The following is a 56790-nucleotide window of genomic DNA, read 5'->3' on the forward strand; positions in this document are numbered from 1 at the left end:
CTCCCTGCGCACGCCCGTGATCCTCGACGGGGTCAGCGCGGGCGCCGCAGCGCTGGTCGCCAGGGCCCTCGCGCCCGAGTCGCTGGCCGCGTGCGTCGCGGGGCACCGCAGCGCCGAGCCCGGCCATGTCGCGGCCCTCACCAAGCTGGGCCTGCGCCCGCTGGTGGACCTCGACCTGCGGCTCGGAGAGGGCACGGGCGCGCTGCTCGCCCTCCCGATGGTCCAGAGCGCGGCCCGCGCCATGCACGAGGTCGCGACGTTTGACTCGGCGGGCGTGACCGAGAAGAACTGACCCGCACCCGCCGGTGGCCCCGCCCGTTCCGCGTGTTTCCGCACACCGGAACGGACGGGGCCCACCTGTGCCGCACCCCGCAGCCTGCCAGTGATCCGGGAAACAGCGCCGGACGCGTCGCACGCCTAGGCTGTCCAGCACACCCGCACGCCGACACCGCACGCCCGCACACCAGCACGTTCGTCTACGCCGCTTCACCGCCGCAGCGGCCCGCGCCACGCAAGGAGCCGCACGCGTCATGCCCGAGACCGAGCACCCCGCCTACCCCGTAGGACTCCGACTGGCCGGACGCCGCGTCGTTGTGGTCGGCGGCGGCACGGTCGCCCAGCGCAGGCTGCCCGCGCTCCTCGCGGCGGGCGCCGACGTCACCCTCGTCGCCCCCGCCGCCACCCCCTCCGTCGAGGCCATGGCCGAGGCGGGCGAGCTGGCCTGGGAGCGGCGCGCCTACGCCGAGGGCGACCTGGCCGACGCCTGGTACGCGCTCGTCGCCACCGACGACCCCGCCACCAACGCCGCCGTCTCCGCCGAGGCCGAGGCCCGCCGCGTGTGGTGCGTGCGCAGCGACGACGCGGAGGCCGCCACCGCCTGGACCCCCGCGACGGGGCGCAGCGAGGGCGTCACCGTCGCCGTGCTCACCGGGCGCGACCCGCGCCGCTCCGCCGCCGTGCGCGACGCCGTCGTCGAAGGCCTGCGCGACGGCACCCTCGCGGCGCCGCACCGCCGTGCCCGCACCGCCGGAGTCGCCCTCGTCGGAGGAGGCCCCGGCGACCCGGACCTGATCACCGTGCGGGGCCGCCGCCTCCTCGCCGACGCCGACGTCGTCGTCGCCGACCGCCTCGGCCCCCGCGACCTGCTCGACGAACTCCCGCCGCACGTCGAGGTCATCGACGCCGCGAAGATCCCGTACGGCCGCGCGATGGCCCAGGAGGCCATCAACAACGCGCTGATCGAGCACGCCAAGGCCGGCAAGTCCGTCGTACGCCTCAAGGGCGGCGACCCCTTCGTCTTCGGACGCGGCATGGAGGAGGCCCAGCAGCTCGCCGACGAGGGCATCCCCGTCACCGTCGTCCCCGGCATCTCCAGCGCCATCAGCGTCCCGGGGGCCGTCGGCATCCCCGTCACACACCGGGGCGTCGCGCACGAGTTCACCGTGGTCAGCGGCCACGTCGCCCCCGACGACCCGCGCTCCCTCGTCGACTGGGAAGCGCTCGCCAAGCTGCGCGGCACCCTCGTCCTGCTGATGGCCGTCGAGCGCGTCGGCGCCATCGCCGACACCCTGATGCGGCACGGGCGCGCGGCCGACACCCCTGTCGCCATCGTCCAGGAGGGCACCATGGCCACCGAGCGCCGCGTCGACGCGACCCTCGCGACGGTACGCGAGCGCGCGGAGGCGGAGGCCGTACGCCCGCCCGCCGTCATCGTCATCGGCGACGTGGTGGCCGTGGGCGAGTAGCCCGGCAGCGGGAACGCATTGGCACTTCAAGCGGGACAAGGCAATATCACCCTGTGGCTGAACTCATCACCGTCACCGACCCCGACGACCCCAGGCTGAGCGACTACACCGGCCTGACGGACGTCGAGCTGCGCCGGAAGCGCGAGCCCGAGGAGGGCCTCTTCATCGCCGAGGGCGAGAAGGTCATCCGACGCGCCAAGCACGCCGGTTACGACATGCGCTCCATGCTCCTCTCCGCCAAGTGGGTCGACGTCATGCGCGACGTCATCGACGAGGTGCCCGCACCCGTCTACGCGGTGAGCCCCGAACTCGCCGAACGCGTCACCGGCTACCACGTGCACCGGGGCGCCCTCGCCTCCATGCAGCGCAAGCCGCTGCCCGAGCCAGGCGAACTCCTGGCGGAGAACCGCCGCGTGGTCGTCATGGAGTCCGTCAACGATCACACCAACATCGGCGCGATCTTCCGCAGCGCCGCCGCGCTCGGCATGGACGCGGTACTGCTCTCCCCGGACTGCGCCGACCCCCTCTACCGGCGCTCCGTGAAGGTCTCCATGGGCGCGGTCTTCTCCGTCCCCTACGCCCGCCTCGACGCCTGGCCGCAGAGCCTGGAGACGGTACGGGAAGCGGGCTTCACCCTGCTCGCGCTCACCCCCGACGCCAAGGCCGTCCCCATCGACGAGGCGGCCCCGCGGCGCATGGACCGCGCGGCCCTGATGCTCGGCGCCGAGGGCGACGGCCTCTCGACGAAGGCACTGAGGGCTGCCGACGAGTGGGTCCGCATCCCCATGTCCCACGGCGTGGACTCCCTGAACGTGGGCGCGGCGGCGGCGGTGGCGTTCTACGCCATCGCCCTATGAAACGCAGGGTTCCCCCTGCACGCTGGTGTGCCCCTTCACGGGGTGCGGGGTGAAGGTCACACGGGGTGCGTGTTTCTCGTGGGGGTGCGCCTGGTGTGGGTGCCCCTTTGGGGGTTCGTTCGCGTGTGGCGGGCCGGTGGCACGGGTTGTGCCCACCCTCCCCCAGCTACCGCTGGGAGGTGCCCCCTCGCCGAGCGGGACGCTTGCCCACAACAAGGGCGGCCGGGGCCGCTCCGGCGCGGTACGGGGGTGGGCGCATGGGTGCCGATGAGGCACCGGGCCACAGCATGGGAACAGGCGGAGGGGCACCGACCTGCTGTTGGCCACCGGGTGGGAGGTGGTGCGGTGGGGTGTCCCCGCAGGTCGAGAAAGTCACCGGCGGAGAGCCGATAACGAGACCTTCACGCCGAGGAGACACCCCGGCGCGGCGCCGACCCCCAACCACCCAGGCACCCCACAACCACCGGCCCGAGCCATGAATCACGCGGCGCCAGCCGCGTCGTACCGGTCCATACGCCGCGCCGAAGCCACCGGCCCGCACCCGAACACGGCGCCCCGCCACACGACGGCACCCCCGGACAGGGGCACAAAAATCAGCGCGGGACCCTACGGCACCCACCACACAGGGCAACCGTCCCGCGCAACACCCCCGACGAACGAAGCATCCCCGTTTCCTTCCGCCCCCCCGCGAAGGGGCCGTCAGTCGTCGTCAGCGTGGAGGGGAGACGGAGACGTGGGCGCCGCAGGGGGAGCGGGGTGGGGGGTGCCGAGGCCGCGGGAGGGGCCCTGGCAGCCCTGCGCCGCAGCGATACCGAGCGCGACCAGCAGCGTCACCGTCACGAACACCACCAGCCGCTGCCGCAGCAGCCGCCGGTTCGCCCCTGGACGTCTGCCAGCCGCGTTACGCGTACCAGGACGCGCCCCCGTCGCCCCCGCACGCGAAGCCGGCCGCTTCCCCGACGGCCTCGACGGACGGTCACCGCCACCACGGGCCCGCGCCCCCGTACGGGGCGTCGACGCACGCGGCGCGCTCGGCGAGCCCCCCGCTGAGTCCCGCTCAACCCGCTCACCCCGCTCCGTGTGCTGCCGCGCGTACTCTTCCGCGCTCCGCCCCCTGGGCCGCTCACCCTGCGGCCGTCGACGCGGCGCCCCCGTACCGCTGGGCGCCACGGCCCCCTGCCCCGCAGCCCCGGACGCCCCGGGCGCCCCGGCGAGCGGCGCGGCATCGGGCAGCCCCCTCGCCTCCCGCGCGGCGATCTCCTTGAGCCGCAGCGAGAGCTGGAGCGTGCTCGGACGCTCCTCGGGGGACTTGACGAGGCACGCCTGGATGAGCGGCGCCAGCGCGGCGTGCACCCCCTGCAAGTGGGGTTCCTCGTGCACCACGCGGTACAGCATCACTTCGGAACTGCCCTGTCCGAAGGGCGAGTCGGCGGTGGCCGCGTACGCCAGCGTCGCGCCCAGCGCGAACACGTCCGTCGCGGGCGTCACCAGCGCCCCGCGCACCTGCTCGGGCGCGAGGAAGCCGGGCGAGCCGACCGCCGTGCCCACGTGCGTCAGCGTGCTCGCGCCTGTGGCCCACGCGATTCCGAAGTCGATGATGCGCGGGCCCTTGGGCGACAGCAGGATGTTCGACGGCTTGAGGTCACGGTGGACCACCCCCGCCTCGTGCACGGCCACCAGGCCCTCGGCCAACGCCGCGCCGATGGAGGCGACCTGAGAGGGCGGCAGCGGGCCGCCTTCGTTGACCTTGTCGTGCAGCGAGGGGCCTGGCACGTACTGCGTCGCGAACCACGGCCGGTCCGTCTCCAGATCGGCGGCCACCAGCCGCGCCGTGCAGCCGCCGCGGATGCGCCGGGCCGCTGACACCTCGCGGGCGAAGCGCGAGCGGAACTCGGGGTCCTCGGCCAGATCGGGCCGGATCACCTTGAGCGCGACGCGCTGCCCGCGCCGGTCGGAACCGAGATAGACCACGCCCATTCCGCCGGCGCCCAGGCGCCGGTGGAGCCTGAACGAGCCGACGACACGCGGGTCCTCGCGTCGGAGCCGCATCATCGCCATGTCGTTCCCCTACCTCCGGTGGGAGGCCCCTTCCTCCGGGGGAGGCCCCTTCCGCTGCTGGTCCGTCTGACGAGGCACAGCTTACGGACTGCTGCCGCGTAGCGACGATAGGCCGCGCACGCGGCGCAGGACGGATTGTCAGTACCCGGTGGGATCCTGGAGTCATGGGCACAGGGCGCGCCGTGGCGGGGCGTGCCAGGTCTCCGCAGTGCCAATGCGCCGTCACGGAAGGGGGATTGACGGAGTGAAAGGTGACTGGGTGGAGATAGTGGTGGACGCCGGTGACTCGACTCGTACGTACGAAATGGTGGCCGCCAGAGCGGGCCGGAGGATCGAGACACAGGTGCGCAGGGGGGTGGTGGAAGTGAGCGAAGTCACCCGAAGTGGTTCGGTCGTGCGCACCGCGCGCTTCATGGCGAACCGTGTGCTGGCCCTGGTGGAGCATCCCGTTCCGCGCCAGGACGACGCGGTCGAGGCGGTGCGCTGACCAGGCATCCGGCCCCGGGGGCCGGTCCCCTGTAGGGGAAGACCCTGGGATGTACGAGCGGGCCTCCACCCTGGGGAGTATTCGTGGGGTCCCGGAGTCATCCTGCGGGAGGCCATCGAGTCGGTACGCGGGCATGACGCCGGGCTCGCGCCCCGCGCCTAATGTTGTGGACAAGCGGCGGGTGCAGCACTCGTCCCCCGAGGTCAGACGCCCGCCGCCCCAGACATGACAGGAGCAGACCATGGCGCACACAGCAGGGCGCACGGCACCTCGGGAGCAGGGACGACTGGCGGCTGTCGCGGCCTTCGGCACCCGTCCGGGCGGCCGTCGCCATCCGCTGGTGGCGGCGGCCATGGTCCTCCCTCTCGCCATCATCCTCGCCGTCGCCTTCGGCGCGGTGGAAATGGTGGCCACACAGGCGTCGTCCGTGGCTGGAATGCTGGGGCACTGAGCGGTGCCCCGGGCTCGGGAGAGCGGCCCGAGTCGGGGACATCCGGCCATCAGCCCCGTGGGGACGGGGGTGCGGCGGACGGCATTGAGGTCCGGGCAGCTGGGGAGCTGCCCGGACCTCGCCCTTTTCCGCCCCGCGCCAGCACATCCCCCGGCCCCCGCGCCTCGCGCCTCGCGCCTCGCGCCGTGACCCTCGCCCGTCGGGCGTTGTCAGTGCGGCTGCGTACGATCGCGGCAGGTAAACGCGGAGGCGGGGCCGACACCAGCACGGCGGTGCGGCCCACTCCGCCCGTACGAAGGGGGACCGTGCATCCGACGCTCGCCGGACAGTTGGCCGTCCTGGCCCGTGCCGCGGCGCCCTCGCCACCACGGCGCCCCGCGCCGCACCCGCACCCGCACCGAGGGCGAGCGCGGGGGAGCACCGCGGCGGAGCCCGCCGTGCTGGCCGACCGCCCGGACGGCACCGTCGTACGGCTCGGCGATGTCGTCGCCAAGGCCCACGCCTCGGACTCGGACCCCGCGGCTCTGACCGTCCGGCTCCAGGCCGCGGCGCACCCGCGCCTCGCGAGCGTGCTGCTCGCCCCCTTGCCCGCCACCCCCGCCACCCCGTACCGGTCCGCCACGCCCCTCTCGTCCCCGCTGCCGGACGGCCGCGCCGCCAGCCTGTGGCCCTACGGTTCCCCGGTGGACCCCGAGGACCCGTCGGCCGCGCCCTGGGAGGAGGCGGGCGCTCTTCTCGCGCGGCTGCACGCCGTGCCGCCCCTCGCCCTCTCTGCCGGTCTCACCGGACCGCTCCCGCCCATGCGCGGCCCCGTGAAGGCCGCCCGCGCCCTGGCCCGGATGCGGGCGACGGTGCCGCCGGACCACCCGGCAGCGCGCGCGGTCGCGGGCGCCTGGGCCGGGCTTCCCGCCTGGTGCCGCGCGCAGGAGCCCGAGGGCGCGCCCCGGATCCCGGACCCGCGCCACGCGGCCCCCTCGGACGGCTCCGCCGCGCCCGATGCCCCCCTGGCCCTGTGTCACGGCGACTTCCACCTCGGCCAGTTGGTGCGCCACCCCGCGCCCGACGGCCCCTGGAAGCTGATAGACGTCGACGACGTGGGCCTCGGCGACCCCGCCTGGGACCTCGCGCGCCCCGCCGCCTGGTACGCGGCGGGCGTGCTGCCGCCCGCCGAGTGGGACCGCTTCCTGGGCGCCTATCAGTCGGCGAACGGCACCGCGGGCCGCGACCCCTGGCCCCGTCTCGACGCCCCGGCCCGCGCGTTGACGGCGCAGATAGCCGCCCTCGCCCTCACCAAGGCGTACGCGGCCCGCCGCCCCCTCGACGGGGATGAGGAGGCGTGCGTGGACGCCTGCGCCCGTATCGCCGCCGTCGCCGAACTGCCTTGAACCGGCGGGCCGTAGGGTGGTGGGCCAGCGACACGACCGAAGGCACCCGCGGCGAACGAACCGCGAGCCGTAGGGCCGATCGGCGAGGAGAGGTACAGATCATGCAGTGTCCGAAGTGCGGCGCGTTCATGCAGACGTACAACCGCAACGGAGTTCAGATAGAGCAGTGCGGCGGCTGCCGGGGGATCTTCCTGGACTACGGCGAGCTGGAGGCCCTGGCCCGGCTGGAGTCCCAGTGGTCGCAGCAGGCAGCCCCGCCGCCCCCGCCCGGTGGTGCGCCGATGCACGGCGGACCGGCGCCGCAGGCGTACCCGGCGGGCCCGGCCTGGGGCGCCGCGCACCACGGCCAGCACGGGCAGCACGGCCACCACGGACCCCACGGTTACCGTCACAAGAAGAGCTTCGGCCACATGCTGTTCTCCTCCTGAGCCCTCGCGGGACAGCATCGGGGGCGCGCAAAGCCGAGGGCCCGGCCGCTGTGCGGCCGGGCCCTCGGTGGGTGTGGACGATACTGGGATTGAACCAGTGACCTCTTCCGTGTCAGGGAAGCGCTCTCCCGCTGAGCTAATCGTCCTCGGGTCCTGCTCTTCGTGCTCTCTCGTGCGGAAGGCCCCCGGTCAGGGGGCCTTCGCGTGCGCGATACTGGGATTGAACCAGTGACCTCTTCCGTGTCAGGGAAGCGCTCTCCCGCTGAGCTAATCGCGCGGGGATCCTTGCGGATCAAGGTCCTTGCGGACCAGTGGACGATACTGGGATTGAACCAGTGACCTCTTCCGTGTCAGGGAAGCGCTCTCCCGCTGAGCTAATCGTCCTTGGAGGTGGAGACGGGATTTGAACCCGTGTAGACGGCTTTGCAGGCCGTTGCCTCGCCTCTCGGCCACTCCACCGAGGGGGGATCCGGAGACCCCCACTCAGAGCGGACGACGAGATTCGAACTCGCGACCCTCACCTTGGCAAGGTGATGCTCTACCAGCTGAGCTACGTCCGCACGTGTCTCCGGCCCGCTCTCGCGTCCCGGCGACGTGTTGAACTCTAGCGGATTCTGGGGCCAGCTCAAATTCCGTTTCCGCAGCGTGGCCGGTCAGCAACCCCTCATCCACCTCCGCGTGGACGTCCGCGGCCCCCATAGACTCGTTCACGTGCACGACCCTTCTCCGCTCGCCCGCTTCGGCGGACTCGTCGCCACGGACCTGCGCGACGTCACCAGCGACCCCGCGGCCCTGGAGTCCTCCGGCTGGTGGGCGGTGGTGGCGGACTTCGAGGGCGGGCTGGTCTGCGCCCGCTTCGGCGACGTACGGGGCACCGTGCGCGACGGGTCGCACGGCGGCCGGGCCGCCGCCCGGCCGCGCACGGGATGGCACGGGCCCGCGCCCGAGGACTGGAGCGGTTCACTGGACCGCGCCGCCTACACGGCGGGAGTACGGCGCATACGCGAGCACATCGCGGCCGGTGAGGTCTATCAGGCGAACCTCTGCCGCGTCCTCACCGCGCCGCTGCCCGACCCGCGCCCCCACGCCTCCGACATCGACCACCTCGCCGCCCTCCTCGCGCAGGGCAACCCAGCGCCCTACGCGGGCACCGTCCGGCTTCCCGCACACGGCGTCGAGGTCGCCACCGCGTCCCCCGAGCTGTATCTGCGCCGCGAGGGGAGCACCGTCACCTCGGGGCCCATCAAGGGCACCGGGCGCACGGCGGACGATCTGCTGGAGAAGGACCACGCGGAGAACGTCATGATCGTCGACCTGGTCCGCAACGACCTGGGCCGCGTCTGCGCCACCGGCTCCGTCACCGTCCCCGCACTCTGCGCGGTCGAGGCACACCCGGGGCTCGTCCACCTCGTCTCCACCGTCAGGGGCGAGCTGGCCCCCGGTGCCGGCTGGCCCGAGCTGCTGCGGGACACCTTCCCGCCCGGCTCGGTCACCGGAGCGCCCAAGCCCAGCGCCTTGCGCGTCATCGGGGAACTGGAGACGGCGCCGCGCGGCCCGTACTGCGGCGGTGTCGGCTGGGTCGACGCGGACAGCGGCACGGGCGAGCTGGCCGTCGGCATCCGCACCTTCTGGATCGAGCGCGACGTGCCAGGCGGGTCCGTGCTGCGCTTCGGTACCGGGGCCGGGATCACCTGGGGCTCGGACCCGGAGCGGGAGTGGGCGGAGACCGAACTGAAGGCGTCCAGGCTGCTCGCGGTAGCGTCGGGAGCGTACGCGGCGGACACCGGCGCCGCGCGGCAGTACACGAGCGGTACGAGTGAGAGCGCGAGCGGAAGGAGAGCCCCTTGAAGATCTGGCTCGACGGCGGACTCCGGGACGCGGAGAGCGCGCGCGTCTCCGTGCTCGATCACGGGCTGACGGTCGGCGACGGCGTCTTCGAGACCGTCAAGACCACCCACGGGCGCGCCTTCGCGCTCTCGCGCCACCTCGACCGGCTCGCCGCCTCGGCGCGCGGGCTCGGCCTGCCCGAGCCCGACCGCGACGAGGTGCGCCGTGCCTGCGAGGCGGTCACCGAGGCGAACCCGGTGCCGTTCGGGAGGCTGCGCGTCACCTACACCGGCGGGGTCTCCCCGCTCGGCTCCGACCGGGGCGAGGCCGGGCCCACCCTCGTCGTCGCCCTCGGCGAGGCCACGCGGCGCCCCGACGCCACCTCGGTGATCACCGTGCCCTGGACCCGCAACGAGCGTGGCGCGCTGACAGGGCTCAAGACGACCTCGTACGCCGAGAACGTCGTGGCCCTCGCCCGCGCGCACCAGCAGGCCGCCAGCGAGGCGCTGTTCGCGAACACCCGCGGACGGCTCTGCGAGGGCACCGGGACCAATGTCTTCGTCGTCCTCGACGGCGAGCTGCACACCCCGCCGCTGGCCTCGGGCTGCCTCGCGGGGATCACCCGCGCCCTGACCGTCGAGTGGACGGGCGCCAAGGAGACCGACCTGCCCATGGAAGCGCTGGAGAGCGCCGAGGAGATCTTCCTGACCTCGACCCTGCGCGACGTCCAGGCCGTGCGGCGCGTCGACGGGCGCGAACTGCCCGGTGCCCCCGGCCCGGTGACGGCGAAGGCGATGCGGGTCTTCGACGAGCGCGCCGCCGCCGACATCGACCCCTGAGAGCCTCCGAAGGCCCCGGAGACCACGCTCCGAAAAGGCGTTCCGGGGCCGTAATCGCGTGACGCGGCGGCCCTCAGCCGGTAGAAATCGTGCGGTGACCACCACCCTGCGCCCCACTGGGCCCGAGGAGCGCGCCGAGGACGGTTCCCGCTCCCGCTCGTACGACGTCTGCGTCAACAGCCGGCCCGTCGGCGTCATCCGGCTGGCGGCCGACGTCCGGCACGGGGCCGGGACCGCCGTCGGCCGGGTCGAGCAGCTCGTCATAGACGAGCGCGAGCAGCGGCGCGGCCGGGGCACCGTCGCCGCGCTGGCGGCGGAGGAAGTGCTGCGCGGCTGGGGCTGCCGCAGGGTCGAGGCGGGCGTGCCCGCCAGGGCGCGCGCGGCGCTGAACCTCGCCGCCGCGCTCGGCTACCGGGAGCGCAGCCGGAACATGCTCAAGGAGCTGGGCGACGAGCCCCGGCTGTCGCGGGGCAGCGTGGCGCGCCCGATGACGGAGGAGGAGTTCGGGGACTGGTTCGCGCGCGAGCGCCGGGAACAGCTCCTGCTCCTGCGTGAGCAGGGCGTACCGGACGACGAGGCCGCGGCGCGGTCGGAGGAGGTCTACCGCCGCTATCTCCCGCGCGGCGCCGCCAGCACGGGGGCGGCCCTGCGCGTGCTCGTCCACGAGGGTGCGAAGGTGGGCACGCTCTGGGTCGCCTCGGGCCTCGCGCCCCGGGCGGACGTGGACTCCTGGGTGTTCACGGTCGAGGTGGCCGAGGAGCGGCGCGGGCAGGGGCACGGGCGCACGCTGATGCGCGTCGCCGAGCACGAGGCGCTCGCCGCGGGCGGACGGGTGCTGGGACTCAACGTCTACGCCGACAACACTCCGGCCCTGCGGCTCTACGAGTCACTGGGCTACCGGCCCGTGGAACACCACTTCGTCAAGCCGCTCGGCTAGGACCTGTTGCGAAAGTTGATCTTGTTCGTTGATGATCATGTCTTGTGGGACGTGGGGATCTGACGAACGAGCAGTGGGCCCGGCTTGAGCCGCTGCTGCCGCGGGGCATCAAGTCGGGCCGTCCGCAGGTGTGGACGCGGCGGCAGTTGATAGACGGCATACGGTGGCGGACCCGGACGGGTGCCCCCTGGCGTGATGTGCCGGAACGGTACGGGCCGTGGGACCGGGTCTATGACCTCTTCCGGCGCTGGCAGCGGGACGGTACCTGGGCGAGGATCGTCACCCAGCTCCAGACCGAGGCCGACGCGAAGGGCCTGATCACCTGGGAGGTGAACGTCGACTCCACGGTCTGCCGGGCCCACCAGCACGCCGCCGGTGCGGCGAAAAGGGGGATCTCCAAAAGGAACCGCCCGGTGGGATCACCGCCGAGCCGGGCGACCACGGACTCGGACGCTCCCGAGGCGGACTGACCAGCAAGATCCACCTCGCCGTCGAACAGGGGCAGAAGCCCTTGTCCGTCGTAATCACTGCCGGGCAGCGGGGTGACTCCCCTCAGTTCCAACCGGTACTGGAAGCCATCCGGGTGCCCAGGCGTGGCCGGGGGCGGCCACGCACGAGGCCGGACCGCGTGCGCGCCGACAAGGCGTACGACTCCCGCCAGAACCGCTCCTACCTGCGCAGGCGCGGTATCAAAGCGACGGTTCCGGTCCCTGCGGACCGCGTCCGCAACCGGCACAAGCGCGGCTCGCACGGCGGACGGCCCCCGGCGTTCGACAAGACCGACTACAAGCAGCGGCACGCGGTCGAGTGCGGCATCAACCGACTCAAGCGGCACCGCGCGGTCGCCACCAGATACGACAAACTCGCCGTCCGCTACGAAGCGACCGTGCTGGTCGCAACCCTCAATGAGTGGCTGTGACCAGCACTTTCGCAACAGACCCTAGGCCCGGCGGTCCGGTCGGACGGGGCCAGGGCAGGCGAGGCCCGGCGGCCAGGCCCAGCGAGGCCCGGTCAGGCGAGGCTCAGCCCGCGAGCAGACCGTCGGTGATCTCCTCGATCCGCTCCCGCAGCCCCTCCTGGCTCTTGCTGCCGTCCAGCAGCTCCCCGCCGATCAGATACGTCGGGGTGCCCGTCACACCGAGTGCCTTGCCCTCGGCCTGGTCGGCGTCGACCATCAGCAGGTGCCGTCCGTCGATCAGCGCTGTGTCGAACTCCTCGGCGTTCAGGCCCAGTTCGCGTGCCACCTCCAGCAGCACGGGCTCGCCCCGCGTCGCCAGCTCGGCGTTGCGCGCCAGCACGGCCTCCACATAGGTGTCGCCCTTGCCCTGCATGTACGCCTCCTCGGCGGCCTGGGCCGCCGCGAACGCGTGCTTGTGCTTCTCCAGGGGGAAGTGGCGCAGCCGGATCTCCAGCCGTGTCCCGTACCGCTCGCGCAGGGCACGCAGGTCGTCCTGGGCCCGGTGGCAGTCGGGGCACTGAAGCTCGCACCAGTAGTCGAGCACGGGGCGGGAGGTCGGGGCATCGCTCATGCCCCACAGTCTCTCAGCCACCTTCCCCTCCTCGCGAACGACGCCGGACCCGGACCCGACCCGGAGATGTCCCTGAACCGTGACGGCGGACATGGCCCCATCAGCGCGTAACGGTGCAGGATGGAGGGATGCTGACCACGACCGTCTGTGCCGCGCTCTCGGCGGCCGGTCTGGCCGTCGCCTTCCTGACGGCCTTCCGCCGCCGCTATGCCGCCGCCACCCGTATAGCGGCCTTCTCCCTGCTGCCCGTGGGCCTGGCGATGGCCGGTCTGGTCGGTCTCGCCGGGAAGATCGGGAAGGCCGTCGGCACGTGGGCCTCCGATCTGGTGCTGAAGCCCACCGTCTGGGCCGGTTTCGGGGTGCTCGCCTTCGCCGTCGTGCTCTACGTGATAGCGCGGCTCGCGGGCGGCAGCCGGGCCACCCGCAAGGAGCGCCGCGCCGCAGCGCGCGCGAGCGGCGCCGGTTCCGTCGCGCCGTCGGCGGGCGCCCCCGCGCTGGGCGGCTCCCGCGCCCCGGCCCCCGGCACGACGGCCCAGGCGGCGCCCGCGCGCGGCGCGGGGAAACCGGCGGGAAGGTCCGCTTCCGCGGGCGACGGCGAGGACTTCTCCGACATCGAGGCGATCCTCAAGAAGCACGGCATCTAGGACGACTCGGCCTAGCCGCTCCGGAGCGCTGACGGGCCGGTAACCAGGAGAAACCACGGAATGTGAGGAACTCGTTCCCGGAAAGGGTGTGTTGGGACACCTGAGCGGGTCCGGCTGCGTCATCATCGCGACGAGATGGACACGACGCCGCCGAACTCCCCGCTCGCGCTCGACGAGCCCACCGCCGCACCCCTCGCGCCGCCAGTGCCCGCGGTGACCCCGGTGCCCCTGCCGTCCCTTCGATCCCTGCCGCATCAAGCACCGCAGCGCACGCTCCCGCCGGACCCCTTCCTGACCCCGGCCGAGCCGCCCCTCGCGCCTCTCGCGCTCCCCGCTGAGACCGACCTCGCGCCTTCGCCGCCACCCCCGGTCCCGTCTCCGGCCCCGGTCCCGGCCCCGGAGGCCGAGGAAGCGCGTGGCTGCCTCTACGCGCTCTCGCAGCCCCCGCTGATGTTCTTCCTCGCGTTCATCGCCGTCCTGTTCGCCATCACGGGCGCGCACGACCTGTTCCTGCTGTGAGCCCGCGAGCGGAGGGCCGCTCAGCCGCCCGCGGACTCGGCGGTCGCGGCCGACTCGCGCTGTCGCGCGCGGTAGGCGGCCACGTGCAGACGGTTGCCGCAGGTACGGCTGTCGCAGTAGCGGCGCGAACGGTTCCTGGACAGGTCGATGAAGGCGCGCCCGCAGTCCGGGGCCCCGCAGCGCCGCAGTCGGTCCCGCTCGCCCGAGACGATGATGAAGGCCAGGGCCATCCCGCCGTCGGCCGCCAAGTGGTCAGCGACGGAGGCGCCGGGCGCGAAGTAGTGCACGTGCCAGTCGTAGCCGTCGTGGTCGGTGAGCTGCGGAGTCGTCCCCGCCTCGGCGACCAGCGCGTTGATCAGCTCCGACGCCGTACGCGCGTCCTCCGCCGCGAAGACCCGCGCGAACCGCTCCCGTACCGACCGCACGGCCCGCAGATCGGCCTCGGTGAGCGTGCCCACGTCGCTCACGTCGTTGCGCTCGACGTAGGCGCGGAGGTCGGTCACGGAGGCCAGGGTGTCCGGTGCCTCACCGTCGGCGCAGGTGTTCAGCAGGTCGACCACGTCGTCGAGCGCGCAGCGGGTGTCGTGATTGATCTGCACAGGTCGCTCCTGGGCGTGCGCCGTAGGGTCCGATGCGCAGAGACTAGTCGTTCCCCGGCACAGGGAAGCCGCCCCCGCGCCAGAAGGGCGGAGGCGGCTTCCCTGTGTGTCTCTGTGGTGTCCCTGTGTGCCGTGAACGGTTTTCCGGGCCGAAGCCGTCGCCCCGAGTCGGACGGCTGCGGTGAACCGGCTGCTCTGTTGCTGTCAGCCTCTCAACTCTCCGCGAGGATGTGTGAGAGTTCCGCGTCGAGGTCGAAGTGGCGGTGCTCCGTGCCGGGCGGCACAGCCGCGTCGGTTCGCTTGAGGAAGGATTCCAGGGCCCGCGCCGGGGCTTCGAGCAGAGCCTCACCCTCGGGCGAACTGAGGGCGATGCACACGACTCCTTGGCCGTGACTGCGGGAGGGCCACACCCGGACGTCTCCGGTGCCGGTGGGCCGGTGCAGCCCCTCGGCGAGGAGATCGCGGGCGAATACCCACTCGACGGTCTCCTCGGCTCCGGTGTGGAAGGTGGCATGCACGGCATAGGGGTCGGCCGTGTCGTACCGCAGGCCCGCGGGTACAGGCAGTGAGGACTCGCTCGAAACAACGAGGCGCAGGTGCAGCTCGCAGCTGACCGTGGTGTTCATAAGCGCCAGGGCCTTTCGCTCAGTGTGCGCTCGGGGATTCGCACGTCGGCGAAATCGACATGCCACATACGGGCGGGTTGTAAACCCCTCCGACCGATTTGTGGGAGATGAAGTCCTTCATACGGCGGATCACAATTTTGTGGCGTACGGCCATTCCGGTGAAGGCGTCTGGTTCCGGTACCTTTGCGGTATGAGTGCGGAGAGTAGCGAAAAACCGCTGGGTTCCCGAGCGCCGCGGTTCATCAAGTCTTCGAGGCCCTTGCATGTGAGCTGGCAGATCGTGATCTTCCTGATCGGACTCGCCGTCGTCGTGGGCGGCGTGATTCTTCTGCCGCTGCCGGGGCCCGGCTGGCTGATCATCTTCGCGGGTATCGGTGTGTGGGCCACGGAGTTCCCCTGGGCGCAGCGCGTGCTGCGCTGGACGAAGCGGAAGCTGCACGAGTGGACCGCGCTGGCGAAGCGGCGCCGCGCCGAACGGGCCGCGCGCCGCGAGGGGCGCACGCGGTCATGACCACGCTCTGACATGCGGTAATGTTGTCGCCGCACCCGGGCGATTAGCTCAGCGGAAGAGCGCTTCGTTCACACCGAAGAGGTCACTGGTTCGAACCCAGTATCGCCCACGCAGTCGACAGGCGACGTGTGTCCACGGAAGGCGTGGACCGCGTCGCCTGCTTCGTGTTCTGCTCGGCTTCGCCTCGCGTCGGCGGGGGCTTCGCCACCCGCACCCCCCGCCGGGAGCGGAGTGGCGGGTGCCGGTACGTCGCGGGGTGCGGGGCGGGCTTGCTCGGCTCCGCCTCGCCGCGCCCCCCGGCGGCTCCCGGTCCGGGCCTGCTCGGCTGCGCCGCGCAGCGCCTCGCGCCGCCCACCGCTCCGGCTCCCGCTGCCCCGTGCCGGAGGGCGGCGGTGCACCATGGATCTTGCGCTGCGCCCCCGGCGGGGAAGCGCTTCATGTCGATCCTGTCCCAACCGTTGACGGCTTGCGGGCGCGTCCTTAGATTCTCCCGGCAAGCGCTTGCGTTAAACGTTTCAATCTAGCCGGGGCAGTGGTGCGCGAGGGTTGAGCAGGCGCCTCCTGCCTGGGGAGGGCGAGTCATGGGTGCGTTGCGTAGCGGGAGCGGCCGGATGTGTTCCGGCGCAGGTCGGAGACGGTATACGGCGGTCGCGGCGGTGGCCACGATGGCGCTGCTGGCCGCCGGGTGCGGAGGTGTCGGGGGCGGGGGAGACGACGGGGCGGGCGGCAAGGTCACCATCCGCTACGCGTGGTGGGGCGACGCCACCAGGGCCGAGATGATCAAGAAGAGCATCGCGCTCTTCGAGAAGGAGCACCCCGGCATCAATGTAAAGCCGGAGTTCCAGGAGTACGAGGACTTCTGGAAGAAGTTCGCGACCCAGGCGTCGGGCGGCGGCGCCCCCGACGTCTTCCAGAACGCCGCCGCCTTCATGCGGAAGTACGGCGACAGGAAGACCCTGCTCGACCTGTCGTCGCAGGTGGACAAGGGCAACCTCGACATGAAGGGCTTCCGCGCCGGTCTGGAGAAGGCCGGTGAGGTGGACGGGAAGCTCTGGGGCGTGCCCGTAGGGGCCAACACGTTCAGTCTCATCTACGACGTCGAGGCGTTCGAGCGCATCGGGGTCGAGCCCGGGATGGGCTGGACCTGGGACGACTACGAGAAGGCCGTCGACAAGCTCAAGGCCGAGGGGTTCCAGGCCACGACTCCCGCCGGGGTCATGTACCACTACGATCTGTTGCTGCGTCAGCAGGGCAAGCAGTTCTTCACCGAAGACGGCCAACTGGGCTTCGGCAAGGCGGATCTGACGGCGCACTGGAAAGAGCAGTACGCGGGCATCGAAGACGGCCGTTTTGTCCCGCAGAAGAAGGCGGACCAGATCGCGCCCAAGGCGTTGCTCAGCGCTGGATTCTCCAAGTCCGAGTACCAATGGGACAATTTCATCGTGCGATTCTCCGCCGAGGCGGAGGAGGAGGGGAAATTCGCGCTCGCTCCCCTCCCCACAACCGATGGAAAGAAGACCGGGCAGTATCTCTCCTCGCTCTTCCTCAGCGGTTACGCGAAGACCCGTCATCCCGAAGAGGTCGCGAAATTCATCGACTTCATGGTGCACGATCCAGAGGTCGGGAAAATCATGGGATACAACCGGGGGATTCTCGCCACCGAAGAACAGTACGACGCGTTTGAACCCACGGGTCCGGACAAGATGATCGCGGAGTACGAGGAGAAGGTGGAGAAGGCGGGCGTCATCGAGCCCATGACGCCGCAGCCCGACGGGACCGACGTCGTCGAGGCGGCGCTGCTGCGCATCTGGCAGGACGTGGCGCACGGGAAGAAGTCCGTGGACGAGGGCGTCGACCAGTTCTTCTCGGAGGCCGAGCAGGCGCTGGGGTCCTGACGTGAAGACCGTGACCACCACCCTCCCGGCCGCCACGGGCGCCCCGGCTGTCAAGGGTCGGGGTGCCGTGCGGGGCGAGTCCGGCGGGGCCCGCCGTGCCGGACCGGGCGAAGCCGCGCGCAAGCGCCGCGCCCGTCGCGAAAGCCTCGCCGGATACGTCTTCCTGACGCCGTGGTGCCTGGGGATGCTGCTGCTGACCCTCGGCCCCATGGCCGCCTCGCTCTACCTCTCCTTCACCGACTACGACCTCTTCGCCTCGCCCCGCTGGATCGGGCTCGGCAACTACCGCGAGCTGTTCGAGGACCCGCGCTGGCTCACCTCCGTCGAGGTCACCGTGAAGTACGCGGTCATCGCCACCCCGCTCAAGCTCGCAGCGGCGCTGGGCGTGGCCCTGCTGCTGGCCAGGCCGCGCAAGGGCCAGGGTTTCTACCGCGCCGCCTTCTACGCGCCCTCGCTCATCGGCGCGAGCGTCGGCGTCGGCATCGTCTGGCGCGCCCTCTTCCAGGACGACGGCGCTGTCGACAAGGGGCTGCGCCTGTTCGGCGTCGAGCTGGGAGGCTGGATCGGCAACGTCGACCTGGCGGCGTACACCCTCGTCCTGCTGACGATGTGGCAGTTCGGCGCGCCCATGGTCATCTTCCTGGCCGGTCTGAAGCAGATACCGCGCGACCTGTACGAGTCGGCGGAGCTGGACGGCGCTGGCGCGTGGCGCCGGTTCCGGTCGGTGACCGTGCCGCTGCTCTCGCCGGTCATCTTCTTCAACCTGCTCCTCGAACTCATCCACTCCTTCCAGGTCTTCACCTCGTCGTACGTGGTCAGCCTCGGCAAGGGAGGCCCGGACGACACGACGCTATTCTACACGCTCTACCTCTATCTCAAGGCGTTCTCCGAGCAGCGGATGGGTTACGCCTCCGCGATGGCCTGGATGCTGGTGCTCGGCGTCGGCCTGGTGACCGTGCTCCTGTTCAGGACCCAGCGCGGCTGGGTGCACTACGAGGGGGACACCCGATGACGGCCCACGGCGCGGTACCCGGCACGGCGGCGGCCCCCTCGGCCCCCTCCCGCGCGCGGTGGCGGCGCGACCCCCGGCGCGCGGCGCGCTCGCTGGGCTGGCACGCGGGCGCGCTGCTGATCCTGTGCGTGGTCCTCTACCCCGTCGTGTGGGTGGTCGGCGCGACGTTCAAGGACGGCAGGAAGATCATCGGCAGCACCGAGCTGCTGCCCGCACAGCCGGTACTGGACAACCTGGAGCGGCTGACGGAAGGGCTCGGCGGCTACCCCCTGTGGGCGTTCTTCGTGAACTCCGCGATGCTGTCCTGCGGCGCCGTGCTCGGCGTGCTCTTCTCCTGCTCGCTCGCCGCCTACGCCTTCGCGCGCATCCGCTTCGCCGGACGGAACGTGCTCTTCGCGATGATGATCTCGACGCTGCTGCTGCCGGTGCACGTCATGCTCATCCCGCAGTACATCCTCTTCCAGAAGCTCGCGCTGGTGGACACCTACGTACCGCTGCTGATCGGCAAGTACCTCGCGGCCGAGGCGTTCTTCATCTTCCTGATGGTGCAGTTCATGCGCGGCGTCCCCCTGGAACTGGACGAGGCCGCGCGGCTCGACGGCTGCGGGCACGGGCGCATCTACTGGTCCGTGGTGCTGCCCCTGTGCCGCCCCGCGCTGATCACCAGCGCCATCTTCACCTTCATCTGGACCTGGAACGACTTCATGGGTCCGCTGATCTACCTCAACGACCCCGGCAACTACCCGGTCTCCATGGCGCTCAAGATGTTCATGGACGAGGGCACGCTCGCCGACTACGGCGGCATGATGGCCATGTCCCTGATGGCGCTGCTGCCCGTGCTGCTGTTCTTCCTCGCCTTCCAGCGCTTTCTCGTCGAGGGCGCGACGACCTCGGGGCTCAAGGGATGAGGGCTGCCGGGACGAAGGCGGCCGGAGTCGGAGCCGGAGCCGGGGTGCGGTTCGGTGAGGGCCGGTTCGCGCTGTTCGCCGAGTGCGTGCTCGCCGGGTTCTGGCTCGTGCTCGGCGCGCTGCCCCTGGTCACGCTGCTGCCCTCGTACGCCGCCGCCTGCACGCATCTGAGGCGGTACCTCGACGGCGAACCGGCGGGGCGGCGCGAGTTCGCCGCGGCGCTCCGGGACGCCACACGCGAGGGCTGGCGCTTCTCGCTGCTGTGGTGGGGCGCCCTGGCCCTGCTGGGCCTCGACTGGCGGATCGCCGCCTCTGGGCTGCTGCCCGGCGGGCCCGCGCTGGCGGCGGTCAGCGTACTGGGCGGGCTGGTCGTGGTGGTGGCGGGGCTGCGTGCCGCGTCGGCCTGGCGTCCCGGCGATCCGTCGGCACCCCGTACGGGACCGGGCCGCCGGAGCGACTGGGGGAGCACGGGCTTCTCCGACGCGCTGCGCCGGGCCTGCTCCGAGGACAGGGGCGGCTCCTGGCTGCTGGCCGGAGGGCTGGCCGTGGTGGCGGTCGCGGGGTGGATGCTGCCGCCGCTGCTGATCCCGGCGCTGGGTTGCCTGGCGGCGTGTGCGGTGGCGGTGGACCGCCGTACGGGCTCGACGGGCGTGCCGCGCATGCCCGCCCCGGACGAGCCCGCCGCGTCCCGTACCGACGGCACGGGCTGAGACCGACCGGACCCGCCCCCCCCCGGCCCCTCACCCGTGCCCGTACACAGCACGCGGCACACCACACCCGTCACACAGCAGCACCCCGCACCCCGCCACCCGCACACACCAGAAGTGGAGCCGACATGTCCCCGATCCCCAGGCGAAGCGTGCTCAGGACGGCAACCGTCACGGCCGCAGCGGCCACGGCCGGTCAGGCGTCCTGGCTGCTGGGCGGCGCCCCCGCGCACGCCGCGCGGGCGCGGCGCGAAGCCCAGGAGCCCGTCGAGATCGGCTGGCTGGAGGACGGCGGTCTCGGCCGCGCCCCCGGCAGCACCTTCGGCGTCCCCTGGCCGCAGGGCAGCGTGCGCGCCGGCACCGCCTTCGCGCTCACAGCGGCCGACGGCGCCAAGGTGCCGCTCCAGTCCTGGCCCACCGCCTACTGGCCCGACGGCACCCTCAAGTGGACGGCCCACGCCGTCGGCCCGGAGGCCGGGAGCGCGAAGCGGTTCACCCTCGCCCAGGGCGAACCGGCGAAGCCCGCACACGCCGTCAAGGTGACCCGCGAGCACGGCGCCGTCGTCGTGGACACCGGCACCGTCGTCGCCCGGCTCGGCACCGGCGGCAGCGCCCTCGTGCGCAGCGTCACCCGCAGCGGTACCCGGATCGCTTCGAGCGGCAGGCTCGTGCTGCTGCGCCAGGGCCGCGTCGGCGAGGGCGACAAGGGCTCGGAGGCGTGGGAGGACTTCGAGAGCGCCGTCACGAAGACCACCGTCGAGCAGGAGGGCCCGGTGCGCGCGGTCGTACGCCTCGACGGCGAGCACCGGCGCGGAGGGCGCGGCGGGCGTGACGGACGCGGCGGGCATGGCTGGCTGCCCTTCAGCGTCAGGCTGTACTTCACCGCCGGCTCCGACGCGTTCCGCATGGTGCACACGATCACCTTCGACGGCGACGAGCAGAAGGACTTCATCCGCGGCCTCGGCGTCCGCTTCACCGTCCCGATGCGTGACGAGAGCTACGACCGCCACATCCGTATCGCGGGCGAGGGCAAGGGATTCCTCACCGAGGCCGTCAAGGGCGTGACGGGGCTGCGCCGCGACCCCGGCGCTGCGGTGCGTGCCGCGCAGGTCAAGGGCGTGAAGCTGCCGGACCCGGCCACCTGGGACGAGCGCGTCACCAAGCGGCTGCACCTCATCCCCGAGTGGAACGACTACACCCTCGCGCAGCTCTCCGCCGACGGCTTCACGCTGCGCAAGCGCACCAAGGCGGGCCACGGCTGGATCCCCGCGGGAGGCGGCGGGCGTGCCGGGGGCTTCGGCTACGTCGGCGGGCCGAGCGGCGGACTCTCCTTCGGGCTGCGCGACTTCTGGGAGCGCCACCCCACCCAGCTCGACATCCGCGGCGCCGGGGGAGCGGAGGCCGAGGTCACCCTCTGGCTCTGGTCGCCCGAGGCCCGGCCGATGGACCTGCGCTTCTACCACGACGGCATGGGCCAGGACACCTACGCGGAGCAACTGGAGGGCCTGGAGATCACCTACGAGGACTACGAGCCCGGGTTCGGCACCCCGTACGGCATCGCCCGCACCAGCGAACTCCTCTTCTGGGCCAACGAGTCCACCCCGTCGGCCGCGACGCTCGTCGAACAGGCAGCGGCCGTACGCACGCCGCCCCAGCTCGTCGCGCCGCCGGAGCAGCTGCACGGCGCGGGCGTCTTCGGCGGGCTCTGGTCACCCGTCGACCGCTCCACGCCCGCGAAGAAGGCCGTCGAGGACCACCTCGACTTCCTCTTCGACTTCCACAAGGGCCAGGTCGACTCCCGCCGCTGGTACGGCTTCTGGGACCACGGCGACATCATGCACACCTACGACGAGGACCGGCACAACTGGCGCTACGACGTGGGCGGCTACGCCTGGGACAACTCCGAGCTGTCGCCCGACCTGTGGCTCTGGTACGCGTATCTGCGCTCGGGCCGAGCGGACGTGTACCGCTTCGCCGAGGCCATGACGCGGCACACAGGCGAGGTCGACGTCTACCACCTGGGCAAATGGGCGGGTCTCGGCACCCGGCACGGCGTCCAGCACTACGCGGACAGCGCCAAGCAGCAGCGCATCTCCACCGCCGCCTACCGGCGCTTCTTCTACTACCTCACCGCCGACGAACGCACCGGCGACCTCATGCACGCGCTGTGGGACTCCGAGAAGACCTTCCTGGTGCTCGACCCGCTGCGCAAGGTGCGCGAGGACACCGACTACGAGCCGGACCCGCACGCCCTGTCGATCGGCTTCGGCACCGACTGGAGCGGGCTGGCAGCGGCGTGGCTCACCGAGTGGGAGCGGCGCGGGCCTCAGTGGAAGGCGGCGAGGAAGAAGCTGCTGGGCACCATGGAGACCATCGCGGCGACCCCGAACGGCTTCGTCGCGGGCGGCGGACTCTACGACATCGACACCGGGAAGTTCGCCGTCCCGGAGGAGAAGAAGGTCTCCGTCTCCCACCTCTCCGCCGTCTTCGGGCTCGTGGAGATGTGCGCCGAGGTCATCGGCCTCGTGGACATGCCGGAGTTCGAGAAGGCGTGGCTGGCCTACTGCCGCTACTTCAACGCCTCCAAGGCCGAGCAGAAGGCCGAGTACGGGCAGGACTTCGGCAACCTCATCCTGCGCCAGGGCCACTCGCGCCTCACCGCGTACGCCGCCGTACGGCTCGACGACGAAGCCCTCGCCAAGCGCGCCTGGCGGGAGTTCGACACGGGCGACGGCTACGCGCCGAGCCTGCCGTGGAAGGCGGAGCGACGGGAAGGGCCCGACGTGCTCAACCCCGCCGAAGAGGCCACGTGGGTGTCCACGAACACCACGGCGCAGTACGGGCTCGCGGCCATCCAGAACCTGGCGCTGATCGGGGACGCCATGCCGTGACGCGACCGGGTGCCGGGAGGGGGCTTGGGGCTTGCCCCGTCCCGGCACCCCGTGTGCGCTTCGACGTCGACGGGCAGGGTCAGCGCATCCGGGACAGGGCGGTGCGCAGGCGCCGCGCGTCCCTGAGCCGCTGCTCGTAGGTCGCCCCGACCACGAGCAGCAGCGCCCCGGCCAGCGCGGGCGCCACCCAGCGCGGCAGCGCGCCGACGACCTGAGCGAGATACGGGGCCAGCTCGTGCACCCCCACAAGACCCAGCACCGCGCCGCCGAGCAGCAGCGGCGCCAGCATCCGCAGCCGGGCGCCCGCCAGCGTGAGACCGAGACTCACCGTGCCCAGCAGCAGCGGACGCGGCCAGTCCGGGTCGCCCCACGCGGCGACGAGGCTCGGCAGCAGACTCGCGGCCAGCCCGGGCCCGTAGGCCGCCCACGAGGAGACGCCGTCGTCGCGCCGCCGCCGCAGCAGGCCGACGGGCAGCAGCAGGGCGCTTACGGGGAGCGTGTACGCCTCGGGCGTCGTGATCTCCGACGCGTACAGCCGCGTCCACGTCGCGCACAGCAAGAGCGCCCCGGACACGTACCCGGCCCAGGGGCGGCGGTCGGCCCGCAGCGCCACGGCGGCGGCAGCCACCCCGCACAGCGCGAGGGCCAGCGAGAACGCGGCCGGACGGCCCCCGGCGAGCGCCAGCCCGCCCACGCCGGCCGCCACAGCCGTCGCCTCCAGCGGAACCGCCACGACGGCGTCCCGGCGCAGGGCCGCCGCGGCCCCGAGCGTCAGGAAGCCGACACCCAGCAGCGCGAACGCGGCCTGATGCGCCTCGGCCCCCAGCGCCGCCGAGGCCGCCACGGCGAGCCCGGCCGCCGCGAGCGCCGACGCACAGGCGGTCACGGCGCGGCGAGGGCCGGGGGTGCCGAGCGGGGCCGCGAGCGCGAAGGCGGCGGCGAGTACGGCGAGCGCGACGAGCGTGACAGCGCGCTCCGCCAGCGCCAGCCCCGTCGCCCCGGCGGCCACGGCGAGGGCCGCGCCGAGCGCGATGGGCCCGGCCGGATGCGTCCGTACGACGACGGCCGCCGCCAGCAACGCCAGAACCAGCAGCAGCGAGACGCCCACCGCGACGACGTACGGCAGCCCGATCGCGCTCGGCAACACGACGACGGCCGCCGCCCCCGTAACCACGGCCGAGGCGACGGCACGCGGCGCCCACGCGGGGCCGGGGGACGCGGCCTCGGCGTCCGTCCGGAGGGGGTCCTCCCCGCCCGCGTGACGGGGGTTCGTGTCCGCGCGGGCAGGGTCCTCGCTTGTGCGGTGGGGGTTCGTGTCTGTGTGGCCGGTGCCCTCGCCTGTGCGGTCGGGATTCCCGCCCGTGCGTTGAGGGTTCGGGCCCGTGTGGCCAGGGCCCCCGACCGTGCGGTCGGGGTCCTCGCATGTGCGGCTGGAGTCCTCGCCCGTGCGGTGAGGGCTCGTGTCCGTGTGGCCGGGACCCTTGCCCGTGCGGCTGGCGTTCCCGCCCCTATGGCCGGTCGCCGCTTCCGTGTGGCCGGTGCCCCCGCCCGTGTGGACAGGGCCCCCGCCTGTGCGGGCAGGGTCCTCGCCCGTGCTGTGGAGGTTCGGGCCCGCGTGGACAGGGGTTCCCGCACGGTCGGGGTTCCGGATACCGGCAGGGGCCTCCGGGACCGTACCCGCCGCCGTCCACGGGGCGGGAAGTACATGGGGCGCCAGGGCCAGGACCGCCGTCGTCGCGCCCAGGACCACGGGCGCCCCGGGGCCGCCCACCCAGTCCGTGCCGGGCGTCAGTGCTGCACGGACCCCGTCAGGCGCCCCCTCCCACACCCGTCCCGCCCAGCTCAGCGGCCCCCAGACCGCCTGGAGCACGGCGGGCACGGTCCACAGCAGGGCGCAGCCGTGCACGCACAGGGCCGCCAGCCGCAGCCCGTCCGCATGCGGACGCAGCCACGGGACGGGCCCGGAGCGGGCCCCGGACCCGGGCGCCGCGAGCACAGAGACGGCGGCCAACAGCAGTACCGCGCACAGCAGATACCCCGGCACCCACCACTGCGGCGAGGGCACGGCGACCCGTACGAGACCGCCCGCACCGGCGAGCAGCGTCAGCCCTCCCGCGACGGAGAGGGCGCCGCCCAGCGTCCCGTGCCCCGCGAAGCGCGCGGCCCGCGCCGCGTACAGGGCCAGCACCGTCAGCGCCGCGAGCACCGCGCCCGCGCGAGCCGCCGAGGCGGCGTCCACGGCCGCGACCGAGAGGCCGAGCCCCAGCGCCAGCGCCGGGCAGGCGGCGACCCCGGCGGTGACGGCCGCCGTCGTCACCAGCCCCGGCACCCTGCCGCCGACGCGCGCGGAGCGCCCGCACACCACGGCCAGCGCCACATCGCCGCCGGCCGTCGCCAGCAGCGTCCACGCGAAGCCCCACGGGCCCGCGTCGGCGGCGACGGCCCACAGCAGCGGCGCCAGTTGGGCGAGACACAGCGCTCCCGGCACGGGCAGCCGCAGCCCCGGGCGCGGCAGGAGCAGACCGTAACCGGCCCCGACGACGGCGATCACCGCGCACGCCGTGGCGGCGTAGGCCCAGCCGTCGGCGCCGGTGAACGTGACGGAGTACAGCGCGTACGCGTCGAGCACGAGCAGCAGCATCCCCAGCGCGGCGACGCACTCAGCCGTCGACCTCAGCGCCCTGCGCAGCAGCAGCGCGGGCACGGCCAGCGTGCCCGCCGTCACCACGGCGAGCACCGCGGCGCGCCCGCCGATCCCCATGGAACCCCAGCTCACCAGCGTGAACGCGAGCGCGGCCACGGCCAGGAGCACCCCGCCGAGGGTCAGCAGCACGTTCTGCGCGGTCGGCGGCGCGGCCCCGCCAGGAGCGCGCGAATGCGGCGCGCCCGGAGTCCCGGAAGAGGGCGGGGCCCAGGCCGCCGCCGGACGAGCGGGGCCCCCGCCCGCGGGCGGTACGGGCGGGGGAGCGGTACCCGCACGGAGTTCGGCCAGCAGCTGGTGGCGCAGGGAGAGCAGCGTGCCGCGCCGCGCATCCAGCGCCCGCAGCTCGCCGTCGATCTCCCGCAACCGGACCGGAACCGACCCCACGAGCGGCAGCCCGCAGCGCGGACACACCGTCGTCACCTGCTCCGGCGCGGGTACCGGCCACTGACAGCCGGGGCAGTACACGGGCGGGTGATTCCTCTCCATGCCCGGAGTGTGCTGCGCACCTTTCGCCGGCGGCATGAGCGGGGATACTCAGACGTCGGCTGAGTATCCCCGCGCAGGGAGGACCGTGAGCGCCGTGACCAGGCAGTGGCACCACTACCGCTTCCGCAGCCTGTGGCGGCTGGCGGCGCCGCCCGACGAGGTCTTCGCCGTACTGGCGGACGCCGAGAACTACCCCACCTGGTGGCCCCAGGTCCGCCAGGTCGACGGCCTGGACACCCGCTCTGGCACCGCGCGCTTCCGCTCCCTCCTCCCGTACGACCTCCTCGTCACCGCCCGCGAGTCGCGCCGCGACCCCCGCACCGGGGTACTGGAGATCACGATGAGCGGGGACCTGGAAGGCTGGGCCCGCTGGACGCTCGTCGCGAACGCCCGGGGCACCACCGCCCTCTTCGAACAGGAAGTGGAGGTCCGCAAGCCACTGCTGCGGCTCCTCGCCGTCCCCGGACGGCCCCTGTTCCTGGCCAACCACACGCTGATGATGCGGGCCGGACAGCGAGGGCTGCGGGCACGGCTGGGAAGAGGTTTGGATGAAGCGTGAGCGGCACTGTATGGTTCTGCCGTACCGCACCGCGAAAACGCGGCGCGAGGGCGATTAGCTCAGCGGAAGAGCGCTTCGTTCACACCGAAGAGGTCACTGGTTCGAACCCAGTATCGCCCATTCAGTCGACAGGCGACGTGTGTCCACGGAAAGCGTGGACCGCGTCGCCTGCTTCGTGTTGTGCTCGGCTGCGCCTCGCGTTGGCGGGGGCTTCGCCACCCGCACCCCCTGCCGGAGGCGGGGTGGTGGGTGACGGTTCGTTGCGGGGTGCGGGTGGTTGGGCGGGTGGGCGAGCTTGCTCGGCTGCGCCTCGCGGCGCCGCCCCGGTTCCTGCGGGGCGGTTCGCCCTGGGGGGCTGGCTTGTTCGGCTGCGCCTCACTTCGCCGCCCTGCGGCTCTTGATTCCGGCTCGGCTGCGCCTTGCTGCGTCGTCCCGCCCCCGCCCCCGGCCCCGGGGCGGGCTCGCTTCGCCGCTCCCGCGGCTCCTGACTACGGCTCCGCTGCGCCGCTCCGCGCCTCGCGGCGGTGGCCGCGCTGGTCGGGGCGGGGCGGGGCGGGGGTTCGTGGACGAGGCGGGGTGCGTCCTCCGTTCCGTGTCCCCGCACGTGCCGCGCCCCCGCCCGAGCGGTCAGAGCGCGCTCAGGCAGTGGGCGCGTAGGGGCCAGGCCGGGTCGACGGGGTGGTCCGTGCCCTCGCGGGCGAACCAGGCGGACAGGCCCCGCGCCTGCGTGGCGTGCCACACCGCCTGGAGCGTGTGCAGTTCGGCGGGCCTGAGCGGCGCCAGCCGCGTCGCATAGCGGCGCCCCACGGCCCGTAGGACATCAAGCGCTGTCAGAGCCTCCATGACCGCGTCGCTCACCACCGCGTCGTTCGTCGCGACGGAGGACGTCGCGGTCCCGTACACCGCGCACAGCGCGTCGAGTGAACGGCGGTCACGGTGCGCCCGGTCCAGATGGCGGTGCAGGACCAGCGGGTCCAGGACGCACAGCGAGGAGCGGTGCAGATAGACGGCCAGCGACGCACCCCTGTGCCGTCTCAACTCGCGGTCCAGCAGCGTCAGCCCGTACGGCGCGTTCATCACCACCAGCGGGGTGCCCGACGCCTCGTGCCACGCCATCGCCCTGGCCAGCTCCTCCACGACCGGGCCCGTGTCGTGCCCGGGAACCCCCGTCTCCACCACCCAGTGCCGCACCGCTACCGGCGCCCCCGCCCACGGCTGCCCCACCAGCGCCGTCGACGCGATCCGGTCCCTCTCCGCGTCGCCTCCAGCGCGGCCCCCCGAGGGTCCGGGAAGCGCGGCGAAGGCGGTGAGCGGACCCTCGTACCAGAACGTCATGTCCCAACCCCCGCGTCCGGACGGCTCCGTGCAGGTGATACCGCACCACGAGCCCGGCCAACCACGGCAGTTTGCGGCACGCGCGGGCGGGTGAGGAGACCAGAGGGGACATGCCGCAGACGGAGACCCTGATGCGAGTGGACGCGCAGGACACCGACGAGATCCACTGGTGGCGCCAGCTGCCCGACGGCAACCGGGTGGCGACGTGGAGCGCCCGGCAGAAGATGAACGGCGCAGCGCGCGCCATGCTGCGTGCCGGTGCCCTCGCGGCCCGCGCCCGCGCGGGCTTCTACGGCGCCCGTTACGAGCAGGAAGCGGACGCCTTCCTGGAGCGCGTCACCTTCGACGAGTCCCCAGGGCTCCCGCCCCGCTCAGCCCCCGTACGCACCAGGACGGGCGCGGGCGCGGCACGGGGAGCGCGCGCTTCCGACGCGCAGGCGCAGGCCGACCCGGTGGGCGGGCGCACCCTCGCGGCCCGGATCCCCGTCGCGGGCGGCAGGGAGGAGGCCGTCGCGCTGTACCGCGCGTTGCGCGCAGCGCGCGAGGCCGTCAGCCTCCACCGTTCCAGCGGCGCCATGGAACCCTTCGACGCGGCCGTCGAGCTGGGCGTCAGCCACGAGCTGATGGAGGCGCTGCTCCAGTCCGTGCGCGGCAGCGAGGGCGTGCGCGTCACCGTCGGCTGGTCGCGCCTCAGCGGCCCGCCCCCGGACTGTCCGCGCCGCCCCGCGCCCGTCGTCTTCACCCCCGGCGACCAGGCGGCACTGCAACAGGCGGCACACCGCTACGTGACCATCGAGCCCTCCCAGGCGGTGCGGCTCACCGGGGACGTGGTGCGGATGCGCAGGAGCGAGCCGGACGGGCCAGGGGCGGTACGGCTGCGCGTGCGGGACGGGGCCGAGGTGGCGCAGGTGCGGGTGTGGCTGGAGGCCGAGGCGTACCGGATCGCCGTGCACGCCCATCTGGCCGGGCTGCCGCTACTGGTCAGCGGGCAACTGGAGAGCAGGGGCGGCTTCCGCAGGGTCAGCGGCGCCCACGGCGTCGCACCGGTGCCCGTGGAGGCGGCCGAGCGGGAGCGGCTGATGAAGTCGCTCGGCGAGGGACTCGACGGCTTCGGCCGCGCCCTCGGCACGTCCGGGCCGCCCCCGCCCGCGCCGCCCGCCGCGCCCGCCCCGGACGGCGGCCGTCGCGGGTGAACCCTTTCGCGGAGAGGCCGCCGGGATCGGTACGATTCGAGCTGCGCGCGACGCTCGTCGGCGCGTCCAGGTGAGAGTCAGGAGAGACCGGTGTCAGACGTCCGTGTGACCATTCAACGCGATTCCGAGCGGGAAGAGCGCGTGGTGACGACGGGCACTACGGCCGCCGCTCTCTTCGAGGGCGAGCGCTCGATCGTCGCGGCCCGGGTCGCGGGGGAGCTGAAGGACCTCGCGTACGAGCCGGCCGACGGCGACGAGATCGAGCCGGTCGACATCACCAGCGACGACGGCCTCGACATCCTGCGCCACTCCACCGCGCACGTCATGGCCCAGGCCGTGCAGGAACTGTTCCCCGAGGCCAAGCTGGGCATCGGTCCGCCCATCAAGAACGGCTTCTACTACGACTTCGACGTCGCCGAGCCCTTCACCCCCGAGGACCTGAAGCGCATCGAGAAGAAGATGCAGCAGATCCAGAAGCAGGGGCAGCGCTTCTCGCGCCGTGTCACCACGGACGACGAAGCCCGCGCGGAGCTGGCCGACGAGCCGTACAAGCTGGAGCTGATCGGCCTCAAGGGCTCAGCGGCGGACGCGGCCGAGGGCGCTTCGGCCGAGGTCGGCGCGGGCGAGCTGACGATCTACGACAACCTCGACCCCAAGAGCGGCGAGCTGTGCTGGAAGGACCTCTGCCGGGGCCCGCACCTGCCCAGCACCCGCGCCATCCCCGCGTTCAAGCTGATGCGCTCCGCCGCCGCCTACTGGCGGGGCAGCGAGAAGAACAAGCAGCTCCAGCGGCTCTACGGCACCGCGTGGCCGACGAAGGACGAGCTGAAGGCGCATCTGGAGTTCCTCGCCGAGGCCGAGAAGCGCGACCACCGCAAGCTCGGCGCCGAGCTGGACCTCTTCTCCATCCCGGAGGACATCGGCTCGGGCCTCGCCGTCTTCCACCCCAAGGGCGGCATCATCCGCCGCACCATGGAGGACTACTCCCGTCGGCGGCACGAGGAGGGGGGGTACGAGTTCGTGTACACCCCGCACGCCACCAAGGGGAAGCTGTTCGAGAAGTCGGGCCACCTGGACTGGTACGCCGACGGCATGTACCCGCCCATGCAGCTCGACGAGGGCACGGACTACTACCTCAAGCCCATGAACTGCCCGATGCACAACCTGATCTTCGACGCGCGGGGGCGGAGCTACCGCGAACTGCCCCTGAGGCTGTTCGAGTTCGGCACCGTGTACCGCTACGAGAAGTCCGGCGTCGTGCACGGTCTGACCCGGGCCCGCGGCTTCACCCAGGACGACGCGCACATCTACTGCACCAAGGAGCAGATGGCGGACGAGCTGGACAGCCTGCTCACCTTCGTCCTCAACCTGCTGCGCGACTACGGCCTGGAGGACTTCTACCTGGAGCTGTCCACCAAGGACCCGGAGAAGTTCATCGGCTCGGACGAGAACTGGGAAGAGGCCACCGAGACCCTCCGCGCGGCGGCGGGCAAGCAGGGCCTCGAACTGGTCATGGACCCGGGCGGCGCCGCCTTCTACGGGCCGAAGATCTCCGTGCAGGCGCGGGACGCGATCGGCCGCACCTGGCAGATGTCGACCATCCAGGTGGACTTCAACCTGCCCGAGCGCTTCGACCTCGAGTACACCGCGGCCGATGGCTCCCGCCAGCGCCCCGTCATGATCCACAGGGCGCTCTTCGGCTCGATCGAGCGGTTCTTCGCGGTGCTGCTGGAGCACTACGCGGGCGCGTTCCCGGCGTGGCTGGCCCCGGTCCAGGCCGTCGGCATCCCGATCGGCGACGACCACGTGCCGTACCTGACGGAGTTCGCCGCGCAGGCGAAGGCCAAGGGGCTGCGGATGGAGGTCGACGCCTCGTCGGACCGGATGCAGAAGAAGATCCGTAACGCCCAGAAGTCCAAACTGCCGTTCATGATCATCGCTGGTGATGACGACGTCGCGGCCGGAGCGGTCAGCTTCCGCTACCGCGACGGGACGCAGAAGAACGGCGTCCCGCGTGACGAGGCCATCGCGGAGATCCTCGACGCCGTGGAGCGCCGCGTCCAGGTGTGAGCCGGGCGGAGGCGTGAGAAAGGGGCGGTCCGGCGCGGGCCGCCCCTCGTCGTGTCCCGGAGCGGGGGACGAATATGCTGGTCCGCATGACGAGCGAGCCGGAGCAGCAGATCGGGGTCGGGACGCCTGACGCGTTCCAGCGGCTGTGGACGCCGCACCGCATGGCGTACATCCAGGGCGAGAACAAGCCGAGCGGTCCGGGCGCCGACGAAGGCTGTCCCTTCTGCACGATCCCGGCCAAGAGCGACGAGGACGGGCTCGTCATCGCGCGCGGGGAACACGTGTACGCGGTGCTGAACCTCTACCCGTACAACTCCGGGCACCTCATGACGCTGCCCTTCCGGCACGTCGCCGACTACACCGACCTGAACGCCGAGGAGACCGTCGAGCTGGCGGACTTCACCAAGCGGGCCATGACGGCCCTGCGCACCGCCTCCGGGGCGCACGGCTTCAACATCGGCATGAACCAGGGCGCGGTCGCGGGTGCGGGCATCGCCGCGCATCTGCACCAGCACGTCGTGCCGCGCTGGGGAGGCGACACCAACTTCATGCCCGTCGTCGGCCAGACCAAGGTGCTGCCGCAGCTCCTGGCCGACACGCGCACGATGCTCGCCGCCGCCTGGCCCGAGGGCTGAAGCGCACGGCGGACCCACGGACGACGGCCGGAGGGGCCGGCAGGGCACATGCCCTGCCGGCCCCTCCGGCCGTTCGCGTGGACGGCGTCAGACGCCGTAGTCGTCCGCCTTGCCCGGCGTCGCGCCCTGCACCATCCCGCTGAGGGTGAGGGAACGGGCGCCGAAGCGCGCCGTGTCGCAGTTGTTCTCCTCGAGCACGCGGATGGCCGCGTCGTGCACCACCCGCAGCACGGGCGTCGCGGCGCGCAGCGCGTCGTCGGCCATGAAGCGGTGGCGCCACGGCTTGTCCGCCCAGGCGTGCCGCAGCCCGAAGGGCTCCGGCAGGCTCAGCTTGCCGCCCAGGAAGTCCAGCACGGGCGGGAACCAGGTGAACGGGGCCCGCGCGGTGAGCCGTACGACCTCGCCCGCCTCCACCAGCGGCAGCGTCACCGACTTGGTCTCCCAGAACCGCACGCTCTTGGAGACCTCCTTCTTCTTGGGCGAGGGCTTCGTCGTGAAGAGGGGGTGCACCGGGCCGAGCGCGTGCCCGGTGACCTCGATGCGCAGGGTGTGGTGGAGCACGGTGACCGTGGTCAGCAGGGTGATGACCAGTTGGCCGTCCCACAGTACGAACTGGACGCCCAGATAGTGGCGGTTGCCGCTGCCGAACTGCTGCTCGTTGCAGATCCGCTGTATCTCGAAGTCCTTGATGCGGTAGCCCTCGACCTCCTGGCCCTCAGGACGCGTCACGCCCTTGGCGCCCTCGCCGATGGGCGAGACGATCCAGTGCCGTATCGAGGGAGTGGGGAAGCCGCCGGTGTGGATCGGCTTGCGCTCCAGCAGCCGGAGCTGGTCGTGGATGGCGCGCACCACGTCCCAGCTGCGGAACGGGTTGATGTCGGTGTCCGCCTCCTTGGGCGTCAGCTCCTCGGCGAGCTGCCAGCTTCCCCAGCGGGTGCCCATGCCCAGTATCCCCTTGGGGCCCGCGTAGTAGACGAGGTTGCTGGACTGCTCGGCCGACAGCTTGGCCAGGCCGAGCCTGATGCGTTCGGCGCCCGCGTCGTTCGGGTCCTGGGGGACCGCCTCGGGGATCTTCGCGCCGACCCCGCCGCCGCCGAGCAGCTGCTCCCACTGGCCGCGCAGGATCTTCGCGTACTTCTCGCAGACCTGCTTGGCCCACAGCCAGCCGACGATGGGGGCGACGAGCATCGCGCGCAGATAGAGGCCCCAGAAGCCGGAGATCGGCAGTTTCAGCAGGAAGAGCACGCCCAGGCCGCCCAGCGCGACCATGGCCGCCATGCCGAGTGCGCCCATGCGCTTGTTCTGCGCGCCCGCGATGGCGCGGCGCAACTGGAAGGCGAGCAGCCACACCAGGACCCCGGGCAGGAAGACCAGCCCGAAGAAGACCATGATCACCGTCAGCCGGGAGTCCCGGTCCTTGCGGACGCGGTTGGCGGCCAGGCAGTGCTCCACCACGGACTGCGGCTCGATGCCGAAGGACTGGATGAGCGCCTTGCGGGCGCCGCCCAGCATGCGCACCTGGACGGCGCGGGAGAACGCCTCGCCCAGGTTGGGTTCGAACAGCGAGATTCTCGGCTTCTTCACCGACGCGCCGTCGTTGGCCTTCAGCAGATCCGTCACGGGCCCGTCCCGGTAGGCGGCGGAGGCGAGCGCCTGTGTGGCCGCCGTCTGCCCGCCGGAACCGGAGAGCGGGATCTGTGCGCCCGGACGGAAGTCGGACGCCACCTCACCGCTGCTGCGATCGTCGAATCCGGCCACTGAACCCCCACTTCACCGTGCGCTGACATGTGCGCGTGTGTGCCGACCACCGGCCCTTTTCCCAACTGCCGTGGTCGGCACACCTCTTGCCCCAGCGTAGTGGTGCTCAGCCGCCGTTCCCCTCCGCCTCCAGGATCTTGGTGGCCAACTGCTGCGGCATCGGCTCGTGGCACGCGTACGTACGGGAGAACCGGCCCGTCCCGTGCGAGAGCGACCGCAGGTCCACCGCGTACCGGCCGATCTCGATCTCGGGGATCTGCGCCCGTACCAGCGTCGTGCCGCCCGGGACCTGTTCGGTGCCCGAGACCCGGCCGCGCCGCCCTGACAGGTCGCTCATCACGGAGCCGACGTACTCGTCGGCGACCATGACGGCCAGCTCGGCCACCGGTTCCAGCAGGTGGATGCGCGAGGCGGCGGCGCACTCGCGCAGCGCGAGCGAGCCCGCCGTCTGGAAGGCGGCGTCGGAGGAGTCGACGGAGTGCGCCTTGCCGTCGCGGAGGGTGACGCGGATGTCCACGAGGGGGTATCCGGCCGCGACGCCCTTGGCGGCCTGCGCCCGTACGCCCTTCTCGACGGACGGGATGAACTGCCGGGGTACGGCGCCGCCGACCACCTTGTCCACGAACTCGATGCCCGAGCCCTCCGGCAGCGGTTCGACGGTGATCTCGCAGATGGCGTACTGGCCGTGGCCCCCGGACTGCTTCACATGGCGCCCGCGCCCCTCCGCCTTCTCGGCGAACGTCTCACGGAGCGAGACCTTGTGCGGGACGGCGTCCACCTGGACCCCGTAGCGCGTGCGCAGCCGCTCCAGGGCGACGTCCACGTGCGCCTCGCCCAGGCACCACAGGACGAGCTGGTGGGTGTACGGGTTCTGCTCCAGCCGCATCGTGGGGTCCTCGGCGACCAGCCGCGCCAGCCCCTGGGAGAGCTTGTCCTCGTCGGACTTGCCGTGCGCCTGGATGGCCACGGGCAGGAGCGGGTCGGGCATGACCCAGGGCTCCATGAGCAGCGGGACCTCCTTGGCCGAGAGGGTGTCGCCCGTCTCGGCCCTGCTCAGCTTGGCGACGCAGGCCAGATCGCCCGCGACGGCCCTGGTGACGGGGCGCTGCTGCTTGCCGAAGGGGACGGACAGGGCGCCGATGCGCTCGTCCGCCTCGTGGAGGGGGCGGGCCTCGTGCGCCTGGTCGTCCAGGCCGTGCCCGGAGACGTGCACCGTCTCGTCGGGGCGCAGGGTGCCGGAGAAGACGCGGACGAGGGAGACGCGGCCGACGTACGGGTCGGAGGAGGTCTTGACGACCTCGGCGGCCAGCGGTCCTTCGGGGTCGCAGGTCAGCGCGGGGCGCGGGGCTCCCTGCGGGGTCGTCACGCCCGGGATCTCGCGCTCCTCCGGGGTCGGGAAGCCGCCGGTGATCAGCTCAAGCAGCTCGACGGTGCCCAGGCCCTGGGTGCCGTTCTCGGGCGCGGGCGCCGCCGCCAGCACGGGGTGGAAGACACCGCGTGCGACGGCCTTCTCCAGGTCCTCGGTCAGCGTCTTGATGTCGCATTCCTCGCCGCCGAGGTAGCGGTCCATGAGGGTCTCGTCCTCGCTCTCCGAGATGATGCCCTCGATGAGCCGGTTGCGGGCCTCCTCGATCAGCGGAAGGTGGCCCTCCTCGGGGTCGCGCTCGGCACGGGCGCCCGAGGTGTAGTCGAAGAGCCGCTGCGAGAGCAGCCCGATCAGTCCGGCCACGGGCGCGTGCCCGTCCGGGCCCGTCTCGCCGTGCAGTGGGAGGTAGAGGGGGATCACGGCGTCGGGGTCGTCGCCCCCGAAGACGCGCTGGCAGATCGCCGTCATCTCCTCGAAGTCGGCCCGCGCGGCGTCCAGATGCGTCACGACGATCGCCCGCGGCATGCCCACGATGGCGCACTCGTCCCACAGCATCCGGGTCGCGCCGTCCACGCCGTCCGCTGCCGAGACCACAAAGAGGGCCGCGTCCGCCGCGCGCAGACCGGCCCTGAGTTCGCCGACGAAGTCGGCGTAACCGGGAGTGTCCAGGAGATTGATACGGACGCCGTTCCACTCCACCGGTACGAGCGAGAGCTGCACGGAGCGCTGCTGCCGGTGCTCGATCTCGTCGTAGTCGGACAGGGAGCCGCCGTCCTCGACCCGGCCCGCCCGGTTCACCGCGCCCGAGGTCAGGGCGAGTGCTTCGACCAGGGTCGTCTTTCCCGAACCGCTGTGGCCGACCAGCACCACATTCCGTACGGAGGAGGGGCGGTCGGCCGCCGCTGCCCTGCCGGCGGCTCCGGGGTGTGCGCTCGCTTTGTCGCCCATGTTCCCGCCTTCCGGTCGGCACCTGCTGGACGGTGCTGAATGTCGCTGAATGTCCGGGCCGGGGTTCGTGAACTTCGCGGTGGTGCACGGACCCCGCGGTTCTTCGAGCTTTCCACCGCAGTCGACAAGCGTCCATACGTGGGACACGGTCGCGTCACGGGGCGCCGTGCGGGGGTCCCGGAGGGCGTAAGCGGAATCCGCGCGCGCCCCGCTGCGGGGCCCGGGCGGAAGCCGCGCGCGGGCCCGTGGGGGCACCGCCGGTGCCGGTCGCGCGCGCCCGCGACGCTCGCCGCGATCCCTTCGCGGCGGGCCGGTGCCGCCTGGCTACGATGGGCCCGCCGGTGGCCGCACCGCCACCCGGCTCGCTATCGACCTTCGGGACGGCCATGCTGAACAAGTACGCGCGTGCCTTCTTCACGCGTGTTCTCACCCCATTCGCCGCACTGCTGCTGCGCCTCGGAGTGAGTCCCGACACGGTCACGCTGATCGGCACCGGCGGTGTCATGGCGGGCGCCCTGGTCTTCTACCCGATCGGCGAGTTCTTCTGGGGCACCGTCGTCATCACCCTGTTCGTCTTCTCGGACCTGGTGGACGGCAACATGGCCCGCCAACTGGGGCGCTCCAGCAGATGGGGCGCCTTTCTCGACTCGACCCTGGACCGGGTCGCCGACGCGGCCGTCTTCGGCGGGATCGCCCTCTGGTACGCGGGTGGCGGCGACAGCGTCACGATGTGCGCGGTGACCATCTTCTGCCTCGCCAGCGGCCAGGTCGTCTCCTACACCAAGGCACGGGGCGAGAGCATCGGCCTGCCCGTGAACGTCAACGGACTCGTCGAGCGCGCCGAGCGCCTGGTGATCACCCTGGTCCTCGCCGGGCTCTCCGGCTTCACCGCCTTCGGCGTCCCGTACATCGGAGTCCTGCTGCCCGTCGCCCTGTGGGTGGTGGCCATCGGCAGCGCCGTCACCCTTGGCCAGCGCGTCGTGACCGTGCGCCGCGAGGCCGCCGAGGCCGAGGCAGAGGCGGGAGGTGCCGCATGAGCGCCGCCAAGGACAGGCTCACCGACTCCCTCTACCAGCTCGGCTGGGCCGGGGTACGCAAGCTGCCCGAGCCCGTCGCCGTGGGCATGGGCAGGCGGATCGCCGACGCGGCGGTGCGGCGGCGCGGCAAGGGCGTGCGACGGCTGGAGTCCAACCTCGCCCGCGTCGTGCCCGACGCCTCGCCCGCGCGCCAGCGGGAGCTGACGAGGGCGGGCATGCGCTCGTACCTGCGCTACTGGATGGAGTCGTTCCGGCTGCCCGCCTGGAGCGAGCAGCGCATCCGCGGCGGCGTCCACGTGCACGACGTGGAACGGCTGACCGACGGCATCGACTCGGACCGCGGCGTCATCCTCGCCCTGCCGCACATGGCCAACTGGGACCTGGCGGGCGCCTACCTCACCACCGAGCTGAAGACGCCCTTCACCACCGTCGTCGAACGGCTCAAGCCCGAGTCGCTCTACGACCGCTTCGTCGCCTACCGCGAGGGCCTGGGCATGGAGGTGCTCCCGCACTCGGGCGGCTCGGCCTTCGGCACCCTGGCGCGGCGGCTGCGCGCGGGCGGGCTCGTGTGCCTCGTCGCCGACCGCGACCTGTCGGCCTCGGGCGTCGAGGTGTCCTTCTTCGGCGACACGGCGCGGATGCCCGCCGGGCCCGCCATGCTCGCCCAGCAGACGGGGGCGCTGTTGCTGCCCGTCACGCTCTGGTACGACGAGTCCCCCGTGATGCAGGGGCGGGTGCACGCGCCCGTCGAGGTGCCGTCGGAGGGGACGCGCAAGGAGAAGAGCGCGGCCATGACCCAGGCCGTCGCCGACGCCTTCGCGGGGGGCATCGCCGAGCACCCCGAGGACTGGCACATGCTGCAACGGCTGTGGCTCTCCGACCTGGAGCCGCGAGAGGGGGAGACCGCATGAGGATCGGGATCGTCTGCCCGTACTCCTGGGACGTGCCGGGCGGCGTCCAGTTCCACATCCGCGATCTGGCCGAGCATCTGATCCGCCTCGGTCATCAGGTGTCCGTCCTGGCACCGTCCGACGACGAGACCCCGCTGCCCCCGTACGTGGTGTCGGCGGGGCGCGCGGTTCCCGTGCCGTACAACGGCTCGGTGGCCCGGCTCAACTTCGGCTTCCTCTCGGCGGCCCGGGTGCGCCGCTGGGTGCACGACGGCGACTTCGAGGTCCTGCACATCCACGAGCCCGCCTCGCCCTCCCTCGCGCTGCTCACCTGCTGGGCAGCGCAGGGCCCCATCGTGGCCACCTTCCACACCTCCAACCCGCGCTCGCGGGCGATGATCGCCGCGTATCCGATCCTCCAGCCCGCGCTGGAGAAGATCAGCGCGCGCATCGCGGTCAGCGAGTACGCGCGCCGCACCCTCGTCGAGCACCTGGGCGGCGACGCCGTGGTCATCCCCAACGGCGTCGACGTCGACTTCTTCGCGCGCGCCGAGACGAAGCAGGAGTGGCAGGGCACGCCCGAGGCCCGCACGATCGGCTTCATCGGCCGCATCGACGAGCCGCGCAAGGGCCTGCCCGTGCTGATGCGGGCCATGCCCCGCATCTGGGAGGAGCTGCCCGGCACCCGGCTGCTGGTCGCGGGCCGCGGCGACGAGGAGGAGGCCGTCGCCGGGCTGCCCGAGGAGATGCGCGAGCGCGTCGAGTTCCTCGGCATGGTCAGCGACGAGGACAAGGCGCGGCTGCTGCGCAGCGTGGACCTGTACGTCGCGCCCAACACCGGCGGCGAGTCCTTCGGCATCATCCTCGTCGAGGCGATGTCGTCAGGGGCTCCGGTCCTCGCCTCCGACCTGGACGCCTTCGCGCAGGTGCTGGACCAGGGGGAGGCCGGGGAGCTGTTCGCCAATGAGAACGAGGACGCGCTGGCCACCGCCGCGCTGCGCCTCCTCGCCGACCCCGCGCGGCTGACGGAGCTGCGGGAGCGGGGCAGCCGTCACGTGCGCCGCTTCGACTGGTCCACCGTCGGCGCCGAGATCCTCTCCGTCTACGAGACCGTCACCGACGGCGCCGCCTCCGTGGCGCCCGACGAGCGCACCGGACTGCGCGCCCGCCTCGGCCTGGCGCGGGACTGACCGGTCGGCCGCCGTACCGACCGACCACACACGGGCCGACCACACACGGGAGCGCCGCAACGATGCCCACGATGACCACCCTGATCCTCCTCGCCGTAGCCCTGCTGCTGATCGGCGTCTATCTGAGCTGGACCGCCGGACGCCTGGACCGGCTGCACGCGCGGATCGACGCGGCCAAGGCGGCACTCGACGCGCAACTGCTGCGCCGCGCCTCCATCGCACAGGAACTGGGCACCTCCGGGGTGCTCGACCCGGCCGCCTCGATCGTGCTCTACCAGGCGGCGCACGACGCGCGGCAGGCCGAGGAGGAGCAGCGCGAGGTCGCCGAGAGCGAGCTGAGCCAGGCGCTGCGCGCGGTGTTCGCCGAGGACGCGCAGGCGGAGGCCGTACGGCAGGCGCCGGGCGGCGAGGAGACCACGGCGGAGCTGATCGCGGCCGTGCGCCGGGTCCCGATGGCGCGACGCTTCCACAACGACGCGGTCCGCGCGGCCCGCGCCCTGCGGCGGCACCGCAAGGTCCGCTGGTTCCGGCTGGCGGGCCACGCGCCCTTCCCGCTGGCCTTCGAGATGGACGACGAGCCGCCCGCGGCGCTGGCGGCGGGAAGGCCGGGGGAGCGCTGAGGCGGGCCGGACCGGGCCGGACTGGGCTGGTCCGGACTGGGCCGGGCCGACGGGCCGGGGCGCGGTGGCGTGCGTCGGCCGCTCGCGAGGCGTGCGGGGGCAGGCCACCGCACGCGGATTGGACCTTTTCCGCCGCGCCCCTGGTCGGTGACGGTAGGCGTACGGACCTGACGTGGTCCTGTCGCAGCGCATACCGTCGAGTGAGGTCAAACCGTGTCCACCCCGTCGTCGCCCGCCCCGTCCGCCGCACAGACCCCCGAGACCGGCACAGCGCGCGTCAAGCGCGGCATGGCCGAGCAGCTCAAGGGCGGTGTGATCATGGACGTCGTCACACCGGAAGAGGCGAAGATCGCCGAAGACGCCGGAGCCGTCGCGGTCATGGCCCTGGAGCGGGTCCCCGCCGACATCCGCAAGGACGGCGGCGTCGCCCGCATGTCCGACCCGGACATGATCGACGGCATCATCAACGCCGTCTCCATCCCCGTGATGGCCAAGTCCCGCATCGGCCACATCGTGGAGGCCCAGGTGCTCCAGGCCCTCGGCGTCGACTACATCGACGAGTCCGAGGTGCTGACCCCCGCCGACGAGGTCAACCACAGCGACAAGTTCGCCTTCACCACCCCGTTCGTCTGCGGCGCCACCAACCTCGGCGAGGCACTGCGCCGCATCGCCGAAGGCGCGGCCATGATCCGCTCCAAGGGCGAGGCGGGCACGGGCAACATCGTCGAGGCCGTGCGCCACATGCGTCAGATCAAGGGCGAGATCGGCAAGCTCAAGGCCCTGGACAACAACGAGCTGTACGCCGCCGCCAAGGAGCTGCGTGCCCCGTACGAGCTGGTCAAGGAGGTCGCGGCGCTCGGCAAGCTGCCCGTCGTGCTCTTCTCCGCCGGTGGCGTGGCCACCCCGGCCGACGCCGCGCTGATGCGCCAGCTCGGGGCCGAGGGTGTCTTCGTCGGCTCCGGCATCTTCAAGTCGGGCGACCCGGCCAAGCGCGCCGCCGCCATCGTCAAGGCCACCACGTTCTACGACGACCCCAAGATCATCGCGGATGTCTCGCGCGGCCTGGGCGAGGCCATGGTCGGCATCAACTGCGACACGCTCCCCGAGGGCGAGCGCTACGCCTCCCGGGGCTGGTGACCTGCGCGGTTCGAGCCGGGTTCCGCGCGGTGCCGTACGGCACCGCGCGGCGAGATCGTGAGCACGTCCGTGAGTACGGAGGAGAGAGAAACCCCGTGAGTACCCGCACCCCCATCGTCGGCGTCCTCGCCCTCCAGGGCGACGTCCGCGAGCATCTCGCCGCGCTCGACGGCGCGGGCGCGCGGGCCGTTTCCGTGCGCCGTCCCGAGGAGCTGGCCGCGGTCGAGGGGCTGGTCGTGCCGGGCGGGGAGTCGACGACTATCTCCAAGCTGGCCGCCGCCTTCGGGCTGCTGGAGCCGCTGCGCGAGCGCGTACGCGCGGGCCTGCCCGCCTACGGCTCGTGCGCGGGCATGATCCTGCTCGCCGACAAGATCCTCGACCCGCGCTCTGGCCAGGAGACCGTCGGCGGCATCGACATGATCGTGCGCCGTAACGCCTTCGGGCGGCAGAACGAGTCCTTCGAGGCGGCCGTCGACATGGCGGGCGTGGCGGGCGGCCCCGTCGAGGGCGTCTTCATCCGTGCGCCCTGGGTCGAGTCGACGGGCGCGGTGACCGAGGTCCTGGCCACGTACGAGGGACACGCGGTCGCCGTACGGCAGGGGAACCTGCTGGCCACGTCCTTCCACCCGGAGCTGACGGGCGACCACAGGGTCCACGGGCTCTTCGTGGACATGGTCCGCGCGGCGGCCGAAGCGCCCGCGGCGGAGGTCGCCTGAGCCCGGCCGTGAGTCCGGCGCCGGGTCAGGAGCGGCGGGCAGGTCTGTACGCTGCGTGCCTGGCGGTAGGATCGCCGCGTTGATTCTGTTGGTGACTTTGAAGGAGCGAGGCTGTGTCCGGCCACTCTAAGTGGGCAACCACCAAGCACAAGAAGGCCGTGATCGATGCCAAGCGCGGCAAGCTCTTCGCGAAGCTGATCAAGAACATCGAGGTCGCGGCCCGCATGGGAGGCGCCGACCCCGCCGCCAACCCGACCCTCTACGACGCCATCCAGAAGGCGAAGAAGAGCTCGGTCCCCAACAAGAACATCGACAGCGCGGTCAAGCGCGGTGCCGGTCTTGAGGCGGGCGGCAAGGAGTACGAGACGATCATGTACGAGGGCTACGGCCCCAATGGCGTCGCCGTCCTCATCGAGTGCCTCACCGACAACCGCAACCGCGCCGCCTCCGACGTCCGCGTCGCCATGACCCGCAACGGCGGCTCGATGGCCGACCCGGGCTCGGTCTCGTACCTCTTCAACCGCAAGGGCGTCGTGATCGTCCCCAAGGGCGAGGACGGCCTCACCGAGGACGACGTGCTGGGCGCCGTGCTCGACGCGGGTGCCGAGGAAGTCAACGACCTGGGCGAGAACTTCGAGGTCATCAGCGAGGCCACCGACCTGGTCGCGGTCCGTACGGCGCTCGTCGACTCCGGCATCGACTACGAGTCGGCGGACAACAACTTCCTCCCCAGCGTGCAGGTCCCGCTGGACGAGGACGGCGCCCGCAAGATCTTCAAGCTGATCGACACGCTGGAGGACAGCGACGACGTGCAGAACGTCTTCGCCAACTTCGACGTGTCCGACGAGGTCATGGCCCAGGTCGACGCCTGAGCAGGCGCCTGGCCCGAGTGGGCATCGGGCGGCGGTCCGGGGCACGCCCCGGGCCGCGTGCCCGCTCCTCCGGCGCCGTCCGCCTCCCCTGAACGAGCGCATCGCGCCCGCTCCCGCCAGCCCGTCCCCGCGTTGTCGGTCCCAGCCGCTAACCTGCGACAACACAGGAACAGGTGACCGAAGCGAGCGGGCTCGGGTGCGGCGGACCGCACCGGGCGCGCGAGAAGGGGAGGGCCGCGGTGCGCGTGCTGGGAGTTGACCCGGGGCTGACCCGCTGCGGGATCGGCGTGGTCGACGGCGTCGCTGGCCGCCCCCTGACGATGACGGGGGTCGGCGTGGTGCGTACCCCGGCCGATGCCGAGATCCCGGACCGGCTCGTGCTCATCGAGCGCGGCATCGAGGAATGGCTCGATACGCACCGGCCCGAAGCCGTCGCCGTGGAGCGGGTGTTCAGCCAGCACAACGTGCGCACCGTCATGGGCACGGCCCAGGCCAGCGCCGTCGCCATGCTCTGCGCGGCACGGCGCGGGCTGCCCGTCGCGCTGCACACCCCGAGCGAGGTCAAGGCGGCCGTCACGGGCTCGGGCCGCGCGGAGAAGGCCCAGGTCGGCGCCATGGTCACCCGCCTGCTGCGGCTGGAAGCGCCACCGAAACCGGCGGACGCCGCCGACGCGCTCGCGCTCGCCATCTGCCACATCTGGCGCGCCCCCGTGCAGCAGCGCCTCAACAGGCTCCAGCAGGCCCACGCGGCGCACGCGGCCCACGCCCCCCGCCGCCCCACCGGCCAGGGAGCCGCGCAGGCGGCCCCGGCCGCCGGAACCGTCCGCGCACCGAAAGGCAACAACCGATGATCGCCTTCGTCTCCGGCCCCGTCGCTGCCCTCGCCCCCGACGCCGCCGTGGTCGAGGTGGGCGGCATCGGCATGGCCGTCCAGTGCACCCCCGGCACTCTCGCGGGACTGCGCGTCGGCGAGGAGACCAAGCTCGCCACCTCCCTCGTCGTCCGCGAGGACTCCCTCACCCTCTACGGCTTCGCCGACGACGACGAACGGCAGATCTTCGAACTGCTCCAGACCGCCAGCGGGGTCGGCCCCAGACTCGCCCAGGCCATGCTCGCCGTCCACGCGCCCGACGCCCTGCGGGTCGCCGTCTCCAGCGGGGACGAGAAGGCGCTGACGGCCGTGCCCGGCATCGGCAAGAAGGGCGCCCAGAAGCTGATGCTGGAGCTGAAGGACCGCCTCGGGGAGCCCGTCGGCACCGGCACGCACAGCGCGCACCAGGGCGTCGGCACCGCCGCGACGGCGGGCTGGCGCGATCAGCTCCACGCCGCGCTGATCGGCCTCGGCTACGCCACCCGCGAGGCCGACGAGGCCGTGTCCGCCGTCGCGCCCCAGGCCGAGGCCGCGCTCGCCGGGGGCACCGAGCCGCCCGTCCCGCAGCTGCTGCGCGCCGCGCTCCAGACGCTGAACCGGGCACGCTGATGCGGCGGCCCGCTGCGGCGTGCGGCGCCCGCGCGACGGCGAGCCGCCACCCCGCCGGGGCGCGGCTCGTACGAAGCCACATCCCGAAAAAGATCCAGCAGCACCAGCAGCACCAGCAGATCCAGAGGCAGACCTCATGAACTGGGACGACAGCACCGGCACCGCACCCGGCGAGGACGCCGAGCGCCTCGTCGGAGCCGAGGCCGATGGCGACGATCAGGCCGTCGAGGCCGCGCTGCGGCCCAAGGAGCTGGGCGAGTTCGTCGGCCAGTCCAAGGTGCGCGAGCAGCTCGATCTCGTCCTCAAGGCCGCACGCCAGCGCGGCGGCACCGCCGACCACGTGCTGCTCTCCGGCGCCCCCGGGCTCGGCAAGACCACCCTCTCCATGATCATCGCGTCGGAGATGAGCGCCCCCATCCGCATCACCTCGGGCCCCGCCATCCAGCACGCCGGTGATCTGGCCGCGATCCTCTCCTCCCTCCAGGAGGGCGAGGTCCTCTTCCTCGACGAGATCCACCGCATGTCCCGGCCCGCCGAGGAGATGCTCTACATGGCGATGGAGGACTTCCGCGTCGACGTGATCGTCGGCAAGGGCCCCGGCGCCACCGCCATCCCCCTGGAACTGCCCCCCTTCACCCTCGTCGGCGCCACCACCAGGGCCGGGCTCCTCCCGCCGCCCCTGCGGGACCGCTTCGGTTTCACCGGGCACATGGAGTTCTACGAGCCGGAGGAGCTGGAGCGCGTCATCCACCGCTCCGCGCGCCTCCTGGACGTGGACACGGACGAGGAGGGAGCCGCCGAGATCGCCGGGCGCTCCCGCGGCACCCCCCGTATCGCCAACCGGCTGCTCCGTCGCGTCCGGGACTACGCGCAGGTCAAGGCCGACGGCGCCATCAACCGCGAGATCGCGGGCCGCGCCCTGGACGTCTATGAGGTGGACGCGCGCGGCCTCGACCGCCTGGACCGCTCCGTCCTGGGCGCCCTCCTGAAGCTGTTCGGCGGCGGCCCCGTCGGCCTGTCCACCCTCTCCGTCGCGGTGGGGGAGGAGCGGGAGACCGTCGAGGAGGTCGCCGAGCCCTTCCTCGTGCGGGAAGGGCTCCTCGCGCGCACCCCGCGAGGCCGCGTCGCCACCCCCGCGGCCTGGGCGCACCTCGGCCTCACCCCGCCGCAGCAGGGTCCGCACGGCACCCCGGGCGGCCCCGGGCAGCAGGGCCTGTTCGGAGCGTGACGGCGCGGAGACTCGCCGGGGAAGGAACCCCGGTGCCATGCTTGACGTTGTTCCATTGGCGAGGGCTCGCTTAGACTCCGCCGACGCCATCCCTTTTTCCGGACGGCATGCCCACCACCCCGAAGACCAGGCCGCGCCCGCAGCGGTCGTGCGAAGGAAATTCTTCCGCCGTGAATATCGTGACTCTCCTCCCGTTCATCGTGCTCATCGGGGCCATGTTCCTGATGACCCGGTCCGCCAAGAAGAAGCAGCAGCAGGCCGCGAACATGCGCGACTCGATGCAGCCTGGCACCGGCGTCCGGACGATCGGAGGCATGTACGCCACCGTCAAGGAGATCCGCGATGACACGGTCCTCCTCGAGGTCGCACCGGGCGTGCACGCGCTCTACGCCAAGAACGCCATCGGCGCCGTCCTGGAGGCCGAGGAGTTCGACCGCATCCTGAACGGCCAGCCCGAGGACCTGGACGTCGAGAGCACCGTCATCCCGGACGACGCCTCCTCGCTGACCGCTGACGAGGACGCGGCCGACCGCAAGGCCGACCTCACCAAGGAAGCCCCCGAGGCCGGTACGGACGCGACGGACACGAAGGACGCCGAGACCGGCGCCGCTTCCCTGCGCAAGGACGCCCCCGAGGCCGACGCCGAGAAGGACGCCGAGCCGAAGGACGTCAAGCGGGACGGTGACACCGACAAGTAAGGTCGGCGCCGCCGGGTCACGACCAGGTCCGGCGGCGGAGCACGTCCGCAGACCACTTTGCGTGCCGCGCGGTGACCCGGCCCGAACTCCCAGGCCGGCACCAGCGGTTGGACAGGGAGAGACGAAAAGGTGGCAGCACCGAAAAAGGGCCGCAGGGCTCCGGGCGCCCAGGGGAAGCCATGGCGCGCCCTGACGCTGATCCTGCTGGTCATCGCGGGCCTCACCGGAGGGATGTTCCTCCACGGTGAGAAGACGCCCCGCCTGGGCATCGACCTCGCCGGCGGCACGAGCATCACGCTCGAGGCCAAGAACCAGCCCGGCAAGCCGGACGCGATCAACCAGACCAACATGAACACCGCGGTCGGCATCATCGAGCGCCGCGTCAACGGTCTGGGCGTCCAGGAGGCCGAGGTACAGACCCAGGGCGACCGGCACATCATCGTCAACATCCCCCGGGGTACGAACGAGAAGCAGGCCCGCGAGCAGGTCGGCACCACCGCCGAACTGGGCTTCCGGCCGGTGCTGACCTACGCGCCGACCACCACCGAGGCGCAGCCCGACCCGTCCTCGTCCCCCTCCTCGTCCTCGTCCGCGGGTTCCAAGGACAAGAACGACTCGGACCAGCAGGGCCGCGCCGTCAGCGAGGGCCTCAAGGCGAAGACGGCCGACGAGTCCCCGAGCCCCTCCGCCTCGGAGAGCGGCAAGGCGTCGGAGAGCCCCAGCCCGGACCCGTCCGAGTCGGCCGCCGCGCAGCCCGAGGGCGTCTCGGACTCCCTGGCGAAGAAGCTGGAGGCGCTCGACTGCACCTCCAAGGCGGCGAAGGCCAAGGCCAACGAGCGGGCGGCCAGCGCCAAGCCGGGTGACGAGGTCGTCGCCTGCGACGCCAAGGAGAAGATCAAGTACGCGCTCGGTCCCGTCGCGGTCAAGGGCAAGAACGTCAAGGACGCCAAGGCCGTCTTCGACCAGCAGCGCGCCCAGTGGATCGTCCAGATGTCGTTCGACGACAAGGGCTCGGACCAGTTCGGTGACATCACCGGCAAGCTCTCCGCCAAGCAGCAGCCGCAGAACCAGTTCGCGATCGTCCTCGACGGCGAGGTCGTCTCCGCGCCCAGCGTGAGCGAGCGCCTCTCCAGCAACGCGGAGATCTCCGGCAGCTTCACCCAGGAGTCCGCCGAGGAACTGGGCAACATCCTCTCCTACGGCGCGCTCCCGCTCTCCTTCGAGGAGTCGGACGTCACCACCGTGACGGCGGCACTCGGCAGCGACCAGCTCGAAGCCGGTCTCATCGCGGGCGCCATCGGCCTCGCGCTGGTGGTCATCTACCTCGTCGCGTACTACCGCGGCCTGTCGCTCATCGCGCTCCTGAGCCTCGTGGTCTCCGGCATCCTCACCTACACCCTGATGACCCTCCTCGGGCCCGCCATCGGCTTCGCGCTGAACCTCCCGGCGGTCTGCGGAGCCATCGTGGCGATCGGTATCACCGCGGACTCGTTCATCGTCTACTTCGAACGCATCCGGGACGAGATCCGCGAAGGCAGAACGCTCCGCCCGGCGGTGGAGCGCGGCTGGCCCCGCGCCAGGCGCACCATCCTGGTCTCCGACTTCGTCTCCTTCCTCGCCGCCTTCGTGCTCTTCATCGTCACCGTCGGCAAGGTGCAGGGCTTCGCGTTCACGCTGGGTCTGACCACGCTCCTCGACGTCGTCGTGGTCTTCTTCTTCACCAAGCCGCTGATGACGATCCTGGCGCGAACGAAGTTCTTCGCGAGCGGCCACCCCTGGTCCGGCCTGGACCCGACCCGGCTCGGCGCCAAGCCGCCGCTGCGTCGCGGCAGGCGCTCGCCCGATGTCAGCACTGACCCGAAGGAGGCCTGAGATGTCGCGACTCGGCAGTCTCGGCGCCCGGCTCTACCGCGGTGAGGTCGGTTACGACTTCGTCGGCAAGAGGAAGATCTGGTACGGCGTCTCGATCCTGATCACCATCACGGCGATCGTCGGCCTCGCGGTCCGCGGCCTCAACATGGGCATCGAGTTCGAGGGCGGCGCCGTTCTCACCACGCCCAAGACCTCGGCCTCCGTGCAGCAGACGGCGCAGGTCGCCGAGGAGTCCTCGGGCCACCAGGCGATCGTGCAGCAGCTCGGCGACGGCGGCATGCGCATCCAGATCGCGGGCGTCGACACCAAGAAGTCCACGGAGGTCAAGGAAGAGATCTCCAAGAGCCTCAAGGTCGACGCCAACAGCATCGACACCCAGCTCGTCGGCCCCAGCTGGGGCAAGGAGATCGCGAACAAGGCGTGGCTGGGCCTGGGGATCTTCCTGGTCCTCGTGGTGATCTATCTGGCCATCGCCTTCGAGTGGCGCATGGCGCTCGCCGCGCTCATCGCGCTGATCCACGACCTCACGATCACCGTCGGCGTCTATTCGCTCGTGGGCTTCGAGGTCACACCGGGCACGGTGATCGGTCTGCTGACCATTCTCGGATACTCCCTCTACGACACCGTCGTCGTCTTCGACGGCCTGAGAGAGGGCAGCAGGAACGTCACCAAGCAGACCCGCTTCACCTACAGCGAGATCGCCAACCGCAGCATCAACGCCACCCTGGTGCGCTCCATCAACACCACGGTCGTGGCTCTGCTCCCGGTCGCCGGACTGCTGTTCATCGGCGGCGGCCTCCTGGGCGGCGGCATGCTGAACGACATCGCGCTGTCCCTCTTCGTCGGCCTCGCGGCCGGTGCGTACTCCTCGATCTTCATCGCGACCCCGCTGGTCGCGGACTTCAAGGAGCGCGAGCCGCAGATGAAGGCCCTCGCCAAGCGGGTCCGCGCCAAGCGCCTCAAGGCCGAGGAGCGCGAGGGCGGCGAGGGTCCCGGCGGCTATGACGACGAGGACGACCAGGACCCCCGTGACCCGGCGCCCGGCGGCACGGGCATCCCGGTGACCGTGGAGGACTCCCAGGGCGCCACCCGCGCGAGCGCGGGCGTCGTCGGCACCGGCGGCGCAGGCGGCACGGGCGGCAGTGCGCGCGAGGGCGGCGGCCAGCGCCGTCAGCCCGCCTCGCGCGGGCGCGGCAGCCGCGGGCGGTCCTCAGGAAAGCGCAGGTGAGCGGCGTGAGCAGCACGAGCGAGACACCTGCCCCCGCCCCCGTCCCGGCGGGCACCGCCCCGGTGGCGCCCGAGGTCAGGGAGCTGCTGGTCAGCCACATCAGGGACGTGCCGGACTACCCGAAGCCGGGCGTGACGTTCAAGGACATCACCCCCCTGCTGGCCGACGCCAAGGCGTTCGCGGCCCTCAGCGAAGCCCTCGCTGGCATCTGCGCCCAGCGCGGCGCCACCAAGGTCGTCGGCCTGGAGGCGCGCGGCTTCATCCTCGCGGCCCCCGCCGCCGTACGGGCCGGGCTCGGCTTCGTCCCCGTGCGCAAGGCGGGCAAGCTGCCCGGCGCCACTCTCTCCCAGTCCTACGAGCTGGAGTACGGCACCGCCGAGATGGAGCTGCACGCCGAGGACCTCAGCGCGGGCGACCGCGTGCTGGTCATCGACGACGTGCTGGCCACGGGCGGCACCGCCGAGGCGTCGCTGAAGCTGATCCGGCGCTCCGGAGCGCAGGTCGCGGGCGTCGCCGTGCTGATGGAGCTGGGCTTCCTCAGCGGGCGCGAGCGGCTGGTCACGGAGCTGGACGGCGCACCACTGGACGCGTTGGTCACGGTCTGACGACGCCGCCACGGCATAAGGCGGTCACCCGGTACGTTCACCAGGGTGACCGCCTTCGTCGTCTCCGCGTACCCCGGCACCGGGAGAGCGCCGGGACGAGGGTGGCTACCATGGCATTTCCACCTGGGGTCCAACGAGGAGTGCTCTTGCCAGACGAGGCCCAGCCGCTCACCACCGCACAGCACCAGGACGCCGGGGACGGCGGCCCCGGCGCGGAGGCGCCGCGCGCCGGTACGGCCCCTTCGAGCGGCGGAGCGGGCAAGCCCGGCTCCGGCTCCGGCCCTGGCCCCGGTCCCAACGGCTCCTCGCCCGCCCCCACGCCCACCGCCTCCGCCGCGTCCCCCGCGCCCTCCACACCCCCCGCCTCCGGCTCCTCAGCGCCCGTCAGGCGCGACGGCAACGGCCCGCGGGGAGAGCGCACGGAGCAGGAGCGGATGACGCCCGCGCGCCCCGTCTCCGGCGTCTCGGGCCGCTCGGGCTCCTCCAACCGCGTACGGGCCCGGCTCGCCCGCCTCGGCGTGCAGCGCTCCAGCCCCTTCAACCCGGTGCTGGAGCCCCTGCTGCGCATAGTGCGCAGCAACGACCCCAAGATCGAGTCGTCCACGCTCCGCCAGATCGAGCGGGCCTACCAGGTCGCCGAGCGCTGGCACCGGGGCCAGAAGCGCAAGAGCGGCGATCCGTACATCACCCACCCGCTCGCGGTGACCACGATCCTCGCCGAGCTGGGCATGGACCCGGCCACTCTGATGGCGGGTCTGCTGCACGACACCGTCGAGGACACCGAGTACGGGCTCGACACGCTCCGTCGCGACTTCGGCGACCAGGTCGCGCTGCTGGTGGACGGCGTCACCAAGCTGGACAAGGTCAAGTTCGGCGAGGCGGCGCAGGCCGAGACGGTGCGCAAGATGGTCGTGGCCATGGCCAAGGACCCGCGCGTGCTGGTCATCAAGCTCGCCGACCGCCTGCACAACATGCGCACCATGCGCTATCTGCGCCGCGAGAAGCAGGAGCAGAAGGCCCGCGAGACGTTGGAGATCTTCGCCCCGCTCGCTCACCGGCTGGGCATGAACACCATCAAGTGGGAGCTGGAGGACCTCGCCTTCGCGATCCTCTACCCCAAGATGTACGACGAGATCGTCCGCCTGGTCGCCGAGCGCGCCCCGAAGCGGGACGAGTACCTCGCCGTCGTCACCGACGAGGTCCAGGCCGATCTGCGCGCGGCGCGCATCAAGGCCACCGTCACGGGGCGGCCCAAGCACTACTACAGCGTCTACCAGAAGATGATCGTGCGAGGCCGGGACTTCGCGGAGATCTACGACCTGGTCGGCATCCGCGTCCTGGTGGACACCGTGCGTGACTGCTACGCGGCGCTCGGTACGGTCCACGCCCGCTGGAACCCGGTTCCCGGGCGGTTCAAGGACTACATCGCGATGCCGAAGTTCAACATGTACCAGTCGCTGCACACGACGGTCATCGGCCCCGGCGGCAAGCCCGTCGAGCTCCAGATCCGCACGTTCGACATGCACCGCCGCGCCGAGTACGGCATCGCCGCGCACTGGAAGTACAAGCAGCAGGCCGTGGCAGGCGCCTCCAAGGTGCGCACCGACGTGCCGAAGAGCGGCGGAAAGGCGGGCGGCCAAGAGGCCATCAACGACATGTCCTGGCTGCGGCAGTTGCTCGACTGGCAGAAGGAGACCGAGGACCCGGGTGAGTTCCTTGAGTCCCTGCGCTTCGACCTCTCCCGCAACGAGGTCTTCGTCTTCACGCCCAAGGGCGACGTCATAGCGCTCCCGGCCGGTGCCACCCCGGTCGACTTCGCTTACGCCGTGCACACCGAGGTCGGCCACCGGACGATAGGGGCCCGCGTCAACGGGCGCCTCGTCCCACTGGAGTCCACCCTCGACAACGGCGACACCGTCGAGGTCTTCACCTCCAAGGCACCCGGCGCCGGGCCCTCCCGCGACTGGCTGGGCTTCGTCAAGTCACCGCGCGCCCGCAACAAGATCCGGGCCTGGTTCACCAGGGAGCGCAGGGACGAGGCCATCGAGCAGGGCAAGGACGCCATCGCCCGCGCGATGCGCAAGCAGAACCTGCCGATGCAGCGCATCCTCACGGGCGACTCGCTGGTGACCCTGGCCCACGAGATGCGCTATCCCGACATCTCCGCGCTCTACGCGGCCATCGGCGAGGGCCATGTCACGGCGCAGAGCGTCGTCCAGAAGCTCGTGCAGGCCATGGGCGGGGAGGACGAGGCCAACGAGGACCTGGCCGAGACCTCGCCGCCCATGCAGGGCAGCACCCGCGCCAAGCGCCGCTCGCACAGCGACCCGGGCGTGGTCGTCAAGGGTGTCGACGACGTGTGGGTCAAGCTCGCCCGCTGCTGTACGCCGGTGCCGGGCGATCCCATCATCGGCTTCGTGACCCGCGGCGCGGGCGTCTCGGTGCACCGCGCGGACTGCGTCAACGTCGACTCGCTCTCCAGGGAGCCCGAGCGCATCCTCGACGTGGAGTGGGCGCCGACGCAGTCCTCGGTCTTCCTCGTCGCCATCCAGGTGGAGGCGCTGGACCGCTCGCGGCTGCTCTCGGACGTCACGCGGGTGCTGTCCGACCAGCACGTCAACATCCTCTCCGCGGCCGTCCAGACCTCCCGCGACCGCGTGGCCACCTCGCGCTTCACGTTCGAGATGGGCGACCCCAAGCACCTGGGGCACGTGCTCAAGGCGGTCAGGGGCGTGGAGGGCGTCTACGACGTGTACCGCGTGACCTCGGCGCGCAGGCCCACGGAGTCCTCGTAGCGGAGCGGCCGTCGGCGGTACGGCCGCCGTCGACGCCGACAGGGGAGAGGGCCCCGGTAATCGCTACCGGGGCCCTCTCCCACGCGTGGGGTGCGTTGTGCTGTCGGCGCGGCGTCAGCCGCCGAACTCGTGGAGGCCCTTGAGCGCCTGGTCCAGCAGCTCCTGCCGCCCGGCCAGTTCCCGCTCCAGCTTCTCGGCCTTCGCGGTGTTGCCCGCGGCGCGCGCCTGCTCGACCTGCCCGCGCAGCTTGTCGACGGCGTCCTGGAGCTGCCCCGTCAAACCCGCCGCGCGGGCCCTCGCCTCGGGGTTGGTGCGGCGCCACTCGGCCTCCTCGGCCTCCTGGATCGCCCGCTCCACGGCGTGCATCCGGCCCTCGATCTTCGGCTTGGCGTCGCGGGGCACGTGGCCGATCGCGTCCCAGCGCTCGTTGATCGCGCGGAAGGCACCGCGTGCCGCCTTGAGATCGGTGACGGGGAGCAGCTTCTCGGCCTCGACGGCCAGCTCCTCCTTGCGCGTCAGGTTCTCCCGCTGCTCGGCGTCGCGCTCGGCGAACACCTCGCCGCGCGCCTGGAAGAAGACGTCCTGGGCGCCGCGGAAGCGCTGCCACAGATCGTCCTCGTGCTCACGCTGCGCGCGCCCGGCGGACTTCCACTCCTGCATCAGCTCGCGGTACTTGGCCGCCGTCGGACCCCACTCGCGGGAGCCGGAGAGCGCCTCGGCCTCCGCCACGAGCTTCTCCTTGTGCTGCCGCGCCTCCTCGCGCTGCGCGTCGAGCTGCGCGAAGTGCGCCTTGCGGCGCTTGGAGAAGGCGGAGCGGGCGTGGGAGAAACGGCGCCACAGCTCGTCGTCGGTCTTGCGGTCGAGCCGGGGCAGGCCCTTCCAGGTGTCGACCAGTGCCCGCAGCCGCTCGCCCGCTGCCCGCCACTGCTCGCTCCCCGCCAGCTCCTCCGCCTCGGCGACCAACTGCTCCTTGGCGCCGCGGGCCTCCTCGCTCTGCTTGGCCTTCTCCGCCTTGCGCTCCTCGCGGCGCGCCTCGACGGCCTCCACCAGCTTGTCGAGCCGCTGCCGCAGGGCGTCCAGATCGCCGACCGCGTGATGCGCTTCCACCTGCTCGCGCAGGTGGTCGATGGCGGCCGTGGCGTCCTTCGCGGACAGGTCGGTGGTCCGCACCCGGCGCTCAAGGAGGCCGATCTCCACGACCAGACCTTCGTACTTGCGCTTGAAGTAGGCCAGCGCCTCGTCGGGGGAGCCGGCCTGCCACGATCCGACGACCTTCTCGCCGTCGGCCGTACGCACGTACACGGTCCCCGTCTCGTCGACGCGGCCCCACGGGTCGCTGCTCACAGCGCCTCCTCCACATGATGCCCACGAGGGGCGCGCGGCCCCCGGCATCGTCCACAGTTCTCGTCAAGGCCAACATAGGCGACCGGCGGGCACGCTGTCCGCATCCGGCCGGGTCGAAATTTCGGGTTCGTGCGCCCCTGGAGGGGCCAGGACCCTCAGGACTTGCGCACCGTCGCCTTGTCGATCACCACCGTCGCGTTGGGCGGGGTGTTCTGCGTCTGCGGGTCCGTGGTGGACCCCGCCTCCGCGATCTTCCTGAGCACGTCCATGCCCTTGGTGATCTTGCCGAACGGTGTGTAGTCGGGCGGCAGTTGGCTGTCCTCGAAGACGAGGAAGAACTGGCTGCCGCCGGTGTCGCGGCCCTTCTTGGACTGCGCGTCGTACTGGTTGGCCATCGCCACCGTGCCCGCCGGATACGTGTTGTCCTTGAGCCGCGAGTCCTTCAGGTTCTCGTCCGGGATGGTGTAGCCGGGGCCGCCCTGCCCCGTGCCCGTCGGATCGCCGCACTGGAGCACGTGGATGCCCTCGTCGACGAGGCGGTGGCACTTGGTGTGGTCGAAGAACTTCTCGCCCGCGAGGAAGTCGAAGGAGTTCACGGTGTGCGGGGCCTTCGAGGCGTCCATCTCGAAGGCGATGCCGCCGCAGGTGGTGTCCAGCTCCATCGTGTACGTGGCCGACTCGTCGATCTTCATCGACGGCTCCTTCTTCCACTGCTCGTCGCCCGGCTTCCCGCCTGCGGGCTTGCCGCAGGGGTCCGGGGCCTCGCTCGGCGAGGGGCTGGCCTGCGCGTCGTCGGCGCTGCTGTCCTTGTCGCCGCCGAGGCCGCCCGAGGCGGCGTACGCGGCGCCCGCAGCGATCACGAGCGCCAGACCGCCCGCGATGGCCGCGTTCCGCAGGCGGTTCTTGCGCCGCCGCGCGGCACGGCGCTCCTGCTGCCGCAGGTACTTCTCACGGGCGAGCTGCTTCCTGCGCTGATCACTGCTGACCACGGGTCGTCTCCTTCTGGCCGTGCGTGCGTCGGGACGTGGTGCTGGGGTGGAGCGGGACGGTGGTGCGGGGAGTGGTGCCGGGGGTGCTGCCAGGAGTGTTGCTGAAAGTAATACCGGGCGGTGCCGGGTGGTGCTGTGCTGGTGCTCCAAGATGGTGCGCCCGGCTGTGTACGGCCTGTGTCCGTACGGGCCGGGGCCGGGCCGGCGCGTACACGGGTTCGCGGCGTCCGCACCGCCGCCGGTAGGCTGTGACCTCGGTTGAATCGCCGTTGCCACTGTCGGACGACTGAAGGACGATCGTGCTCGTTGCCGGGTTCCCCGCCGGGGCCTGGGGGACCAATTGTTATCTGGTCGCCCCCGCCGCCGGTGAGGAGTGCGTGATCATCGACCCGGGCCACCAGGCCGCCGAGGGCGTCGAGGAGGCCGTCGCCAAGCACCGGCTCAAGCCGGTCGCCGTCATCCTCACCCATGGCCACATCGACCATGTCGCCTCGGTCATGCCCGTGTGCGGAGCGCACGACGTGCCCGCCTGGATCCACCCCGCCGACCGCTACATGATGAGCGATCCCGAGAAGGCCCTCGGCCGCTCCATCGGGCAGCCCCTCATGGGCGAGCTGTCCATCGGCGAGCCCGACGACGTCGAGGAGCTGACGGACGGCGCGAAGCTGGAGCTGGCAGGGCTGGAGCTGACCGTCGCGCACGCGCCGGGCCATACCAAGGGGTCGGTGACCTTCCGGATGCCCGAGCGGGCCGATGTGCCGCCCGTCTTCTTCTCGGGCGACCTGCTGTTCGCCGGCTCCATCGGACGCACCGACCTGCCCGGGGGAGACCACGGCGAGATCCTCCAGTCGCTGGCACGCGTGTGCCTGCCGCTGGAGGACGAGACCGTCGTGCTCTCGGGCCACGGCCCCCAGACCACCATCGGCCGCGAGCGCGCCACCAACCCGTTCCTGCGGGAAGTGGCCTCCGGCCCCGGCGGCGGCGCACCGAACGCCGCCCCGCGACGAGGAATGTGACACCAGTCCGTTGAGCACCTTCAAGGCCCCCAAGGGCACCTACGACCTGATCCCCCCGGAATCCGCGAAGTTCCTCGCGGTGCGCGAGGCGCTCTCCGCGCCGCTGCGGCGCTCCGGATACGGGTACACCGAGACGCCCGGCTTCGAGAACGTCGAGCTGTTCGCGCGTGGCGTCGGCGAGTCCACCGACATCGTCACCAAGGAGATGTACACCCTCACCACCAAGGGCGGCGACGAACTGGCGCTGCGCCCCGAGGGCACCGCCTCCGTGCTGCGCGCCGCGCTGGAGGCCAACCTCCACAAGAGCGGCAACCTGCCCGTCAAGCTCTGGTACTCCGGCTCGTACTACCGCTACGAGCGCCCCCAGAAGGGCCGCTACCGGCACTTCTCGCAGGTGGGCGCCGAGGCGATCGGCGCCGAGGACCCCTCGCTCGACGCTGAGTTGATCATCCTGGCCCACGACGCGTACCGCTCGCTCGGGCTGCGCGACTTCCGCATCCTGCTGAACTCCCTGGGCGACAAGGAGTGCCGCCCGGTCTACCGCGCCGCGCTCCAGGAGTTCCTGCGCGAGCTGGACCTGGACGAGGAGACCCGGGCGCGCATCGAGATCAACCCGCTGCGCGTCCTGGACGACAAGCGCGACAGCGTCCAGAAGCAGCTCGTCGGCGCCCCCATGATGCGCGACCACCTGTGCGAGGCGTGCCGGAGCTACCACGAGCAGGTGCGCGAGCTGCTGACGTCGGCCGGTGTCACGTACGAGGACGACCCCAAGCTGGTGCGCGGGCTCGACTACTACACGCGCACCACCTTCGAGTTCGTGCACGACGGCCTCGGCTCCCAGTCCGCCGTCGGCGGCGGCGGACGCTACGACGGTCTGTCCGAGATGATCGGCGGCCCCGCGCTGCCGTCCGTCGGCTGGGCGCTGGGCGTGGACCGCACGGTCCTGGCGCTGGAGGCCGAGGGCGTCGAGCTGGAACTGCCGCCCGCCACCGAGGTGTTCGCGGTGCCGATCGGCGACGAGGCACGGCGCGTCCTGTTCGGCGCGGTCACCGAGCTGCGGCGGCAGGGCGTCGCGGCGGACTTCGCGTACGGCGGCAAGGGCATGAAGAACGCCATGAAGTCGGCCAACCGCTCCGGCGCCCGCTTCGCGCTGCTCGTCGGCGA

General features: G+C 72.1%; 49 protein-coding genes, 7 tRNA genes and 1 pseudogene (2 of these 57 only partly in view). 42 read left to right on the forward strand and 15 right to left on the reverse strand.

The window, feature by feature from the left end:
- From cobT to ACYVOO_RS14595, 3 genes are all read left to right on the forward strand, one after another.
- On the forward strand, window positions 1-292 hold the end of the coding sequence (cobT, locus tag ACYVOO_RS14585) for a nicotinate-nucleotide--dimethylbenzimidazole phosphoribosyltransferase (protein WP_461016081.1). Its footprint begins 3899 nt before the window's first position; 292 of the gene's 4191 nt are visible here — the last part of the coding sequence; the start codon falls outside the window, past its left edge; its stop codon occupies window positions 290-292.
- A 238-nt stretch (window positions 293-530) separates the two neighbouring features.
- Window positions 531-1745 (forward strand): uroporphyrinogen-III C-methyltransferase, encoded by a 1215-nt coding sequence (cobA, locus tag ACYVOO_RS14590; RefSeq protein ID WP_461016082.1) that lies wholly within the window; start codon window positions 531-533, stop codon window positions 1743-1745.
- Between the two features lie 53 nt (window positions 1746-1798).
- Window positions 1799-2602: a TrmH family RNA methyltransferase gene (locus tag ACYVOO_RS14595; RefSeq protein WP_453345110.1), complete on the forward strand. Its 804-nt coding sequence runs from the start codon at window positions 1799-1801 to the stop codon at window positions 2600-2602.
- Between the two features lie 699 nt (window positions 2603-3301).
- Here ACYVOO_RS14595 and ACYVOO_RS14600 read toward each other — a convergent pair.
- The gene (locus ACYVOO_RS14600) at window positions 3302-4660 is read right to left on the reverse strand and encodes a serine/threonine-protein kinase (protein WP_461016083.1); all 1359 of its coding nucleotides are present in this window, start codon (window positions 4658-4660) and stop codon (window positions 3302-3304) included.
- A gap of 244 nt (window positions 4661-4904) precedes the next feature.
- On the opposite strand from ACYVOO_RS14600, the gene ACYVOO_RS14605 reads away from it, so the two are divergent.
- The 4 genes from ACYVOO_RS14605 to ACYVOO_RS14620 all read left to right on the forward strand — a co-directional run bounded on the left by ACYVOO_RS14605 (window position 4905) and on the right by ACYVOO_RS14620 (window position 7411).
- Window positions 4905-5147 (forward strand): hypothetical protein, encoded by a 243-nt coding sequence (locus ACYVOO_RS14605; RefSeq protein ID WP_453345112.1) that lies wholly within the window; start codon window positions 4905-4907, stop codon window positions 5145-5147.
- 241 nt (window positions 5148-5388) lie between these two features.
- Window positions 5389-5598, forward strand: coding sequence for a hypothetical protein (locus ACYVOO_RS14610; RefSeq protein ID WP_453345113.1), 210 nt, complete (start codon window positions 5389-5391; stop codon window positions 5596-5598).
- A gap of 305 nt (window positions 5599-5903) precedes the next feature.
- On the forward strand, window positions 5904-6983 hold the full coding sequence (locus ACYVOO_RS14615; protein WP_461016084.1) for a phosphotransferase: 1080 nt from the start codon (window positions 5904-5906) through the stop codon (window positions 6981-6983).
- A gap of 101 nt (window positions 6984-7084) precedes the next feature.
- Window positions 7085-7411, forward strand: coding sequence for a TFIIB-type zinc ribbon-containing protein (locus tag ACYVOO_RS14620; RefSeq protein ID WP_453345114.1), 327 nt, complete (start codon window positions 7085-7087; stop codon window positions 7409-7411).
- Window positions 7412-7485: 74 nt separating this feature from the next.
- Here ACYVOO_RS14620 and ACYVOO_RS14625 read toward each other — a convergent pair.
- The 5 genes from ACYVOO_RS14625 to ACYVOO_RS14645 all read right to left on the reverse strand — a co-directional run bounded on the left by ACYVOO_RS14625 (window position 7486) and on the right by ACYVOO_RS14645 (window position 7971).
- Window positions 7486-7557, reverse strand: a tRNA-Val gene (locus ACYVOO_RS14625).
- 59 nt (window positions 7558-7616) lie between these two features.
- Window positions 7617-7688 (reverse strand) — tRNA-Val (locus ACYVOO_RS14630).
- 35 nt (window positions 7689-7723) lie between these two features.
- Window positions 7724-7795: transfer RNA gene (locus ACYVOO_RS14635), tRNA-Val, on the reverse strand.
- 1 nt (window position 7796) lies between these two features.
- A tRNA-Cys gene (locus ACYVOO_RS14640) sits at window positions 7797-7870 on the reverse strand.
- Window positions 7871-7898: 28 nt separating this feature from the next.
- Window positions 7899-7971: transfer RNA gene (locus tag ACYVOO_RS14645), tRNA-Gly, on the reverse strand.
- 151 nt (window positions 7972-8122) lie between these two features.
- Here ACYVOO_RS14645 and ACYVOO_RS14650 point away from each other — a divergent pair.
- The 4 genes from ACYVOO_RS14650 (at window position 8123) to ACYVOO_RS14665 (ending at window position 11933) form a co-directional block, all read left to right on the forward strand.
- A complete protein-coding gene (locus ACYVOO_RS14650; RefSeq protein WP_461016085.1) occupies window positions 8123-9259 on the forward strand; it encodes a chorismate-binding protein in 1137 nt (378 codons plus the stop codon).
- Window positions 9256-10077: an aminotransferase class IV gene (locus ACYVOO_RS14655; RefSeq protein WP_461016086.1), complete on the forward strand. Its 822-nt coding sequence runs from the start codon at window positions 9256-9258 to the stop codon at window positions 10075-10077. Before ACYVOO_RS14650 ends, ACYVOO_RS14655 begins: the two co-directional genes overlap by 4 nt.
- Window positions 10078-10171: 94 nt before the next feature.
- Window positions 10172-11014, forward strand: coding sequence for a GNAT family N-acetyltransferase (locus ACYVOO_RS14660; protein WP_461016087.1), 843 nt, complete (start codon window positions 10172-10174; stop codon window positions 11012-11014).
- A 44-nt stretch (window positions 11015-11058) separates the two neighbouring features.
- Window positions 11059-11933, forward strand: a protein-coding gene (locus tag ACYVOO_RS14665; RefSeq protein WP_461016088.1) for an IS5 family transposase whose coding sequence is annotated in 2 segments (ribosomal slippage) — window positions 11059-11449 and window positions 11449-11933 — 876 coding nt in all. Because the reading frame shifts where the segments join, the coding sequence is not laid out codon by codon here.
- A gap of 103 nt (window positions 11934-12036) precedes the next feature.
- Here the strand turns inward: ACYVOO_RS14665 and ACYVOO_RS14670 are convergent.
- Window positions 12037-12543, reverse strand: a complete 507-nt coding sequence (locus ACYVOO_RS14670; protein WP_453350948.1) for a DsbA family protein — start codon at window positions 12541-12543, stop codon at window positions 12037-12039.
- 128 nt (window positions 12544-12671) lie between these two features.
- Here ACYVOO_RS14670 and ACYVOO_RS14675 point away from each other — a divergent pair, with 128 nt between their 5' ends.
- Together ACYVOO_RS14675 and ACYVOO_RS14680 are read left to right on the forward strand one after the other, a co-directional pair.
- A complete protein-coding gene (locus ACYVOO_RS14675) occupies window positions 12672-13187 on the forward strand; it encodes a hypothetical protein (protein ID WP_461016089.1) in 516 nt (171 codons plus the stop codon).
- A 135-nt stretch (window positions 13188-13322) separates the two neighbouring features.
- Complete coding sequence (locus ACYVOO_RS14680) at window positions 13323-13706, forward strand: hypothetical protein (RefSeq protein ID WP_461016090.1); 384 nt, start codon at window positions 13323-13325, stop codon at window positions 13704-13706.
- 20 nt (window positions 13707-13726) lie between these two features.
- On the opposite strand, the gene ACYVOO_RS14685 is transcribed toward ACYVOO_RS14680, so the two are convergent.
- Both ACYVOO_RS14685 and ACYVOO_RS14690 read right to left on the reverse strand, forming a co-directional pair.
- Window positions 13727-14305 carry a CGNR zinc finger domain-containing protein gene (locus ACYVOO_RS14685; RefSeq protein WP_461016091.1) on the reverse strand — a complete coding sequence of 193 codons (579 nt, stop codon included), beginning with the start codon at window positions 14303-14305 and terminating at the stop codon, window positions 13727-13729.
- Window positions 14306-14517: 212 nt separating this feature from the next.
- Window positions 14518-14931 carry an SsgA family sporulation/cell division regulator gene (locus ACYVOO_RS14690; RefSeq protein WP_345744669.1) on the reverse strand — a complete coding sequence of 138 codons (414 nt, stop codon included), beginning with the start codon at window positions 14929-14931 and terminating at the stop codon, window positions 14518-14520.
- A gap of 190 nt (window positions 14932-15121) precedes the next feature.
- Here ACYVOO_RS14690 and ACYVOO_RS14695 point away from each other — a divergent pair.
- From ACYVOO_RS14695 to ACYVOO_RS14725, 7 genes and pseudogenes are all read left to right on the forward strand, one after another.
- Window positions 15122-15409 (forward strand): annotated as a pseudogene (locus ACYVOO_RS14695) (TIGR02611 family protein); the annotation flags it as partial.
- A 70-nt stretch (window positions 15410-15479) separates the two neighbouring features.
- Window positions 15480-15551: transfer RNA gene (locus ACYVOO_RS14700), tRNA-Val, on the forward strand.
- Window positions 15552-16107: 556 nt separating this feature from the next.
- The gene (locus ACYVOO_RS14705; RefSeq protein WP_461016186.1) at window positions 16108-17337 is read left to right on the forward strand and encodes an ABC transporter substrate-binding protein; all 1230 of its coding nucleotides are present in this window, start codon (window positions 16108-16110) and stop codon (window positions 17335-17337) included.
- Window positions 17338-17404: 67 nt separating this feature from the next.
- Window positions 17405-18349 carry a carbohydrate ABC transporter permease gene (locus ACYVOO_RS14710; protein ID WP_461016187.1) on the forward strand — a complete coding sequence of 315 codons (945 nt, stop codon included), beginning with the start codon at window positions 17405-17407 and terminating at the stop codon, window positions 18347-18349.
- Window positions 18346-19257, forward strand: a complete 912-nt coding sequence (locus ACYVOO_RS14715) for a carbohydrate ABC transporter permease (protein WP_461016092.1) — start codon at window positions 18346-18348, stop codon at window positions 19255-19257. The genes ACYVOO_RS14710 and ACYVOO_RS14715 overlap by 4 nt, the downstream gene beginning before the upstream one ends.
- Complete coding sequence (locus tag ACYVOO_RS14720; protein ID WP_461016093.1) at window positions 19254-19967, forward strand: DUF624 domain-containing protein; 714 nt, start codon at window positions 19254-19256, stop codon at window positions 19965-19967. The genes ACYVOO_RS14715 and ACYVOO_RS14720 overlap by 4 nt, the downstream gene beginning before the upstream one ends.
- Window positions 19968-20092: 125 nt before the next feature.
- The gene (locus tag ACYVOO_RS14725) at window positions 20093-22855 is read left to right on the forward strand and encodes an exo-rhamnogalacturonan lyase family protein (RefSeq protein WP_461016094.1); all 2763 of its coding nucleotides are present in this window, start codon (window positions 20093-20095) and stop codon (window positions 22853-22855) included.
- Between the two features lie 79 nt (window positions 22856-22934).
- On the opposite strand, the gene ACYVOO_RS14730 is transcribed toward ACYVOO_RS14725, so the two are convergent.
- Window positions 22935-26045, reverse strand: a complete 3111-nt coding sequence (locus tag ACYVOO_RS14730; protein WP_461016095.1) for an SCO7613 C-terminal domain-containing membrane protein — start codon at window positions 26043-26045, stop codon at window positions 22935-22937.
- Window positions 26046-26130: 85 nt separating this feature from the next.
- Between ACYVOO_RS14730 and ACYVOO_RS14735 the strand changes: the two genes are divergently transcribed.
- Together ACYVOO_RS14735 and ACYVOO_RS14740 are read left to right on the forward strand one after the other, a co-directional pair.
- A complete protein-coding gene (locus ACYVOO_RS14735; RefSeq protein ID WP_461016096.1) occupies window positions 26131-26604 on the forward strand; it encodes an SRPBCC family protein in 474 nt (157 codons plus the stop codon).
- A 48-nt stretch (window positions 26605-26652) separates the two neighbouring features.
- Window positions 26653-26724: transfer RNA gene (locus ACYVOO_RS14740), tRNA-Val, on the forward strand.
- Between the two features lie 507 nt (window positions 26725-27231).
- Here ACYVOO_RS14740 and ACYVOO_RS14745 read toward each other — a convergent pair.
- Window positions 27232-27939, reverse strand: a complete 708-nt coding sequence (locus ACYVOO_RS14745; protein ID WP_461016097.1) for a 3'-5' exonuclease family protein — start codon at window positions 27937-27939, stop codon at window positions 27232-27234.
- Window positions 27940-28049: 110 nt separating this feature from the next.
- Between ACYVOO_RS14745 and ACYVOO_RS14750 the strand changes: the two genes are divergently transcribed.
- The 3 genes from ACYVOO_RS14750 to ACYVOO_RS14760 all read left to right on the forward strand — a co-directional run bounded on the left by ACYVOO_RS14750 (window position 28050) and on the right by ACYVOO_RS14760 (window position 31837).
- Entirely contained in the window at window positions 28050-29132 is a 1083-nt protein-coding gene (locus ACYVOO_RS14750) for a hypothetical protein (protein WP_461016098.1), read from the forward strand.
- A 90-nt stretch (window positions 29133-29222) separates the two neighbouring features.
- Window positions 29223-31202, forward strand: a complete 1980-nt coding sequence (gene thrS, locus ACYVOO_RS14755) for a threonine--tRNA ligase (RefSeq protein WP_461016099.1) — start codon at window positions 29223-29225, stop codon at window positions 31200-31202.
- Window positions 31203-31276: 74 nt separating this feature from the next.
- On the forward strand, window positions 31277-31837 hold the full coding sequence (locus ACYVOO_RS14760) for an HIT family protein (protein WP_461016100.1): 561 nt from the start codon (window positions 31277-31279) through the stop codon (window positions 31835-31837).
- Window positions 31838-31924: 87 nt separating this feature from the next.
- Here the strand turns inward: ACYVOO_RS14760 and ACYVOO_RS14765 are convergent, their stop codons facing one another.
- Window positions 31925-33595, reverse strand: a complete 1671-nt coding sequence (locus tag ACYVOO_RS14765) for a hypothetical protein (protein WP_461016101.1) — start codon at window positions 33593-33595, stop codon at window positions 31925-31927.
- Between the two features lie 106 nt (window positions 33596-33701).
- Window positions 33702-35909, reverse strand: a complete 2208-nt coding sequence (locus tag ACYVOO_RS14770) for an elongation factor G-like protein EF-G2 (RefSeq protein WP_461016102.1) — start codon at window positions 35907-35909, stop codon at window positions 33702-33704.
- Between the two features lie 386 nt (window positions 35910-36295).
- Between ACYVOO_RS14770 and pgsA the strand changes: the two genes are divergently transcribed.
- The 15 genes from pgsA (at window position 36296) to ACYVOO_RS14845 (ending at window position 52277) form a co-directional block, all read left to right on the forward strand.
- A complete protein-coding gene (pgsA, locus tag ACYVOO_RS14775) occupies window positions 36296-36946 on the forward strand; it encodes a phosphatidylinositol phosphate synthase (protein ID WP_461016188.1) in 651 nt (216 codons plus the stop codon).
- On the forward strand, window positions 36943-37857 hold the full coding sequence (locus tag ACYVOO_RS14780) for a phosphatidylinositol mannoside acyltransferase (protein ID WP_461016103.1): 915 nt from the start codon (window positions 36943-36945) through the stop codon (window positions 37855-37857). Before pgsA ends, ACYVOO_RS14780 begins: the two co-directional genes overlap by 4 nt.
- Window positions 37854-39026 carry a glycosyltransferase family 4 protein gene (locus ACYVOO_RS14785; protein WP_461016104.1) on the forward strand — a complete coding sequence of 391 codons (1173 nt, stop codon included), beginning with the start codon at window positions 37854-37856 and terminating at the stop codon, window positions 39024-39026. Before ACYVOO_RS14780 ends, ACYVOO_RS14785 begins: the two co-directional genes overlap by 4 nt.
- 62 nt (window positions 39027-39088) lie before the next feature.
- A complete protein-coding gene (locus tag ACYVOO_RS14790) occupies window positions 39089-39646 on the forward strand; it encodes a hypothetical protein (protein WP_453350203.1) in 558 nt (185 codons plus the stop codon).
- Between the two features lie 213 nt (window positions 39647-39859).
- Window positions 39860-40783, forward strand: coding sequence for a pyridoxal 5'-phosphate synthase lyase subunit PdxS (gene pdxS, locus ACYVOO_RS14795; protein WP_461016105.1), 924 nt, complete (start codon window positions 39860-39862; stop codon window positions 40781-40783).
- A gap of 95 nt (window positions 40784-40878) precedes the next feature.
- Entirely contained in the window at window positions 40879-41499 is a 621-nt protein-coding gene (gene pdxT, locus ACYVOO_RS14800) for a pyridoxal 5'-phosphate synthase glutaminase subunit PdxT (protein ID WP_461016106.1), read from the forward strand.
- Between the two features lie 113 nt (window positions 41500-41612).
- Window positions 41613-42371, forward strand: a complete 759-nt coding sequence (locus ACYVOO_RS14805) for a YebC/PmpR family DNA-binding transcriptional regulator (protein ID WP_453350206.1) — start codon at window positions 41613-41615, stop codon at window positions 42369-42371.
- A gap of 239 nt (window positions 42372-42610) precedes the next feature.
- Window positions 42611-43222 (forward strand): crossover junction endodeoxyribonuclease RuvC, encoded by a 612-nt coding sequence (gene ruvC, locus ACYVOO_RS14810; protein ID WP_461016189.1) that lies wholly within the window; start codon window positions 42611-42613, stop codon window positions 43220-43222.
- Window positions 43219-43851 (forward strand): Holliday junction branch migration protein RuvA, encoded by a 633-nt coding sequence (gene ruvA / locus ACYVOO_RS14815; protein ID WP_461016107.1) that lies wholly within the window; start codon window positions 43219-43221, stop codon window positions 43849-43851. Before ruvC ends, ruvA begins: the two co-directional genes overlap by 4 nt.
- 136 nt (window positions 43852-43987) lie before the next feature.
- Window positions 43988-45079, forward strand: a complete 1092-nt coding sequence (gene ruvB / locus ACYVOO_RS14820; RefSeq protein WP_461016108.1) for a Holliday junction branch migration DNA helicase RuvB — start codon at window positions 43988-43990, stop codon at window positions 45077-45079.
- Between the two features lie 170 nt (window positions 45080-45249).
- Window positions 45250-45777, forward strand: a complete 528-nt coding sequence (gene yajC / locus ACYVOO_RS14825; RefSeq protein WP_461016109.1) for a preprotein translocase subunit YajC — start codon at window positions 45250-45252, stop codon at window positions 45775-45777.
- A 129-nt stretch (window positions 45778-45906) separates the two neighbouring features.
- Window positions 45907-47649, forward strand: coding sequence for a protein translocase subunit SecD (secD, locus tag ACYVOO_RS14830; RefSeq protein ID WP_461016110.1), 1743 nt, complete (start codon window positions 45907-45909; stop codon window positions 47647-47649).
- Window position 47650: 1 nt separating this feature from the next.
- A complete protein-coding gene (gene secF, locus ACYVOO_RS14835) occupies window positions 47651-48877 on the forward strand; it encodes a protein translocase subunit SecF (protein ID WP_461016111.1) in 1227 nt (408 codons plus the stop codon).
- 62 nt (window positions 48878-48939) lie between these two features.
- Window positions 48940-49482, forward strand: coding sequence for an adenine phosphoribosyltransferase (locus ACYVOO_RS14840; RefSeq protein ID WP_461016190.1), 543 nt, complete (start codon window positions 48940-48942; stop codon window positions 49480-49482).
- 146 nt (window positions 49483-49628) lie between these two features.
- A complete protein-coding gene (locus ACYVOO_RS14845) occupies window positions 49629-52277 on the forward strand; it encodes a RelA/SpoT family protein (protein WP_461016112.1) in 2649 nt (882 codons plus the stop codon).
- A gap of 114 nt (window positions 52278-52391) precedes the next feature.
- Here the strand turns inward: ACYVOO_RS14845 and ACYVOO_RS14850 are convergent, their stop codons facing one another.
- Window positions 52392-53621 carry a DUF349 domain-containing protein gene (locus tag ACYVOO_RS14850; protein ID WP_461016113.1) on the reverse strand — a complete coding sequence of 410 codons (1230 nt, stop codon included), beginning with the start codon at window positions 53619-53621 and terminating at the stop codon, window positions 52392-52394.
- A 155-nt stretch (window positions 53622-53776) separates the two neighbouring features.
- A complete protein-coding gene (locus tag ACYVOO_RS14855) occupies window positions 53777-54610 on the reverse strand; it encodes a peptidylprolyl isomerase (RefSeq protein WP_461016114.1) in 834 nt (277 codons plus the stop codon).
- 299 nt (window positions 54611-54909) lie between these two features.
- On the opposite strand from ACYVOO_RS14855, the gene ACYVOO_RS14860 reads away from it, so the two are divergent.
- Both ACYVOO_RS14860 and hisS read left to right on the forward strand, forming a co-directional pair.
- Window positions 54910-55626, forward strand: a complete 717-nt coding sequence (locus tag ACYVOO_RS14860; protein WP_461016115.1) for an MBL fold metallo-hydrolase — start codon at window positions 54910-54912, stop codon at window positions 55624-55626.
- Window positions 55627-55636: 10 nt separating this feature from the next.
- Window positions 55637-56790 carry the 5' portion of a histidine--tRNA ligase gene (gene hisS / locus ACYVOO_RS14865; protein ID WP_461016116.1) on the forward strand. The gene runs 109 nt beyond the window's last position, so the window shows 1154 of its 1263 coding nt (coding positions 1-1154); its start codon is at window positions 55637-55639; the stop codon falls past the right edge of the window.

The sequence above is a fragment of the Streptomyces daliensis genome, from assembly GCF_054782395.1.

Bases quoted from the DNA above. Each gene is read 5' to 3' on its own strand.
- ACYVOO_RS14675 (WP_461016089.1), top strand. From the start codon at position 12,672: ATGCTGACCACGACCGTCTGTGCCGCGCTCTCGGCGGCCGGTCTGGCC.
- ACYVOO_RS14715 (WP_461016092.1), top strand. From the start codon at position 18,346: ATGACGGCCCACGGCGCGGTACCCGGCACGGCGGCGGCCCCCTCGGCC.
- ruvB (WP_461016108.1), top strand. From the start codon at position 43,988: ATGAACTGGGACGACAGCACCGGCACCGCACCCGGCGAGGACGCCGAG.
- ACYVOO_RS14705 (WP_461016186.1), top strand. From the start codon at position 16,108: ATGGCGCTGCTGGCCGCCGGGTGCGGAGGTGTCGGGGGCGGGGGAGAC.
- ACYVOO_RS14770 (WP_461016102.1), bottom strand. From the start codon at position 35,909: ATGGGCGACAAAGCGAGCGCACACCCCGGAGCCGCCGGCAGGGCAGCG.
- ACYVOO_RS14780 (WP_461016103.1), top strand. From the start codon at position 36,943: ATGAGCGCCGCCAAGGACAGGCTCACCGACTCCCTCTACCAGCTCGGC.
- ruvA (WP_461016107.1), top strand. From the start codon at position 43,219: ATGATCGCCTTCGTCTCCGGCCCCGTCGCTGCCCTCGCCCCCGACGCC.
- ACYVOO_RS14760 (WP_461016100.1), top strand. From the start codon at position 31,277: ATGCTGGTCCGCATGACGAGCGAGCCGGAGCAGCAGATCGGGGTCGGG.
- ACYVOO_RS14790 (WP_453350203.1), top strand. From the start codon at position 39,089: ATGCCCACGATGACCACCCTGATCCTCCTCGCCGTAGCCCTGCTGCTG.
- ACYVOO_RS14720 (WP_461016093.1), top strand. From the start codon at position 19,254: ATGAGGGCTGCCGGGACGAAGGCGGCCGGAGTCGGAGCCGGAGCCGGG.
- ACYVOO_RS14725 (WP_461016094.1), top strand. From the start codon at position 20,093: ATGTCCCCGATCCCCAGGCGAAGCGTGCTCAGGACGGCAACCGTCACG.
- ACYVOO_RS14750 (WP_461016098.1), top strand. From the start codon at position 28,050: ATGCCGCAGACGGAGACCCTGATGCGAGTGGACGCGCAGGACACCGAC.
- ACYVOO_RS14785 (WP_461016104.1), top strand. From the start codon at position 37,854: ATGAGGATCGGGATCGTCTGCCCGTACTCCTGGGACGTGCCGGGCGGC.
- ACYVOO_RS14610 (WP_453345113.1), top strand. From the start codon at position 5,389: ATGGCGCACACAGCAGGGCGCACGGCACCTCGGGAGCAGGGACGACTG.
- ACYVOO_RS14680 (WP_461016090.1), top strand. From the start codon at position 13,323: ATGGACACGACGCCGCCGAACTCCCCGCTCGCGCTCGACGAGCCCACC.
- ACYVOO_RS14670 (WP_453350948.1), bottom strand. From the start codon at position 12,543: ATGAGCGATGCCCCGACCTCCCGCCCCGTGCTCGACTACTGGTGCGAG.
- ACYVOO_RS14745 (WP_461016097.1), bottom strand. From the start codon at position 27,939: ATGACGTTCTGGTACGAGGGTCCGCTCACCGCCTTCGCCGCGCTTCCC.
- ACYVOO_RS14730 (WP_461016095.1), bottom strand. From the start codon at position 26,045: ATGGAGAGGAATCACCCGCCCGTGTACTGCCCCGGCTGTCAGTGGCCG.
- secF (WP_461016111.1), top strand. From the start codon at position 47,651: ATGTCGCGACTCGGCAGTCTCGGCGCCCGGCTCTACCGCGGTGAGGTC.
- cobA (WP_461016082.1), top strand. From the start codon at position 531: ATGCCCGAGACCGAGCACCCCGCCTACCCCGTAGGACTCCGACTGGCC.
- ACYVOO_RS14690 (WP_345744669.1), bottom strand. From the start codon at position 14,931: ATGAACACCACGGTCAGCTGCGAGCTGCACCTGCGCCTCGTTGTTTCG.
- ACYVOO_RS14620 (WP_453345114.1), top strand. From the start codon at position 7,085: ATGCAGTGTCCGAAGTGCGGCGCGTTCATGCAGACGTACAACCGCAAC.
- ACYVOO_RS14600 (WP_461016083.1), bottom strand. From the start codon at position 4,660: ATGGCGATGATGCGGCTCCGACGCGAGGACCCGCGTGTCGTCGGCTCG.
- pgsA (WP_461016188.1), top strand. From the start codon at position 36,296: ATGCTGAACAAGTACGCGCGTGCCTTCTTCACGCGTGTTCTCACCCCA.